Source organism: Arthrobacter sp. 05N429, assembly GCF_056397045.1.
On record NZ_JBFTMQ010000001.1, the window covers coordinates 675,954 to 732,155 of the forward strand.

Below are 56,202 nucleotides of genomic sequence, written 5' to 3' on the forward strand. Positions count from 1 at the left end.
ACGCTCAGTGTCGAGGCGGGCACGCACCGCCTGGTCCGGATCAGCCCGTTCGACAACCAGGGCCGCCGCCAGACCTCGTTCGCCGCCGTCGAGGTCATCCCGCTGATCGAGCAGACGGACTCCATCGACATCCCGGACAACGAGATCCGCGTCGACGTCTTCCGGTCCTCGGGCCCGGGCGGCCAGTCCGTCAACACCACGGACTCCGCCGTGCGCCTGACCCACATCCCCACCGGCACAGTGGTCTCGATGCAGAACGAGAAATCGCAGCTGCAGAACCGTGCGGCCGCCCTGCGCGTGCTGCAGTCCCGGCTGCTGCTGCTGAAGAAGGAACAGGAGGACGCCGAGAAGAAGGCGTTCGCCGGCGACGTCAAAGCCTCGTGGGGCGACCAGATGCGCTCCTACGTCCTGAACCCGTACCAGATGGTCAAGGACCTCCGCACCGAGCACGAGGTCGGCAACACCTCGGCCGTGTTCGACGGCGAGATCGACGACTTCATCGACGCCGGCATCCGCTGGCGGACCGACAACCGCAACGCGGACAAGTAGACGCAACCCGCAGGAACAGGCAGCCTGCCCCATCCGCCTCTGGCGTCACATCCGCCCCTCGGGTCTAATCCTGCGACACGCCCCCGCGCTCAGCCGGATCCGCCCGGGCCCGTGCGTATAGTCGAGAAGCCGGAGCTCTACTTCCCCCACTAGAAAGCCCGCGCACCGGCAGCAGAACTGGGCCCTACCGTCCCCGTCCTGCAGGGTTCTAGGGCCATGATCCGTTTCGAAAATGTCACCAAGGTCTATGACCAGAAGGCGCGACCCGCGCTGGACTCCATCAACCTTGAGATCGACCGCGGCGAATTCGCCTTCCTCGTCGGAGCCTCGGGCTCCGGCAAATCGACCTTCCTGCGCCTCGTCCTCAAAGAGGACCGCGCATCCTCCGGCGCCGTGTACGTGGCCGGCCAGAACGTGGCGAACATCTCCAGCTGGCGCGTGCCCAGGCTCCGCCGCGGGATCGGCGTCGTGTTCCAGGACTTCCGCCTGCTGCCGCAGAAAACCGTGTTCGCCAACGTCGCCTTCGCCATGCAGGTCATCGGCAAGAGCCGCAGCGTCATCCGCGACACCGTGCCCGAGGTCCTCAAGACCGTCGGCCTCGAAGGCAAGGAAAACCGCCTCCCGCACGAACTATCCGGCGGCGAGCAGCAGCGCGTGGCGATCGCCCGCGCCGTCGTCAACCGCCCCGGCATCCTGCTCGCGGATGAGCCCACCGGCAACCTGGACCCCACCACCTCCATGGGCATCATGGGCGTGCTGGACAAGATCAACCAGAACGGCACCACCGTGGTCATGGCAACCCACGACGACGACATCGTCAACGAGATGCGCAAACGTGTCGTCGAACTCCGCAACGGCGTCATCATCCGGGACGAAGCCAAGGCACTCTACACGTCCATGATTCCGGTCGTGGGCCAGTCCCGCCGGCTGCGCGACGCGAGCGGCCGGGATCCCCAGTCCGCTGCCCCGGCAGCCACCACCCGCGCCGAAGCCCGCGCCGCAGGGGAGGCCCAGCTGTGAGGCTCCAATTCGTCCTCGCCGAGATCGGCAGCGGCCTGCGCCGCAACCTGTCCATGGTGGTCTCGGTCATCCTGGTGACGTTCGTGTCGCTGACCTTCGTTGGCGCCGCCGGCATGCTCCAGCTCCAGATCAACCAGATGAAGGGCTACTGGTACGACAAAGTCCAGGTCGCGATTTTCCTCTGCAGCGACGGTTCGACGGCGGCCGGGTGCGCCACCGGCCCCGCCACTGCGGAGCAGCAGGAAAACCTGCGCAAGGTCCTGGAGTCGCCCGCGGTGGCCCAGTACGTCAACGACTTCCAGTTCGAGTCCAAGGACGACGCCTACAAGCACTTCAAAGAACAGTTCTCCAATTCCCCGATCGTCGACTCGGTGACGCCGGACCAGCTGCCCGCCTCCTTCCGGATCAACATGAAGGACCCGGAAAAGTACCAGATCATCAGCGAAACCTTCTCCTCGCAGGCCGGCGTGGAAACCGTGATCGACCAGCGCCAGCTCCTGGAGCGGCTCTTCTCCGTCATGAACGCGGCCTCCCTCGTGGCCGTGAGCGTCGCCGGCGTCATGATCATCTGTGCCATCCTGCTCATCGCCACCACGATCCGGCTTTCGGCCTTCAGCCGGCGCCGGGAGACGGGGATCATGCGCCTCGTCGGGGCGTCGAAGATGGTGATCCAGCTGCCCTTCATCCTCGAAGGCGTAATTGCCGCCGTGATTGGCGCGGCGCTGGCGTCAGGAACGCTGTGGGCCGTGGCGCACTTCTTCCTCGGCGGCTATCTGTCCAGGCAGTATCCCGATACCGCCTTCATCTCCGCAGGTCAGACGCTGATTCTGGCACCGGCACTGATCGGTCTCGGCATTTTGCTGGCAGGGGTATCATCACTGCTTACGCTACGTCGATACTTGAAGGTCTAGCGTGCTTAACGAAAAAGGAACGTCCATGACACCGCTGCAACGACCCGCCCCGAAGCCGGGGGCAGCCCGGCTCCGCGTGGCCGGCCGCCGCAGCCGCCTCATCAGCGCCACCCTGGCGCTCTTCCTGGCGGCGAGCATGGGCGCGCCTACCCCGGTGGCATTCGCCGACAACCTTGAGGACCAGCAGGCCGCCCTCCGCGACGAGGCGGCCCGGGTCCAGCATTCCCTCGAATTCGTGGACTCCCGGATCGCCCAGGCCGCCTCGGACCTGGTCCTCTACCAGGGCCAACTGCCCGGGGCCCAGCAGGCCCTGCTGGAAGCCCAGGGGCGCGTCGCGAGTGCGGTCAAGGAAGCCGAGGCCCTCGCCGCCCGCGTGGACCTTGCGCAGCAGAACAAGGCCAAGATCACCCAGCAGCTCGAGACGGACCAGCAGAAAATTGCCGACACCAAGAAGCTGATCGGCCAGATCGCCACCCAGGCCTACAAGTCCGGCGGTGTGCCCTCCAACCTCTCGCTGTTCTTCGGCTCCAACAACGGCGGCAGCCTCACGGATACGATCGACCTCGCCGACCAGGCGATGCGCAGCCAGAACTCCGCGATGGACAAACTCACCCAGCAGAACGCCACCAACGTCAACTCACAGGCCCGGCTGGAAGCAGTGGAAGCCGAGATCAAGGATCTTAAGGCCAAGGCCGACGCCGCGCTGGCACGCGAACAGGCCGCCCGCGATGAGGCGGAGGCCCAGAAGGCCCAGGTGGACAAGCTCATCGCCGACACCACCCGGCTCGACGCCGAACTCCAGGCAGCCAAGCCGGGAATCCAGAACCAGCTCGCCCAGGTCAAGGCGCAGCAGGACGCTGTCGCGGCTGAAATCGCCGAACGCGACCGCAAGCTGCGCGAAGCCTGGGAAGCCGAGCAGCGCCGCATCGCGGAGGCAGCCGCAGCGGCGGCCCGCGCCCAGGGCCAGGCCAAGCCCCCGTACGTGCCCGCCCCGCCAGGGAACCCGTCCGCGTTCGGGCTCCGGAGCCCCTTCAACGGCGTCCGGATCAGCTCGGGCTTCGGTTGGCGCGCGACGCCGCCGGGCACCATCGACTTTTACGGCCAAGGCGGCTACATGCACACCGGCATCGACTTTGCCGCGGCCTGCGGCACCCCCGTCTACGCCGCGGCGGCAGGCACCGTGTACTCGGCCGGATGGGCCAACGACGGCGGCGGCAACAACGTCAAAATCTCGCACGGCGTGGTGCAGGGCAACTCCCTGACAACGATCTACTACCACAACGTCAGTGTTACGGTGTCGCCCGGGCAGCAGGTCAGCCAGGGACAGCTGATCGCCTACTCGGGAACCACCGGCAACTCGACCGGCTGCCACTCGCACTTCGAGACCTGGCTCAACAGCCGGGCCGTTGACCCGATGGGCCTGCTCTGATCCGCCCGGAGCGGAAGCGCTCCGGGCGGACTGCCGTTCTGCCGTAAACTGGAGGAAGCCCTCCGTCCCGGTCCTGCACCGATCCGGTAAAGGGCCTCCCATCGATCCAAGGAGTTCTACCGTGCCGAAAGAAAGTGGCCGTAAGGTAGTGGCCACCAACCGCAAGGCCCGGCACGACTACCTCATCCTCGACACCTACGAGGCCGGAATTGCCCTCATGGGGACAGAAGTGAAGTCCCTCCGCGAGGGACACGCCTCCATGGTGGACGGCTTCTGCACGTTCTACAACGACGAGCTGTGGATGGAGGGCATCCACATCCCCGAATACCACCAGGGGAGCTGGACCAACCACGCCGCCCGCCGCCGTCGGAAGCTGCTGCTGCACCGCGATGAGCTCACCAAGATCTCGCACAAAATCCGCGAATCGGGCTTCACCATCGTCCCGCTTCAGCTGTACTTCGTCGACGGCCGGGCGAAGGTGGAAATCGGCGTCGCCCGCGGCAAGAAGGAATACGACAAGCGCCAGACGCTGCGCGAGCAGCAGGACAAGCGCGAGGCCCTGCGCGTCATGCGCGAGCGGAACCGCCGCTGACGAACCGCCGGAGCGGCCGGGAATGAATCCGGTGGGCCTTGCGTTATGATTGGTAGTCCGGGAAGGATACGAATGTATCCGGCCGGGTTTGATAAAAAAATACGGGGATGATCGGTTTCGACGATGTTAGTCGCGACAGGTGAAGCGGGCCGAGGATGCAGAATTATCTCGTAAACGCTGTCTGCAAACCAATAAGTGCCGAATCAAAACGCACTGACTTCGCTCTCGCTGCCTAAGCAGTAAGACAGTCCGTCAGCCCGAGGTTGCTATTGCCCCGGATCCTGGCGTCATTTAGATAGCCACTGCTGTTTACCTCCGTCATCGGGGTGAACGGGACTCTTAGATGACTGGGCCCGGATCGGCCAGCTGTTTGCAGCATGGCCGGGGCCGAGAAAATCCGACGCAAACTGCGCCCGGAGAAGCCCTGACAACACGACATCGGACGGGGGTTCAATTCCCCCCATCTCCACCATCGGAGCCCCGGAAACGGTGCTCCACCCCGTAGAGTCCCACACAAAAGGCCGGAAGCTTCAGCTTCCGGCCTTTTGCTTTGCCCGGTTGTTGGCAGAAGCGGCGGCCCGGCTGGCGGGCGGCGCTCATCCGAGTGCGTTCAGCGCTTCTTGATATGGGCAACGGGGTCCGAGTGCGTCTCTGCGACGTTCTTGGACTTCTTCTCGGCCCGTTTTTCCTTGATGGTTTTCACGGGTTTCTTGACCGCGCTCCGGTGCGGCGTTTTGTCAGGCATGTGGGCGCTCCCTAACAGCGGGGGCCCGGGATGGCCCCGTGGTACTAAGTTACGCCTCAGGTACCGCGACGTCCACGATGCCGACGAACCGGCTGCCCACACCCTCATACTCGCTGCGGACCAGTCCGGCGCCGACGCCGGGAACCTCATAGGGGGCGTGGTGCGCACAGCACACATAGGTGAAGTCCGGCCACCACTTCTTCGGCCGGGCAGCCTCGGAGAATCCGCAGACCGCACACGTCAGCTGGACCCAGACCGGCCGCTTGCCGGTCCGGTTGGCCTTGGACTGCACCAGCCACGCCGGCGGGTTGTCCAGGAGTTCGCCGAGCTCGGCGTCGCTGAGCCGGGGCGGGATACCGTGACGGTGGGCCATCTCCAGCGGAATGTCGAGGATCTGGGCTGCTTCACGTCGGGTAACCATCCTTCAACGATACGGGATGGGAGGGCCCTCGAATGGCCCGCGAAGGGCCGGCGTTACGCCCGTCACAGGCCGGTGACGGCCAGCCCGAGCGCTGCCGCGGCCAGGCCCGCGATCAGGTTGGCGGCAATGTTGGCGGCGGCCGCGCGGTACCGCGTCTCGCTCACCAGCCGCACCGTGGCGGTGGTCCAGGAACTGAAGGTGGTCAGGCCGCCCGCGAGCCCGGTCGCGAGACCGGCCTGCCACTCGGCCCCCAGCCCCAGCCGGACCGTCAGCCCCATGGCTGCGCCGATGATGAAGGAGCCGGCCACATTGACCGCGAGGGTCGCCCACGGCCAGTGCGGATGGCGCCCCGGGTGGTGCGCGAACCAGGAGTCGACGGCGAAGCGCAGCAGGGCGCCCGCGACGCCGAAGACACCCACCAGCGCGGCGGTGATCATGATGCCCTGCCGCTGAGGTCGGCCAGGGCCTTGCCGGCCTTCCAGCCGGCGGCTGCTGCGCCGAGTCCCAGGACGAGGGAGAGCCCGAGGTAGGCCAGCCAGCTGGCATGGAAGCCGCCACGGTACAGCTGGTCAAGGGAGAACACCACCGCCGAAAAGGTCGTGAACGAACCCAGCAGCCCGGGGCCGAGGCCGGCCCGCAGCCAAAAGGCGGTCTTTGGCCGTGCGATCCAGACGGTGGTGAGGGACGCGAGGACAAAACTTCCGACGACGTTGATTGCCAGGGTGGTCCACGGGACGCTCCCCGCCGCCTCCGGGAACAGCAGCCCGGCCCCGTAGCGCAGTTCCGTTCCGATCAGGCCGCCGACGGCGACGGCGGCCCAGGCGCGCCGTCCCGGCAGTCCAGCCCGCATTCAGCGCCGTTCGAGGCGGCAGCCGGGATGGGTCGTCTCGCTGTGGACCCAGAGCGCGGAGGCGACTTCCTCGGCGAGGTCGAATTCGCGCCGGGTCCCACCGCTCCCGATGAGCACCACCAGGGCACCGCCGAAGGGCTTCCTGCCCAGAACTTCGACGTCCGCGTCCAGCGCGATTTTCTCGGCGGAAAGGTAGCGCAGCAGCTCGGGGTTGTCGTCGCTGATGCGTGTGATCAGGCCGGTGTGGCCGTCGTCGAGCTCGCTCATCCGGTGGGCCGCCGGCATCCGCACGGAGCCGTCGGCGGCCGGGATCGGATCGCCGTGCGGATCCCGCACCGGGTCTCCGAGCTTCGCAGCCATCCGTTCGATGAAGGTGTCGGAGACGGCATGTTCCAGGAGTTCGGCTTCGTCGTGGACCTCGTCCCAGCGGTAGCCGAGCTCCCGCACGAGGAAAGTCTCGATGAGGCGGTGCCGCCGGACCATGGACAGTGCCAGCCGGACACCGTCGGCCGTCAGCGTGATGGCGCTGTAGGGCTGGTGGTCCACGAGGCCCTGGTCCTTGAGTTTGCGGACCATCTCGGAGACCGAAGAGTTGGCGACGCCGAGGCGCTGGGCAAGCTGGGTTGAGGTGATGGGCTTGTCCTGCCACTCCGTAAAGGAGTAGATGACCTTGACGTAGTCCTCGATCGAGGAGGATGGCAGGCTGGTCTTCACACCGTCCAGCCTACCGTCAGGCGGCGCCGGAGAAGGTCAGCCACAGCAGGACCAAGTTGAGTGCGACCACCAGGACCACGGCGGTGATGGCGGCAATGCGGAGTGCCATTCCGTCCGCGAAGCGGCCCATCAGAGCCTTGTTGCTGGTCAGGACGACCAGCGGGACAAGGACGAAGGGAATGCCGAAGCTCAGGACGACCTGGCTGAGGACCAGGCCCCAGGTGGGATCGAAGCCGATGCTCAGCAGCACTACGGCAGGAATGAGGGTGACGACGCGGCGCGTCATCATCGGGATCCGGATCTTGAGCAGGCCCTGCATGATGGATCCGCCGGCGTAGCAGCCCACGGAGGTTGACGCCAGGCCGGAGGCGAGCAGGCCGACGGCGAAGATGACGCCGACGAGCGGACCCAGGTTGGCCGTGATCGCGGCATGGGCGCCCTCGATGGTGTCCGTTCCCTCCTCGCCGCCCAGGGTCGATGCGGCCAGCAGCAGCATCCCGATGTTCACGATCCCGGCTATGGCGAGGGCAGCCACGACGTCCCAGCGGGTGGCTTTGACAAGACGCGCCAGGGCCGGCGCAGGCACGTGGAGGTGCGGGTTCGGGCGGTGCCGGTCCCGGGAAAGGGCCGAATGGACGTAGATGGCGTGCGGCATCACCGTGGCGCCGAGCATGCTGGCAGCCAGCAGCACGGTGTCCGGACCCTGGAAGCCCGGGATCAGGCCGGCCGCGACGCCCGCCGGGTCCGGCGGGCTGATGAAGAGGCCGGCCAGGAACCCGATCGTGATGATGCCCAGCAGGAAGATGATGATGAACTCGAAGGGCCGCTGCCGGTTCCGGGCCTGGACGGCCAGCAGGAGCATGGAGACGCCGCCGACGATCACGGCACCGAGGGGCAGGGGCAGCCCGAAGAGCAGGTAGAGCGCGATCGCCCCGCCGACCACTTCGGCCAGGTCGGTGGCAGCGGCCACGATCTCGGCCTGGACCCAGAACGCGCGGCGCCAGACCGGCTTGAGCCGCTCGCCGAGGATCTCGGGCAGGCTCTTCCCAGTGACGATCCCGAGCTTGGCGGACTGGTACTGGACCAGCACGGCCATGATGTTGGCGGCCACCAGAACCCAGACCAGGAGGTACCCGTACTGGGCACCGGCTGTGAGGTTCGCCGCCACGTTGCCGGGATCCACGTAGGCGATCGCGGCGACGAACGCAGGGCCCAAAAGGCCGATCATGGCGCGGCGGCTGCCCGGTTTCCGCCGGGCGGGCGCCTGCGGCGCCGGCGCTTCGTGTCCTGTTACTTCCAGCACAGCGGGCTCCCCTGGGTAGGTGCGTCGCATCGACGCGGCCGGTGACGGCGGGCTGGTGCCCGCCCCATAATTTGTAGCTGCCTATAAACAATTATTAGGCATACCGAAACCATAGGCCAGCGTGCAGATTCGGGGCAACGCCACCCCGTGGAACCGCAGGCCCAGCCGGGTCAGGCCCGGACAGCCCGCCAGCTCTGTGTCAGGTAGGGGAGGGGGAGTGTTTCGCCGGGGTCGTGGCCCAGATGCTCGTGCAGGTACCAGTCGAGATTGCCCAGCACCTTGGCGCGGACCGCCTCGCTGGCCGCCAGGTAGTAGCTGCGGGACTTCGTCAGTTCCATGATGTCGGCGGTGCGCACGGGATCTTCCCAGCGAGTGAGGTGGCTCTCCAGCCCCGCGAGTTCCGTCCCCAGCGGAGGCCTGAAATGCGGCTTGTGGACGTCGCCGGCATGCATGATCCGCGAGAGCCGGTGCACCCAGGGAACGGACGTGTCCAGCTGGTTCCAGACAAGCCCCAGGACACCATGGGGGCGGAGGATCCTGGCGATCTCCGTGCTGGCCAGGACGGGATCGCACCAGTGCCACGCCTGGGCGACGGTGACGACGTCGAAAGCCCCGGAGGGCAGTCCGGTGTGCTCGGCGGTACCCTCGACGGCGGTGACGCCCGGAAGCGTCCTGCGCAGCTGCTCCAGCATGTCGGCGGACGGGTCAACAGCCACCGTGCGCAGCCCGCGCCCGGCCAGCAGCGCCGTGAACTTCCCGGTGCCGGCGCCCACGTCAGCGGCGTCCTTCGCCCCGGCGGGAATCAGCCAGTCGGCCGAATCGTCGGGGTAGCCCGGGCGCACGCGTTCGTAGTGCTCCCCGCCGTCCTGGAAGCTCTGCCCGAGCTCCTGGCGCCGTTCCCCGTGCAGTTTGGGGCCACCGCGTGCCACGTGCGATCTCCTTCGGCAGGTCCGGATGGGTACTCTCCGAATTTACCGCACGCGGCAGGGGCCCCGATGCCAGATTGTTTCCCCGCCCAGTCAGTCCTGGGTGCAGGGGGCCGCGCCGGCAGTGCCGGGCGTGTTGGGTGCCCAGTGCGGGTAGCTGCGGGTGTCATTCGACGGAACCCACCTTCCCGCGTCCACCACGTAGTCCCAGCCGAGGCCGGTCTGGCGCAGCTCCTGGATACCGGCGAGCAGACGCTGGGCGTCCTCCAGCCGGGACCCGACACCGAAGCTGGCCCGCAGCGAGCCGGAGGGCAGCCCGAGCCGACGGAGCAGAGGGTGTGCGCAGAAGCGGCCGTCGCGCAGCCCGATGCCGTGTTCGGCCGAGAGATACGCCGCCACCAGGCCCGCGTCGTAGCCTTCCACGGAGAAATTGACGACGCCGATCGTGCCGGTGCCAGCCCCGTTCCCCGGTTCGTGGCCTGCCGGCACGTCGTAGGATGCACTGTCCGAGAAGATCTGGTGGACGGTCACGCCGTCGATCCGGGTGAGGCCCTCGACGAGGAACGACCGGATGGCGTTTTCGTGCGAGTGCCACTGGTCCACGTCCAGGCCGGCAATGACCTGGGTGGCCCGGGCCAGGGTGGCGGCGCCGAGGACATTGGGGGAGCCGCCTTCGTGCCGGGCGGGGCCGGTGGTCCAGCTGACCGTGTCGATCCGGGCGTCCTGCACGGCTCCGCCGCCGGCCAGGTGCGGCGTGCCGGCGTCGAGCCAGTCGGGACGGCCCACCAGCACTCCCGCGCCGAAGGGTGCGTAGAGCTTGTGCCCGGAGAACGCGAGGTAGTCGACGTCGTCCGCGGTGATGTCGATCCGCCGGTGCGGGGCCAGCTGGGCGGCGTCGACGACGATCCGGGCGCCGTATTCATGGGCCAGGGCGGCCAGTGCCCGGATCGGAAGGATCTCTCCGGTGACGTTGGAGGCGCCGGTGACGGCGAGCAGACTGACGCCGCCGTGGGCGAGTTCCCCGCGGAGCAGTTCCAGCGTGGCGGCGAGGGTGGGTGCGGCGATGACGCTGCGGTGCGGCACCCGCTGCCAGGGCAGGAGGTTGGCGTGGTGTTCGATGTCGAGGTAGAGCACCTCACCGGTGTGCACGCCGTCGACGACGGGCAGGCAGCCGGCCAGCAGGTTCAGGGAATCGGTGGTGTTCCGGGTGAAGATCACGGCGTCGTCCGGACGGCCGCCCACGAAATCTCGGACAATGGTGCGGGAGTTCTCGTAGACCGAGGTGCTGATCTGGGAGGCATAGCCGGCGCCGCGGTGGACACTGGCGTAGAACGGCAGGATTTCGTTGAGGTACGCCGAGACCACCGACAGCGCGGGCGCCGAGGCACCGTAGTCCAGGTTCGCGTAGCGGACGTGGCCGCCCCGGATCAGCGGCGCCTGGATCTCGGCGCCCGTCACCGCGGCCAGCGGACGGCGGGCGAGGGCAAACCGCGCATCTGGATGCGCTTGGCCGGCACCGGCATGGAGTTCGGGGGTGGCGGGAATGGTGGCAGTCGTCATGGGACCTCGCTTGAAAAGGACCCCACGTACCGGGGATCCGCGCTTGCCGGGTCCGTTCCGGACCGGCCAGGTCGTCACCCGGGGCACCCCGCCGCGAATGGAGGGTTGCCGGCCAGCAAACCGGGGTTTAGCGCTGGCACTCGTGACCTGTTTCGAGCCTAGGACATTCCCCGCCCGCGCGAAAAGGTGCGGGCTGAATGTGAAGCTGTTTGTTACGCGGGCGCTAGCACGCTGCGCAGGTTGCGGCGATGCCTGTCCGGGGCCTCGTCAGGAGCTGGAAGGTTGAACAGGTTCCCGGGCATCCGGCGCCCGGCAGGGCGGTGCCGCCGCAGACCGGATTGGCCGTCGCTGCGACCGCTTCGTCAGGTTCTTCGGCGGGTACCCGGACTAGCCCGGCCGCGTCCCGGCTCAGGGCGGCCCCCTGGCTGCCGGTGGGGATGCTGAGGCCGAACAGGGCATCGAGCGCCGCGGCGTAGTCGTCCTGGCGCCCGAGCGCGGCGAGCTCCCGGCCGCGGACCGTCGGGGTATGGAGCAGGCGCCGGATCAGATGCCGGAGGGCGAGGTTCACGTCGTCAGCCGAGGCAGACCGGCCATGCTGTTTGCTGACGCGTTCCATTTCGCTGTGGAGGACCTGGTGGAGGTGCTCGCGCAGCGCGACGACGGCGGTATCTACGGCGCGCCCGGCTTCCTCTTCCTCGAAGTGGCGTGCCGCCCGCCGGACCAGGGCGCGGGCGCGCCGCAGCGCCGCGGCGTCCGCCGGGGGAGCAGCACGGTGCACCGATTCCAGCGTGATGAGCTCGACTCCCGGCAGCCCGCCCACGCGGGGGTCGAAATCATGGCTGGGAGCGAGGTCGATGATGGTGAGCGGACGGGCCGCGCCCTCACGCCACCGGGTGAGGGCGGCAGCGTCGAGGCGGGCCCCCGAGCCGCTGCAGCCAATGACGAGGTCTGCCCCGGCAACGGCTGCCGGCAGCTGACCGGCGGAGAGGGCGGCGCCGCCCCTGGCCGCTACGAAGGTCTCCGCGCGGCCGGAGTGGGAGAAGACCGAAATGTCGGAACATTTCCGGTTCCGGAGCAGCTCCGCGACGCACCCGGCGTAGGCGCCGGTCCCGAAGAGGACAGCCGACGCCCCGGCGATCCCGGCCTGTTTGGTGCCGTCCCGCGGGCCTCCGGCGGCGGCAAGGTCCAGGGCAACGGAAGCGATGGATCTGCTCGCGCTGCTGAGTGCGGTCTGTGCCCCCACGTCCTTCGCAGTGCGGGACGCGGCCTGGAACAGCCTGCCCAGCCGTCCGCTGGTGGTTCCGGCGGCCTGCGCGTCGGAGAGTGCGCGCCGGACTTGGCCGGCGACTTCGCGCTCACCCACGACGACTGAATCCAGCCCCGCGGCAACGGCGAAAAGGTGTTCGACAGCCGCAGTTCCCCGGAGTTCCTCGAAGAGGCCCGTAAGGCGGCTCATGGGCAGGCCGGACCAGACATGGACCGACCCGAGGACGTCCGTGCGGGCGGCTGCCAGGCCCGATCCGGACGGGACTTCGCAGTAGATTTCGAATCGGTTGCAGGTGGACAGGACCACGGAAGCGGTGACGGGCGGCCCGTCGGGGACAATATTGGCGAGAAGCTGCGGGGCGAGCCCGGTGGCGGCGGCGTGCAGTGCGGCGGCGGATTCCGGCTCCAGGTCCCGGTACTTCGCCATGAGCACCAGCAGTACCGGGCCGATCCCGGCGGTGCCGCCAGTCCGGGCTTGAGCTGTGTCAGACAAGGCTGCTCTCCTCCCAAAAAGATGCCCTACCTTGAGGCTGGCTGAGGCCGGCCGTCTTGGACAGCGTCGTACAGGGAGGTTGCGGAATCCTTGGGGGCGGGTCCGCCGGTTGCTAGAGCAGGTCGTCCAGGCCGGGGTTGAGGCGCTTGAGGACCTCGGAGTGGAGGATGGAGTTGGTGGCGAGGGCGTTGCCGCCGAAGGGGCCGTCTTCGCCTTCCAGGGAGGTGAAGCGCCCGCCTGCCTCGGTGACGATTGGTACCAGGGCGGCCATGTCGTAGAGGTTCAGCTCGGGCTCGCAGGCGATGTCGACGGCGCCTTCGGCCACGAGGCAGTAGGACCAGAAGTCCCCGTAGGCGCGGGTACGCCAGACTTCCTCGGTGAGGCCAAGGAACTCATCGAGGTTGCCGCGCTGCTTCCAGCCGCCCAGGCTGGAGTAGGACAGGGAGGCGTCCGAAAGCTCGGAGATGTTGGACACCTTCAGTCGGGTGGCGGCGGCCAGCGACCGGCCCATGTAGGCTCCGGCGCCCTTGGCGGCCCACCAGCGCTTGCCCAGTGCGGGGGCGCTCACGACGCCGACCACCGGCTCGCCTTCGTCGACGAGGGCGATCAGTGTGGCCCAGACGGGGACGCCGCGGACGAAGTTCTTGGTCCCGTCAATCGGGTCGATGATCCAGCGGCGCGAGCCGTGGCCGGAGCTGCCGAATTCCTCGCCGAGCACGGCATCGCGCGGGCGGGAACGGGACAGCTGGCCGCGGATGGCTTCCTCGGCTGACTTGTCGGCGTCGGTGACCGGCGTCAGGTCCGGCTTCGTCTCGATCCGAAGGTCGAGCGCCTTGAAGCGGCTCATGGTCTGGGAATCTACGGAATCTGCCAGTACATGGGCAAGGCGCAGGTCATCGTTGTAGCTCGAAGCGGGTTGACTCATGGTTCCAAACTACCGCCAAAGCGGGCGGGGGAGCGGTAGGCGGCACCGCAGCCGGCTACGAGACGGTGCCCAGTTCCTTGACGTCCTGTGCTTCCATCCGCGGGTCTGTCCCCAGCAGGCGGCGGAGCGAGGCGAGCCGGGCAGGGCCGGATTCTCCCGCGTGGCCGGCGGCCACCCAGGCGTCCACTCCGCAGTTGACGGCGCTGGAATCGTGCTTGCAGCCCCGCTCGCAGTCGTCGGTGCCGGGCTCCAGGTCCGGGAAGGACCGCAGGATCCGGTCCGGGTCCACGTGGGCCAGGCCGAAGGAGCGGATGCCCGGGGTGTCGATAATCCAGCTGCCCGCCGGGGCATCGTTGACCTTGAGGGCCAGGGCGGAGGAGGACGTGTGGCGGCCGCGTCCGGTGACGGCGTTGACCCCGCCGGTGGCGCGCTCCGCGCCGGTCAGGGCGTTGACCATGGTGGATTTGCCGACTCCGGAGTGGCCCAGCATGACGGTGACCTTCCCGTCGAGGTGGCCGCGCAGCTGTGAGACGGCGTCCTTGTCCAGGCGGGCGGACAGCCCGTCGTCGGAGCGGGCGTCGATGCCGGAGGCTGCGGAATCCGCCGTCTTGGAGATGATCACCGGGAAGGCAAGGTGCTGGTAATTGGAGAGGAGTTCCGCGGGATCCTTGACGTCGGCCTTGGTGACCAGCAGCAGCGGCTCGATGCCGGCGTCGTACGCGGCGACGAGGGCGCGGTCGATGAAGCCGGTCCGCGGCTCCGGGTTGGCGGCCGCCACGACGATCACCAGCGTGTCGGCATTGGCGACGACGGCGCGCTCGATCGGGTCCGTGTCGTCGGCGCTGCGCCGCAGCAGGGTCTTGCGGTCCTGGATCTTGACCAGCCTGGCCAGTGTGTCCGGTTCGCCGCTGACGTCCCCGACAAGAGAGACGAAGTCGCCGGCAACGACCGGGTTGCGGCGCAGCTCCCGGGCTCGGGCGGCGATGATCTTGCGCTCTTCGGGTGTGCCTTCGGCGACGACGGCGGTGTAGCGGCCGCGGTCCACGGTGATGATCCGGCCGGTGACGGCGTCGTCATAGGCGGGCCGGTCCTTGGTGCGGGGCCGGGAACCCTTTTTGTTGGGGCGGATCCGGACGTCGGATTCGTCCCAGGAATCAGTGCTGCGTGCCACCGGCGGAATCCTTCTCTGCAGTGGTTCGCTGCGCCAGCATGGCTTCCCAGAGCTGCGGGAAGTCCGGCATGGTCTTGGCCGTGGTCGCGATGTCCTCGACCTCGACGCCGGGCACGGCCAGGCCCAGGATGGCGCCCGCCGTGGCCATGCGGTGGTCGGCATAGCTGTGGACGACGCCGCCGTGCAGCGGCGCCGGGCGGATGACGAGGCCGTCGCCGGTCTCCTCGGCCTCCCCGCCCAGGCGGTTGATCTCGGCCACGAGGGCGGCGAGCCGGTCCGTTTCGTGCCCGCGGAGATGGGCGATGCCGGTCAGCCGCGAGGGGCCGGTGGCGAGGGCGCACAGTGCTGCCACGGTGGGCGCGAGTTCGCTGGTCTCGTCGAAGTCGGCACCCTTGATCTCGGGGCCGCCGGTGACCGTCAGGGTGTCGTCCGTGAGTGTGACGATGGCACCCATGGCCGTGAGGATGCCGCGCCAAAGGTCGCCGACCTGCGTGGTCTCTGCGGGCCAGTTGGGGATCCGCACGGTCCCGCGGGTGGCCAGGGCCGCCGCCAGGAAGGGGCCGGCGTTGGAGAGGTCCTGTTCGATCCGCTGGTCAAAGGCGCGGATCGGACCGGGGGAGACAACCCAGTGGTTCGGAACGGAATCATCAACCCCCACGCCGACGCCGCGCAGCACGGCCACCGTCATGTTGATGTGGTCCAGGCTCGGCACGGGCTTGCCCGGGTGTTCGGCACTGCGGTGCTCCAGATGTAGACCTTCGGTGAAGCGGGCGCCGGCCAGCAGCAGGGCGGAGACAAATTGCGACGAGGCGCTGGCATCGATGACGAGGTGGCCGCCGCGGACTTCCCCCGTGCCCTGGACCGTGAACGGCAATGACGACGCCGATCCGCCGTCGGGCGCGCTGACCGCTACGCCGAGTCCGGTCAGGGCCTCGATAATGGTGCCCATCGGGCGCTTGCGCGCGTGCGGGTCGCCGTCGAACAGTGACGCCCCCCGGCGCAGGGCCGCGACAGGCGGCACGAAGCGCATGACCGTCCCGGCCAGGCCGCAGTCGATCGCAGCCGGAGCCCCGGAGGGTTCCGTGCTGATGGGCGTGACGGCCAGATCGGGGCCGAAGTCGCCGTCGCCCGAAACCTCCGTGATGATGGCGCCGAGTTGCCGCAGGGCCTCGATCATCAGGGCCGAATCCCGGGAGTGCAGCGGAGCGCGCAACCGCGAGGGCCCGTCGGCGAGGGCCGCCAGCACGAGGTACCGGTTGGTCAGGGACTTCGATCCCGGCACGGTGACCGTCGCGTCAACGGGCCGTTCGGCAAAGGGCGCCCGCCAGAGCGGAGCGGTCCCGGCCGGAAGGGGATGGGCGGCTGCGGTGGGGGTGGTGCCTGTCATTGCTGTTTTAGGCTCCGTGGGTGTGGTCTACGGCTTTGCGCACGGCCTTGTCGGCCTTCTTAAGCTGTTTGCCGGTGGTCTTCCTGACATCGGCGGCGAGGTGGCCGGCGTTCTTCTTGGCGTCCGCGGCGAGGTGTTCGGCGCGCCAGGCCAGGCTGGGCCTGCCATTGGTGTCGACGGAGGCCAGCAGCACGCCGCCGGTCAGCGAGACGTTCTTCAGCAGCTGCTTGCGGCGGGCGCCGCGGCCTTCCTTGGACGTGATGTCCGCACTGCGCCATTCAACGTAGCCGTTGAGCGCGGAGATGACGGCCAGGACGGTGGCTGCCAGGCGTGCTGACTTGCCGAGCGCGAGGAGGACCCCGGCTCCAACCTGTGTGCCGCCGATGACGCGAGCCAGGACCTTCTCGTTGGTCTGGAACGGAAGGGACTCGGCGGCGCGGCGCAACAGCGGTGAGAGCTGCGTCGCGGTGTCGTCCGCATTCTTTAGCTTGTCCATGCCTGCAAGGACGAAACTGGAGGCGAGCATGGGCCGGGCGAGAAAGCGGACAAAGGACATGAATTTCCTCCTGGATGGACGAACCGCGGAAGCACTGCGGGAGAACCGGTTCTAGTCTTGCACTTTTGCGGAATATTTGCCTGCCCGGCGGGGTTGTGAATGACAGGTCCCGGCCGCTGGTTTGCGGCTGGTCAAGGGGCAAGACAACAAGAGCACGATAACGAGTCAGGTCAGCCCGCATGCCGGGCTGGAACACGGTGCCGCGGCTGGAGGACTCCGGCGTGGCGCCAGGGAGGCGGAGATTTGGTTCTGGTGAAGGACAAGCTCGCACGGGGCACCGCGCTTTTCAGGGACACTGCGCAGCCTGCGGCGGATCCTGCGGCGTTGTGGACGATGGCCCTGCAGGATGGAGCGGTGCCGGCGATTCCGGACACCCGCCGGAAGGTAACAGTAGACTTGAAGGCAATGAGCACCATGGATCCGGCCGTTGCGGCCATGCACGAGGCAGCCGGAAACGGCGCGACGCCCGCCGAGTCACCTGTTGCCGGCCCTGCCGGCGCACTTCCCAGCCCTGCCTTGGAGCCCAACGCCGCGCAGGATGCGGCCGCCCAGGAGATGATCGTGGACGGCCAGGCCTTGGACGTTGCGACGGAAACGGCTGAAGACCGCCGCGTGCGGTTCGAACGCGACGCCATGCAGTATGTGGACCAGCTGTATTCCGCGGCCATGCGGATGGCCCGGAATCCCGCGGATGCCGAGGACCTTGTCCAGGAGGCCTACACGAAGGCTTTTTCGGCCTTCCACCAGTACAAGCCGGGCACCAACCTGAAGGCCTGGCTATACCGCATCCTGACAAACACCTACATCAATCTTTACCGCAAGCGGCAGCGCGAGCCGCTGCAGTCCAACTCGGACACCATTGAGGACTGGCAGCTGGCCCGGGCGGAGTCGCACACGTCCTCGGGACTGCGCTCGGCCGAGGCCGAGGCGCTGGACCACCTGCCGGATTCCGACGTAAAACGGGCCCTGCAGGCCATCCCGGAGGAATTCCGGCTGGCCGTGTACTTCGCCGACGTCGAGGGATTCGCGTACAAGGAAATTTCAGACATTATGAACACGCCGATCGGGACCGTGATGTCCCGGCTGCACCGGGGCCGGAAGATGCTGCGGGATATGCTCGCCGACTACGCCGCCGAGCGGGGATTCAGGGCCGCAGATGCCACCGCGGCGGCCGGAAGCAACAAACAGGAGAACAGGAAATGAGCGACTGCCAGGGACTGGGCGATTGCGATGACGCCCGGATGCAACGTATCTACGAGTATCTGGATGGTGCCCTCACCCACGATGACATCGCGGAGATCAAGGACCACCTGGACGGCTGCCCCGAATGCTTTGAGCAGTACGACCTCGAATGTGTCATCCGCGTGATGGTGAAGCGTTCCTGCACCGAAGCCGCCCCGGAGAACCTGAAGAACTCCATCCTGGACCGGATCCACTCCAGCAACCCCGTCGAGGCCTGACCCAGGCAGACCCGGCGCCGCCCGAATACCAATAAACAGATGACCCCGGAAACCGTGAGGTTTCCGGGGTCATCTGTCCAAAGCTGTGGTTCCTAAGCGTTGCTTAGGCGTTGGGGCGCTTGCCGTGGTTCGCGCCGCCACGCTTACGGTCACGACGTTTACGTGCACGCTTGCTCATAGCTGGCCTCCTTAATTTTTGGTACTCAAAAGAGCTGCCCTCAAGTCTCCCACATCAGGGGACCCGCCGCGAACCGGCGGGCGCACAGGGGTGAAACGATCAGTCCAGGGAATTCCGGATGGAGATCCGGGCCTGGTCCAGCACCGTCCTGACCGTCTCCAGCGTCACCGGCGTGATCGGGTGCCGGCCGCCGTGGCGGCGCAATTCCACCCGGATGTCGTCGCGGAATGCCTGCACCAGCATCTCCGCTTCGCGCAGCCGGCCATCGCTCTCCTGTGAGTAGCGCTGGCCCGCCAGCGAGGCGACCGTTGAACCGGCCGCACGGGCTGAGGAGCGTGCGGCCTCGGCGGTTGCCGCCAGGTCCGCCCGCAGCCCGCGCATGTTGACCTTGATGTCCTGGCGCAGGTTGTCCGCGAGCCTCCGGACCGACGCGGAGATGTCGTTTTCCACGCCGGCAAGTTCGTCCCGCCGGCTGTTCAGCTCCAGGAGTCCGGCCGGGGTGATGCTGTAACAGGTCCGGCGGCCTTCGGTGTGGGTGGCCACGAGCCCTTCCTCTTCCAGCTTGCCGAGCCGCGGATAGATGGTCCCGGCACTGGGGGAGTAGGTGCCGCCGAAGCGTTCGCTGAGCGCCTTGATGAGTTCGTAGCCGTGCTTGGGGCCGGTCTCCAGCAGGGCGAGCAGGTAGAGCCGGAGGGCGCCATGGGCAAAGACCGGAGGCATCAGAGCCCCGTTTCGGTGTCCGGAGCCGGCGGGCGGTGGAAGATCGACGTCTTGCCCGAGACAGAGTTGGTGCGGACCAGCATGAGCTGGGAATCGGGCCCGGCGATGGTCTGAACGCCGCCGCCGGGCTGGGCGTATTTTGTGTCGCCAATGACGACGGCGCCGCTGGCGGACTTGGCAATGATGTCCACCCCGACGTCGTGCGGAACGCGGATGGTAACGTCACCCGACACCGAGTTGGCGCCAAAGTCCTGGGTGAAGCCGTGCAGGTCGAAGCTCAGGTCACCGCTGACCGTGTTGGCGCGGATGTGGCTGAAATCGCCGGAGGCTGTGACCTCGCCGGAGACGCTCTTTGCCGTCAGGACGCCGTGGTGGTTGCGGGCGATCACTTCGCCGCTGACGGTGTTGACGGCCAGGTTTCCGGAGGTGCCGTCGGCCAGGACGGAACCGGAAACCGTGTTGAGCCGGGTGTGCCCGCTGATTCCGGAGACCATGCCGTCGCCGCTGACGGTGCCGGCCTCGACCTCGACGCCGGCGGGCAGGGCGATGCTGATGACCACTGAGTTGTTGCTGTTGTTGCTGACGGTGTCCATCAAATTCTTGAACCAGCCCTGCGGGCCGTGCAGCTGGTGCCGGACCTCGAGGCGCCCGTCCACGATGCTGATCGCCAGCGGATCGCCGGAGACCTCGGAGACCTCGATCCTGGCGACGGCCTCCTCATGGGTGACGATGTCGAACCGGCCCCGGACAATGCCGAGCTTGAGCGAGCGGACGCCGTCGACGTCGATGGTCTGCGGACCGGTGACGGTCCAGTTGTTCTCCGTCATGCTGTTCTCTGACATGGTTCCTCCGGGCGGGCGATACTTCATGCGGTGGTTTACGATATATCGCGACTATGAAGTCACGATATATCGCCGCAACTGCACGGTCAAGATATATCGCGAATTTCCCGGTGCCGGGCGGGGGCCTATTCGGGGGCGTCCATCCCCAGCCATTGGAACCAGCCCCGGTGCAGCACAAGCCACGCCATCAGCCCGTAGCCGGCCTGGCCGGGCGTGCCCCCATTGGCGGCGAGGTCCTGCCGCCACTGTTCATGGTTGAGCAGGGGGGAGAAGGTGTCGACATAGAGGTGTTTGCGCCGCGTGGTGACATCGGCGAAGGCGGTATTGAGCTCGCCGAGCCGGCGGTTCTGGGCCGGGTCCAGTGACGGCGGCGGGCCCACGACAAAAACTTCGATCTTGCTCTGCGAGGCGGAGTCGAGGATATTGGCGAGGTTGAGCCGGCTGCGTGCAGTGGAGAGGCCAAACTCGACATCGCGGCCGGAAAGGCCGATCACCAGGCGGTTCTCGTGGTGGCTGTTGAAGCGGCGGCCGGCTTCCTCAAGCCAGCGGGCGGCCAGACCCTCAGTTCCCTCCTGCGGACAGGGGAGGGAATAGCATTCCAGCGACAGTCCGTCCTGCGGCGTGCGCGCCAGGACCCGCCCCAGCCAGCCCAGCGCCCGGGGGTCACCCAGGCCGGCCAGCAGTTCATCGCCCACGGCTGCGATCCGCAGCTTTCGATCTTCCACGACTACCTCTTTACTCCAGAGCGTCCATTGAACCGCCCCCGGACGACAACGGTGCCCGGGGACGGCGACGGTTTAAACAACTCTGCCCGGCCGGAGTTGCGTGATTCAATCTCCGGCCGGGCAGCGTTGACCTTACTTACGTGCGAATGCCTGCTTGAGCAGTGTGTCCTGCTCGGCCGAGTGGCGCTTCATCGATCCAGCCGCGGTGGAAGCCGAGGCAGGGCGGGAAACGAGGCGGACCCGGCGGTCCAGCGCGTCCGGAAGGTTCAGGCCGATGAACGGCCACGGACCCTGGTTGGCGGGCTCGTCCTGGGCCCAGACAACCTCGGCGTTCGGGTACTTGGCAAGCTCCGTGGCGATCTCGGCGGCCGGCAGCGGGTAAAGCTGCTCGACCCGGATGATCGCCGTGGTCTTGTCGCCGGTCTTCTGCCGGGTGGACAGCAGATCGTAGTACAGGCGACCGGAGACCAGCAGGACACGTTCGACGGCGTCGCCCTGCAGCTGCTCGTGCTCGGGGATGACCGGCCGGAAGGTGCCGGTGGTGAAGTCCTCCACGGAAGACGCTGCGGCCTTGAGGCGGAGCAGCTGCTTCGGCGTGAAGATGATGAGCGGCTTCCGCGGCCGGCTGTAGGCCTGGCGGCGCAACAGGTGGAAGTGCGACGCCGAGGTCGTGGGGTTGGCCACGATCATGTTCTCTTCGGCGCACATCTGCAGGAAGCGCTCGATCCGTGCGGAGGAGTGATCCGGCCCCTGGCCCTCGTAACCGTGCGGCAGCATCAGCACGAGCGACGAGCGCTGGCCCCACTTCTGCTCGGCCGAGGAGATGAACTCGTCGATGATGGTCTGCGCGCCGTTGACGAAGTCACCGAACTGCGCCTCCCAGAGCACCAGGGCATCCGGGCGTTCCACCGAGTAGCCGTATTCGAAGCCCATGGCCGCGTATTCCGAGAGCAGGGAGTCGTAGATCCACAGCTTGGCCTGGTCATCGGAGAGGTGAGCCAAGGGCAGCCACTCGTCGCCGTTGGCGCGGTCGTGGAAGACGGCGTGGCGTTGCACGAACGTGCCGCGGCGCGAGTCCTGGCCGGCGAGCCGGACGGGAACGCCTTCCATGATGAGCGAACCGAACGCAGCCAGTTCGCCGAAGCCCCAGTCGATGCCGCCTTCGCGGGACATGACTTCGCGCTTCTCGAGGAGCTGCTTGAGCTTCGCGTGGACCGTGAAACCCTCGGGGATGTCGACGTGTGCCTTGCCGATGCGCGCCAGCGTCTCGGCGGAGATCGCCGTCGACGCCGGGGCGCTGATGCCGGAGTCGGACTGCTGTGCCATCGGGCGCTCCAGATCGGATACCGCGGCGGAATCCGCCGTGATGATCGGAATCGGCGACGTCTGCGCGGCATGCGTTTCCGCGAAGACACGCTCCAGCCGTTCCTGGTAGTCGCGCAGCAGCTGCTCGGCTTCTTCCTCGGTGATGTCACCGCGGCCGATCAGGGATTCCGTGTACAGCTTGCGGACCGAGCGCTTGGCCTCGATCAGGTTGTACATCAGGGGCTGGGTCATCGAGGGGTCGTCGCCCTCGTTGTGGCCGCGGCGGCGGTAGCAGACCATGTCGATGACAACATCCTTGTGGAACCGCTGGCGGAACTCGTAGGCGAGCTGGCCGATGCGGACCACGGCTTCGGGGTCGTCGCCGTTCACGTGGAACACCGGCGCCTGGATCATCTTGGCGACGTCCGTGGAGTAGGTGGACGACCGCGACGAGGACGGGGCGGTGGTGAAGCCGACCTGGTTGTTGACCACGATGTGGATGGTGCCGCCGGTGCGGTAGCCGCGCAGCTGGGAGAGGTTGAGCGTTTCAGCGACAACGCCCTGGCCGGCGAATGCGGCGTCGCCGTGCACCATGATCGGCAGCACGGGGAAGGCTTCGCCCTGGTCGAGGCGGTCCTGCTTGGCGCGGACGATACCTTCGAGGACGGAGTCCACGGCTTCGAGGTGCGACGGGTTGGCGGCCAAGTAGACCTTGGTCTCCTTGCCGTTGTCCGAGGTGAACGTGCCCTCGGTGCCGAGGTGGTACTTCACGTCGCCGGAGCCCTGCACGGAGCGCGGGTCCTGGGTGCCTTCAAATTCGCGGAAGACCTGGGCGTAGGTCTTTCCGGCAATGTTGGTGAGCACGTTGAGCCGGCCGCGGTGGGCCATGCCGATCGCCACTTCGTCGAGTTCGTCGTCGGCCTCGGCTTGGAGTACGGGTGCTCCAGCTGGTCCTGGAACCACTTGCGCTCTTCCGGGTCCTGGATGTGCATGTATTCGATGCCGGTGGTGCGGCAGTAGGCATCGCGGAGCACGCCCAGGATGTCGCGGAATGCCAGCATGGGCTTGCCGCCGAAACCGCCGGTGGGCCATTCGCGGTCCAGGTCCCACAGCGTCAGGCCGTAGGTCAGGACGTCGAGGTCCGGGTGCTTGCGCTGGACGTACTCGAGCGGATCGGTGTCCGCCATGAGATGGCCGCGGACGCGGTAGGCGTGGATGAGCTGCTGGATCCGGGCGACCTTGTTGATCTCGTCGGCCGGGTCCACCTGCAGGTCGGGGCTCCAGCGCACGGGCTCGTAGGGGATCCGCAGGGATTCGAAGATCTCGTCGTAGAAGTTCTGGGCGCCCAGCAGGAGCTGGTGGACCAGCTTCAGGAACTCGCCGCTGCCGGCGCCCTGGATGACGCGGTGGTCATAGGTGGAGGTCAGGGTAAGGACCTTGCTGATGGCGTTGTGCGCGATGATCTTCGCGCTGGCGCCCTGGAATTCCGCGGGGTAATCCAGTGCGCCGACGCCGATGATGGCGGCCTGTCCCTTGGACAGACGCGGCACGGAGTGCACGGTTCCGATGCCGCCCGGGTTGGTCAGCGAGACCGTGGTGCCGGAGTGGTCGTCGGCCGTCAGCTTGCCTGCGCGGGCACGCTTGATCAGGTCCTCGTAGGTGTGCCAGAACTCGGAGAAGTTGAGGGTCTCCGCCTTCTTGATGTTCGGGACCATCAGCAGGCGGGTGCCGTCGGGCTTGGGCATGTCGATGGCGATGCCGAAGTTGACGTGGGCCGGCTGGACGGCGACCGGCTTGCCGTCCACCTCGTCGTAGTAGACGTTCATCGAGGGGAACTGGGCCAGGGCGCGGATGACGGCGTAACCGATCAGGTGCGTGAAGGAGACCTTGCCGCCACGGGCACGGGCAAGATTGGAGTTGATCACCACGCGGTTGTCGATCAGCAGCTTCGCCGGGATCGCCCGCACGCTGGTGGCGGTCGGAACCTCCAGGCTGGTGACCATGTTCGACGCGATCGCCTTGGCCGGTCCGCGGAGGACGGAGACGACGTCTTCCTCGGGAGCCGTCGGGGCCTTGATGTTCTTGGGCAGCTGGGCCGGGATGGGCGCAGTGCCGGGGCCGGCCTCCGAGGTCTTGGAACCGTCGCGGGCAATGGTGGCCGGGGCCTTCTTCGCGGCGGGAGCGGCGGGAGGAGCGGCAGGGGCGGGTGCTGCAGGTGCGGCCGGCTGCGCTGCCGGAGCCGCAGGAGCTACCACGGGAAGTTCGCGAGTGGCGGGGTGCGCAACTGCCGCTGCGCCTGAGGTCCCGTTGGTGGAGGCACTGTCTCCGGCGCCAAAGGATTCGAACAAGGGCCACCACTTGGCATCCACCGTGTTCTTGTCCTGCTGATAACGCTCGTACAGTTCGTCAACGAGCCACTCGTTTCCGCCAAATTCCTCTGGTAGACGGTGGCTAGGCTGCTCTGGCACTTGAATTACGCCTCTTCCATGAGTTTGATTCCCACTGGTTTCACGGTGCCGCAGCACAACGATTGAACCAGTCTCCGCGTCCAGTGAACCCAGACCCCTGCCAGTCTAGTGACGATTCTTGCCAAACCGCCAATAAGGGTGACTCAAATCATCAAGTCTGCTCAAAGCGCCGCCGCGGCGCGTCTTCCGGCCGTCCATCGGGGCTGCCGGCGCGGCCGGCCGGGCAGCGGAGCGGACGCGCCCGCAGGGTTCGGGAAGCCTCGCTAGAATCGCTCAGAGAACCCGTTGAGCACCGGAATGCCAATTTTTGCTTACTTTAAGGAGCAGCCGTGCGTTTCCTGACAGAGCCCACCACCGACCTGACCTACTCGGACCTCTTCCTGGTACCGTCCCGTTCCGACGTCACCTCCCGCCTGGACGTGGACCTGGCCGCGGATGACGGGACAGGGTCCGCTATTCCGCTGGTGGCGGCCAACATGACGGCGGTGACCGGCAAGCGTATGGCCGAGACCATGGCCCGGCGCGGTGGACTGGCCGTGCTGCCGCAGGACGTGCCGCTGGACGTGATCCGCGATGTTGCCTCCTGGCTCAAGACCCGCCACGCCGTCCTGGAAACCCCGGTCACGCTGTCGCCCGCCGACACTGTCATCGATGCCCTCCACCTGATGGGCAAGCGTCCGCACGGGGCGGTCGTGGTGGTGGATGACTCGGGTGCGGTGAGCGGCATCGTCCGGGCTGCCGACTGCGAGGGCCAGGACCGTTTCGCCTCGCTCGCCTCGGTGATGCGCCAGCCGCTGGTACTTGACGCCGCCATGCTGGACGACACGCCCGACGGCGACGCCGGCTCCGGCCTGCGCCGCGCCTTCGACGCGATGGACGCTGCCGGGACCGACTTTGCGCCCGTGCAGCGGGATGGTGTCCTGGCCGGGGTCCTCACGCGGAAGGGCGCACTGCGCTCCACGCTGTACCGGCCCTCGCTGGACACCGCCGGCAGGCTGAAGGTGGCTGCCGCCGTCGGGATCAACGGCGATGTCGCCGGGCGGGCCGCGGAACTCCTCGCCGCCGGTGTCAACGTACTGGTCCTGGACACCGCTCACGGCCACCAGCAGAAAATGTTCGACGCCCTGGCCGCGGTCAAGGGCCTCAACCCGGGCGTCCCCGTGGTGGCAGGCAACGTGGTCACGGCCGAGGCGACGCGCGAACTCATCCAGGCCGGGGCGGACATCGTTAAGGTCGGAGTTGGCCCCGGCGCCATGTGCACCACCCGCATGATGACGGCCGTGGGCCGGCCGCAGTTCTCCGCGGTGCTGGAATGCTCGGCCGCCGCCCGGGCGGCCGGCGGACGGGTCTGGGCCGACGGCGGTGTCCGCTACCCGCGCGACGTCGCGCTTGCCCTGGCGGCCGGGGCAAGCCAGGTCATGATCGGATCCTGGTTCGCCGGCACGCACGAGAGCCCGGGGGACCTGCAGCAGGACGCCGGCGGGCGGCAGTACAAGGAAAGCTTCGGCATGGCGTCCGCCCGGGCCGTGCAGAACCGCAACCAGCGCGAGGGCGCCTTCGAAAAGGACCGCAAGGCCTTGTTCGAGGAAGGCATCTCCACTTCCAGGATGTTCATCGATCCGGTGAGGCCCGGCGTCGAGGATCTGCTGGACATGATCACCGCCGGGCTCCGCAGCTCCATGAGCTACGCCGGTGCAGCGGACCTTGCAGCATTCCGGGAACGCGCCGTGGCGGGAATCCAGTCCGCGGCCGGCTACGAGGAAGGCCGTCCGGTCCCGCAGAGCTGGTGAGGCGCCGCTGACGGAACCGGCCGACGTCGGGCGCCTCCTAACGGTGTCATGACGGCGGCCGTGCCGGGGTGCTCCTGTAGACTGAAATTCTTATGGACAGTAAATCTAGGTGCCGGCCTGGGGGCTGTCAGCGGGGAACGGAATCCGTTCCCGCGCAGTCTTCCCGAAGAGCCGGCAAACCCCGTTCACGCGCCCATCACTCTCCGGCGGCACGCCACACCGGAGCCTTCCACGAATCAGGGTCGGCCGCGGCTGACCATCCTCCGCCGGGCAGACTACACGGGCGCCCCCGCGGTGTTGCGGCTCCGGAAGCGGGCCGCTAAATGGAGTGGCTCCTTCTCGTTGCCGGCCTGCTGCTCATCCTCGGAACCGGCTTCTTCGTAGCCGTTGAATTCTCACTCGTCGCCCTTGACCAGGCGACGGTCCAGCGCGCAGTGGATGACGGCGACACTGCCGCCGCACCCCTGCTCAAATGCCTCAAATCCCTGTCCACGCAGCTCTCCAGCTGCCAGCTGGGCATCACCATCACCACCCTGCTGACCGGGTACGTTATGGAGCCGTCGGTCGGCGCACTGCTTGAAGGGCCGCTGCGCGCCTTCGGGCTGCCGGAAGCCGCGATTTCCTCGGTGTCCCTGATCCTGGCGATGGCCTTCGCGACGCTCCTCTCCATGGTGATCGGCGAGCTGGTGCCGAAGAACATGGCGATCGCGCTGTCCTTCCAGGTCGGCAAGGCCCTGGCCCGCCCGCAGCTGATCTTCACCGCCATCTTCAAACCCGCCATCGTGCTGCTTAATGGCTTCTCCAACAAGGTGCTCAATATCTTCGGTCTCGAGGCCAAGGAAGAGATTTCCGGTGCCCGGACTCCGGCGGAGCTGGCCTCCCTCGTGCGCCGCTCGGCGGCGATGGGGACCCTCGACGCCGGGACCGCCAACTTCGTTGCCCGGACGCTCAAGTTTTCGGGACGGACGGCAGCGGACGTTATGACGCCCCGCATCCGGGTCGAGACCATCGACGGCGACCAGCCGGTGTCCGACATTGTGGACGCCGCACGCCGCACCGGCTATTCACGGTTCCCGGTCATCGGGGAATCCTCCGACGACATCCGCGGCGTGGTGCATATCAAGAAGGCCATCGCCGTGCCCTCCGACCGGCGCGCCAAGCTGGAAGCCGGCGCGATCATGACCGATGTGCTCCGCGTTCCGGAAACCATCCACCTGGATGCCCTGCTCGCGGAACTGCGCGAAGGCAACCTGCAGCTGGCCGTGGTCCTGGACGAGTACGGCGGCACCGCCGGCATCGCCACCCTCGAGGACCTGGTGGAGGAAATCGTCGGAGAAGTCGCCGATGAGCACGACAAGGTCCGGCCGGGGCTCCTCCAGAGCGCCTCGGGGGACTGGTACTTCCCGGGCCTGCTCCGCCCGGATGAACTCTCCGAACAGATTCCGGGCCTGACCGTGCCCGACGAGTCTGCCTACGAAACAGTGGGAGGCTACGTCATGAGCCAGCTGGGCCGGATTGCCGCGGTCGGTGACACCGTCGACGTCGGCGGCGGGACCCTGAGCGTGACGCGCATGGACGGGCGGCGGATCGACCGGATCTGCTTCAAGCCCGTGCGGATCCAGAGCGGGAACCACCCGGCCGGGCAGGTAGGTGCCGCATGAGCGACTGGGCAGGAATCCTCTGGCTTGTTGTGCTGCTGCTCGGCAACGCCTTCTTCGTTGGTGCCGAGTTCGCGGTCATGTCCGCGCGCCGGAGCCAGATCGAACCCCTGGCCGAGGCGGGATCCAAACGCGCGCAAACCACCCTGCGGGCGATGGAAAACGTCTCGCTGATGCTGGCCTGCGCGCAGCTGGGCATCACCGTCTGTTCGCTGCTGATCCTGCAGGTCGCGGAACCGGCAATCCACCACCTGATGGTGGTGCCGCTGGAAGCGGTCGGCGTTCCGGTGGAGATCGCGGACATCGCCGCGTTCGCCGTCGCCCTGCTGCTGGTCACATTCCTGCACGTCACGATTGGCGAGATGGTGCCGAAGAACATTTCGGTGTCCGTGGCGGACAAGGCGGCCCTGCTCCTGGCGCCGCCGCTGATGTTCGTCGCCCGCGTGGTGAAGCCGGTCATCGTGGCGCTCAACTGGTCCGCGAACCACATCCTGAAACTGATGCGGATCGAGCCCAAGGATGAGGTCACGTCCTCCTTCACGCTTGAGGAAGTCCAGTCGATCGTGCAGGAATCGACCCGCCACGGGCTCGTGGATGACGACGCCGGGCTGATCACGGGTGCGCTGGAGTTCTCGGAACATACCGCGTCGCGCGTGATGGTCCCGCTGGACAAGCTGGTGATGCTGAAGTCGGCCACCACGCCGGTGGAGTTTGAAAAGGCCGTGAGCCGGACCGGGTTCTCGCGCTTTCCGATGCTGGACGATGACGGGATGCTCTCCGGCTACCTCCACATCAAGGATGTGCTGTCCATCCCGGACGCGGCCTATCACCAGCCGATCGCCGAAAGCCACATCCGGTCCCTGGCGAACCTGTCCATGGACGACGAGATCGAGAAGGCCATGTCAGTGATGCAGCGGACCGGATCGCACCTGGCCCGTGTGATCGGCGCGGACGGAAAAACCCAGGGCGTGCTGTTCCTCGAGGACGTCATCGAGGAGCTCGTCGGCGAGATCAGGGATGCCACGCAGGCCACCGGCTACCGGAGGCTCGGCCAGGACCAGTAGCTGAGACAGGCTCGGAGGTAGCCCTAAATAGGAATCATTCCTATTTAGGGCTACACTCAAATCTGTTGCTATTGCTCCTGATTCTCAATAACAGATCCGAGGTTTCCCGTGCGTCGTCCTGCTGCCCGTGCCATCGTTGCGGCCTTTGCCGGCCTGAGCGTGCTCCTGACGGCCTGCGGCCAGACCCCGGGGAACCCGCAGGGAAACGCCGACGACGGAATTGTCGACGTCGTTGCCTCCACCAGTGTTTACGGCGACATCGTCAGCACCATCGGCGGTGACAAAGTGCGCGTCGAGTCCATCATCACGCGCACCAGCCAGGACCCGCACTCCTACGAGGCGACCACCCAGGACAAGCTGGCGGTGTCCAAAGCCGAGCTGCTCGTGGAAAACGGCGGCGGCTATGACGGCTTCATCCACAAGCTCGCCGACGACACGGGGCTGGACCACGGCCGCGTCCTGAACGCGGTGGAGCTCTCCGGGCTGGTCCCGGAAGAGGAAGCCGGCGCCTCGCACGACGCCGACGGGCACGGCCATGACCATGCGGGCTTCAACGAGCACGTCTGGTACAGCCTGCCGGCCATGGCCCGGCTGGCGGATGCCGTCGCTGCCAAGCTCGGTGAACTGGAGCCGTCCTCCGCGGAGACGTTCCGCAGCAACGCCGCGGCATTCAAGGGCTCGCTCGGCGCGCTGGAATCCAAGCTCGCCGCGGTCAAGGCCTCCGCCGGCCCGGGGGTGGCCGCCGTCACCGAACCGGTGCCGCTGTACCTGCTGGAGGCTGCCGGGCTGGAAAACAAGACTCCCGCCGACTACTTGTCCGCCATTGAATCCGACGCCGATGTCCCGCCCGCCGTGCTGAAGACCGCCGTCGACCTGGTGGGCTCCGGCGGCATCAAGCTGCTGGCCTACAACCTCCAGACCGAGGGGCCGCAGACCCTCGCCCTGAAGGACGCCGCCGTGTCGGCCGGGATCCCGGTGCTCGACTTCAGCGAGACCCTCCCGGACGGCAAGGGGTACCTTCCGTGGATGACGGACAACGTGGACGGCATCGTCCGCACGCTGTCCTGAGGACCCCACCCGGGCAACAACCCCGGCGGCAGTAACAGCCCCGGCCCGAATGACCCCGGCCCGGGGCCGGGCGGGCCTAAGATTATCGGAACGGCGTGAGTAGACCGCGCGTGCATACAGTGCAACCATCCAAGCTTGCGCAGAAATCGAGGAAAGCGAAGTTGACCCCTGTAGTGAGTCTCCGCGGTGCCTCCCTCGCGTTCGGTGAACGGACTCTCTGGGAGAACCTGGATCTGGACATCAACCCGGGTGAATTCTTCGCCGTCCTCGGCCCCAACGGCAGCGGTAAAACGACATTCCTCAAAGTGCTGCTCGGGCTGCAGGAACTCACTTCCGGGACCGCGGTGCTGGACGGCCACCCCGTGGAGCGCGGGAGCCGGCGGATCGGCTACGTCCCGCAGCAGAAGTCCTTCGACCCCGACACGCCGCTGCGGGCCCGCGACCTTGTGGGCCTTGGCGTCGATGGCCACCGGTGGGGGATCCGCCTCGGTGCCGCCCAGGCCAACCGGAAGATCGACCGGTTGCTCGAGCTCGTGGGCGCGCAGGACTACGCGAAAGTGCCGGTGGGCCAGCTCTCCGGCGGCGAGCAGCAACGGCTGCGGGTGGCGCAGGCCCTGGCCGCCGATCCGAAGGTCCTGCTGTGCGACGAGCCCCTGCTGTCCCTCGACCTTCAGCATCAGCAGGCTGTCAGCGCCCTGATCAATGAGCAGTGCCACGAGCAGGACAGCGCGGTGGTGTTTGTGACGCACGAGATCAACCCGATCGTGGACTACGTCGACCGCGTGCTGTACCTGGCCGGCGGACGGTTCCGGGTGGGGACGCCGGAAGAGGTCATGACCACCGAGGTTCTGTCCGATCTCTATGGCAGCCATGTCGAAGTGATCAGCGCGAACGGCCGGATGGTGGTGGTCGGTGTCCCCGACGCCACGACCCACCATCACGAAGACGCGCACGCCGTGGCGGGGGAGGTGGGCTAGATGGACCTGCACAGCCTGCTCAACTCAGTCTTCAACTTCGAAAACTACGGCGAACTGCTCATTCTCGTCCAGAACTCGATCTGGGCCGGGGCGGTCCTGGGCCTGCTGGGCGGCCTCGTGGGAACCTTCGTGATGAAGCGGGACCTGGCCTTCGCCGTGCACGGAATCTCCGAGCTCTCCTTTGCCGGCGCGGCGTTCGCCCTCTTGATCGGCGTCGACGTCGTGCTGGGTTCCCTGGCGGGATCCGTGGCCGCCGCCCTGCTGCTGGGCCTGATGGGGGTCCGCGCCAGGGACAAGAATTCGACCATCGGCGTGCTCATGCCGTTCGGCCTCGGCCTGGGCATCCTCTTCCTTTCGCTCTATGAAGGCCGTGCGGCCAACAAGTTTGGCCTGCTCACCGGGCAGATCGTCTCGGTCGGAACGGTCCAGCTGCAGGTGCTGGCGGGGGCCGCCGTCGTCGTGATGCTGGCCCTGGTCGCCATCTGGCGGCCGCTGACGTTTGCCAGTGTCGACCCCGACGTCGCCGCTGCCCGCGGTGTGCCAGTGCGGGCGCTGGCCCTCGGTTTCATGCTGCTGCTTGGCGTCAGCGTGGCGCTCTCCATCCAGATCGTCGGCGCCCTCCTGGTGCTGGCGCTGCTTATCACTCCCGCGGCTGCCGCCATGCGGGTGACCTCGTCGCCGCGGCTGGTGGTGGTCCTGAGTGTCGTGTTCGCCGTGACGGCGACGGTGGGCGGCATCCTGCTGGCCCTCGGCGGCCGGATCCCCATCAGCCCCTACGTGACTACGCTGTCGTTTCTCATCTATGTCGTCTGCCGTATTATCGGCGGCGCCCGGGCCAAGCGCGGAATCAACGGCCGGGTTGTCCGCAGGGCGGCGGCGCCGGCCGCCTGAGCCGGGGCGACCTCAAGTTGCAAGTGTGCATCACTGCAAGTATGCATTTGTGCATTCATTGCAGTCGTGCAATTATTTAACCCATGACTGATGCTGTTTCGATGCCCCTGCGTGAGCGCAAGAAGGCTGAAACCTGGCTGGCCCTCCATGAGGCGGCCGCGTCGCTTGCGCTGCAGAACGGCGTCGATCAGACCACGGTCGAGGCCGTCGCCGCCAGTGCCGGCGTCTCCCCGCGGACGTTCTTCAACTATTTCCAGGCCAAGGAAGACGCCATCCTGGGCCTGCGCGAGCCTGTCCTGGAAGCGTCGCTGCTCACCAGGATCTCCGTCACCGCGGACGATCTGGTGGGGCAGGTTGCGGGCCTCCTGATGACCGTTGCCTCGACCGCGCTCGGTGGCGCCGACCGCGCACGCCGCCGCCAGCTGATCGCCCGGGATCCGCACCTGGGCCGCCGCCACATGGACTACATGGTTAAAGCCGAGACGCTTGTCTGCCAGGGGCTCGCCGGCCTGCTGGCCGAGGATCCCGGCTGGGCGGCCGGCGCCGAAGGCTTCGGCCCCGAGGAGTCCGCGCGCATGCTGGTCATGATTGCCGGCGTCCCCATCCGCTTCAAACTCACCTCCGCCGATTTCGACCCCGTCGAGGGTCTCTCCGCGGAAACCCTCCAGCCGTCGTTGGCACTGCTCCACGAACTCCTAAGGAAACTCTCATGACCACGCACGCTGTCCCCGCCACGGGACCTGCCGGGGAAAAACAGCACATGGTGCTGCTGTTCGTCGGCCTGATGCTCTCGATGCTGCTCGCGGCGCTGAACCAGACGGTGCTCAGCACCGCGCTGCCCACCATCGTGGGTGAACTCCACGGCGTCAGCGACATGCTCTGGGTCATCACCGCCTTCATCCTCGCCTCCACCATCACCATGCCGATCTACGGCAAACTCGGCGACCTCATGGGACGCAAAGCCCTGCTGATCGCCGCCATCGTCCTGTTCATGATCGGGTCCGTCATCGGCGGCCTCGCCAATGACATGGGGGTCCTCATCACCGCCCGCGTCGTCCAGGGCCTCGGCGGCGGCGGCCTGATGATCCTGTCGCAGGCCGTCATCGCCGACGTCGTCCCGCCGCGCGAACGCGGAAAGTACATGGGAATGATGGGCGGCGTCTTTGCCATCGCTTCCGTCGCCGGGCCGCTGCTGGGCGGCTGGTTCACCGAAGGACCCGGCTGGCGCTGGGTGTTCTGGATCAACATCCCCCTGGGCCTGCTGGCGCTGGCAGGGGCCGTCTTCTTCCTCAAGCTGCCCAAGCACAGCGGCAAGCCGCGCCTGGACCTCGGCGGCATGGTGCTGCTCGCGATCGCCACGACCTGCCTTGTGCTGTTCGCGACCTGGGGTGGCGGCAAGTACGAGTGGAACGATCCGATCATTCTGGCCCTGATCGCCGGCACCATCCTCAGCGCGATTGCCTTCGTTCTGGTGGAGCGGCGCACGGCCGAGCCGATTATTCCGCTGCACCTGTTCAAGGACCTCAACTTCAACCTCTCGACCATTGCCGGGCTGCTGATCGGTGTGGCCATGTTCGGCGCAATCGGTTACCTGCCCACCTATCTGCAGATGGCCTTCAGCGTCAACGCCACCGAATCCGGGCTGCTGATGATCCCGATGATGGGCGCCCTGCTGGTTGCCTCGGTCGTCTCAGGCCAGCTGGTCAGCCGCACCGGCCGCTACAAGTGGATGCCCATTGCAGGCGGCGTTCTGGTCGCCATCGCCCTCGTGCTGCTCTCCACCCTGAAGCCCGGAGCGCCGCTCTGGGAAATCTGCGCCTACCTGGCCGTGATGGGCCTGGGGCTGGGCCTGAGCATGCAGATCATGGTGCTGATTGTGCAGAACTCCTTCCCGCTGCGCGAGGTCGGCACTGCAACGGCGTCGAACAACTTCTTCCGGCAGATCGGCGCCACCCTCGGCTCCGCAGTGGTGGGAAGCCTCTTCGCGAGCCGGCTGGCCGAGTTGCTCGCCGAGCGGCTGCCGGCCGCGGCCACCGGGGGAGGCACACCGGGAGGATCGAACTCTCTGACTCCCGCGGTGGTCAGTCACCTGCCGGCGCCGATCAAGGAGGCCATCATCTCTTCATACAACGACGCGCTGACTCCCATCTTCATCTGGATGGTGCCGCTGGCGCTGGCCGCCGCCGTGCTGATGTGCTTCGTCAAGCAGAAGCCGCTGGCCACCGCCATCGAGCACGACGTGCTGTCCGAATCCATTTCGGAGGGCAACATCCTGATCACTGCCGACGACGCCGACGACGCTCTCGACGCCGACGACGCTCTCGCTCCTGCCCGCGGGGTCAGGGCCTAGGCGGTAGTCCGGGCCGTGCACTCCGGGCACAGCCCAAAAATTTCGACGGTGTGTTCCACCGCAGTGAAGCCGTGCTCGGTGGCGGTCCGCGCGGCCCAGGCCTCGACGGCCGGCGCCTCGACTTCGACGGCCTTGCCGCAGCTGCGGCACAGCAGGTGGTGGTGATGGCCGGTGACGGCGCAGCGCCGGTACACGGCCTCGCCGTCGGCGTTCCGGAGAACGTCGACCTGGCCCTCGTCAGCGAGGGACTGCAGGATCCGGTAGGACGTGGCGAGGGACACCGACGTGCCGCGCTCCTGCAGGATCCGGTGCAGTTCCTGGGTGCTGACGAAGTCCGTCAGCTCGTCCAGGACCGCGCTGACCGCGAGCCGCTGCTTCGTGACCCGCTGCTCTTTGGCCGCGGCAGGAGCCGGCGCCGCTGCCCGGCTGCCGTTGGCGGTGGCGCCCTGGGACATCGTGGAACTCGCTTCGCTGGTGGTCTCGATACGGGGTGGTGGCAAGGTCCCAGATTACCAGCCGGGCCCGTGGACACCGCTTTGCCGGAACCCTAGGCTGGCCGGATGATGCTGACCAAATTCACGCATGCCTGTGTCCGGCTGGAGAAGGACGGCAAGGTGCTGGTGTTCGATCCGGGGAACTTCTCGGAGACGGACCTGGCCCTCGCCGGCGCCGATGCCGTGCTGATCACGCACGAACACCCGGACCATATCGACGTCGACGCCGTCACTGCCGCCCTGTTGGCCGACGGTGCGCTGCAACTCTTCGCTCCGGCCGGCGTCGCGGCGCAACTGCGGGAGAAGGCGCCCGACGCCGGGCAGCGGATCCATACGGTCGCCACCGGCGAGAACTTCGAGACGGCGGGGTTCTCCATCCGGACCTTTGGAGGGCAGCACGCGGTGATCCATCCCCAGATTCCGGTGGTGGCCAATATCGGCTATTTGGTGGACTCGAACGTCTACCACCCGGGCGACTCCTTCATCGTGCCCGACGGCGTGGATGTGCGGACACTGCTGGTGCCGATCCACGCACCCTGGAACAAAGTGGGGGAGGTGGTCGACTTCGTGATCGGTGTCCGGGCCCCGAGGGCCTTTCCGATCCACGACGCCCTGCTCAATGACAGCGGGCGCGGACTGGTGGAAGGGCATGTGACGCGGTTCGGCGCCAAGTACGGCACCGAATACCGGCACCTCTCCAGCGGGGATACCGTCGAGGTTTAGGGCTACACAGGCCTAGGCGGGCCAGGTCCCGCTGGCGAAGAAGTCGCGGATGGTCGCTTCATGCGGCTCGGGATCCAGGCCCTGGAACCGCAGCCACTCCGGGTTGTAGTAGTTGCCGGCGTAGCGGTCTCCGCCGTCGCACATTAGTGACACGACACTGCCGCGGCGGCCCTCGGCGATCATCTCGGCGATGAGCTGCCAGACGCCCCACAGGTTCGTGCCGGTGGAGGGCCCGGCGTGCAGGCCGGCGTGGTGGTTCAGATGACGCATGGCCGCCACCGAAGCCGCGTCCGGGACCTGGATCATGTGGTCGATGACGGCCGGGACGAAGCTGGGCTCCAGCCGCGCCCGGCCGATCCCCTCGATCCGTGAGGGCTGGCCTGCCGGCGCCGCGTGCGTTGCGCCGGCCCGGCGGCTCTCCAGCCAGCCGGGGTAGAACGCGGAGTTTTCCGGATCCACGACTGCCAGTTCCGTGCTGTGGCGCTGGTACCGGAGATAGCGGCCGATGGTGGCGCTGGTGCCGCCGGTGCCTGCACCCACGACGATCCAGCGGGGGATCGGGTGCTCCTCGAGGGCAAGCTGGCCGAAGATGGACTCGGCGATGTTGTTGTTGCCGCGCCAGTCGGTGGCCCGTTCGGCATAGGTGAACTGGTCCATGTAGTGGCCGTTGGTGCGCCGGGCGAGGTCCCCGGCTGCCTCATAGACCTCCGAAGCGTGGTCCACGAGCAGGCAGGAGCCGCCAAACTGCTCGATCAGGGCGATCTTCTCCCGGCTGGTGGTCCGGGCCATCACGGCGATGAACGGCAGCCCCAGCAGCTGGGCAAAGTAGGCTTCCGACACGGCCGTGCTGCCGCTGGAGGCTTCCACGATGGTGGTGCCTTCCGAGATCCAGCCGTTGACCAGCCCAAAGAGGAACAGTGAGCGGGCCAGGCGGTGCTTCAGGCTGCCGGTGCGGTGAGTTGACTCGTCCTTGAGGTACAGCTGGACGCCCCAGTGCTCGGGAAGCGGGACGGAATACAAGTGCGTGTCCGCGGACCGGTTGTTCTCGGCGTTGATTCTGCGGATGGCTTCGTCGGCCCATGCTCTGTCCTGCTGCTGCACTCTCATCACCGCACCAGCCTACCCGCGGGGGCAGGTCCCGGATGGATAGAGTTGGCGGATGCAGACCCTTATGGACGTGGCCACCTTGAAGGACCGGCTGGACGGCGCCAGCACAGCCGGGCAGCGAACTGTGTTGCTCGATGTGCGCTGGGCACTCGGCGACCCGCACGGCCGGGAACACTATCTGGCGGAACACCTCCCCGGTGCACTTTTCGTGGACCTCGCCACCGAACTTGCCGGACCCGCGGACCCCAGCCGCGGCCGCCACCCGCTCCCATCCCTGGAGCAATTCCAGGCGTCTGCGCGCTCCTGGGGCATCCGCAGCGGCGACGTCGTGGTGCCCTATGACGACAGCGGGAACCTGGCCGCCGCGAGGCTCTGGTGGATGCTGCGGAACGCCGGTCTTGCCGACGTTTACCTGCTCGACGGCGGCCTGGCCGCCTGGCGGGGCGCGGGCTACGCCGTCGAAAGCGGCGAACGGCAGGCGGAGGCCGGCGACGTTGAGTTGACGGACGCCGCCCTGCCCGTGATCGACGCCGGGCAGACGGCCTCGTGGGGCAGGAAGGGACTGCTGCTGGATGCCCGGGCGGGGGAGCGGTACCGCGGCGAGTTCGAGCCCGTGGACCCGCGGGCGGGCCACATCCCGGGAGCCGTAAGCGCCCCCACCACCGCGAACCTGGCTCCTGACGGCAGGTTCCTGTCCCCGGCAACGTTGAGGGAGCGCTTCACCGATCTCGGCGTGCGCTCCGACGTCCCCACCGCCGTGTACTGCGGCTCCGGTGTCACGGCGGCCCACGAAATTGCGGCCCTCGAAATCGCGGGATTCCCCGCGGCACTCTATCCCGGGTCATTCTCCGAGTGGTCCAACAATTCCTCGAATGATGTTGTGACCGGGGATGCCCCGTATTCTGGCGGGACCGGGGGGAATTAGGGCGACCGCCGTTATCCGGACGGGACCGCTTCACTTTCGTGGCGCCGCCCCGTATCCGGACGCGGCTGCTGTACTTTCCGGACGCGGTCCCAATCTCCCCTCCGGTAGTTCCTGTGTACCGCCCGCCGATCACCCGGTTCGGCGGGCGCTTTCGCTCGTGCTGCGACTCCCGGTGGCCCCAGCCAACGCGACGGCTGGCTCATGCCGCCGGAAGAACTGCCAGACGGGCGACGGCGCGTTTTAGGGTCTTGGCGTTCTGCCGGATTTTGCGGCGGTGGTGGCTGGTGTCGGAGGCCGTCCCGGAATTTCCCGACACCAGTGGACGGAGCACTTGCTTAGCCGGCGGCGAGGTGCCCGGCAGCGGGGGTGCGGTGGAGTGGTAGTTGAAGCCGGTGGGGGTCGTGACCTCGATGCTGTGTCGTGGTCCTGGCCGGGGTCGGACGTTCCAGCCGGGGGATTCTTTGGTGTGGTTGCAGGCTTCGCAGAGTCCGGCGCCGTTGGTGCAGGTGGTGTGGCCACCTTCGCGCCAGGGGATGATGTGGTCCAGGTGGCGGATCGGCGCGTTGCAGTACGGGGTCCGGCAAGTGTCGTCCCGGACCTGGATATAACGACGGAGCCCGGGCGGGAAGAGCCGGGCGCGGGATTCCATCGCGACAAGGTCCCCGGTGTCCGGGGCGGTGTAGAGCCGGCGAAGCCAGACGCGCAGATCCGGGTCCATGGCAGTGTCCGATCCTTCAGCTCCCGCGCGATCCACACCCGATCCCGCCGCGCCCTTTGGTTCCTGGCGTGTGCCGGCCGCTTTTCCTCCACGTTTGAGCAGTTCCCGGGCCCAGCCGGCGGGGACGATGCCGTACCCGGGGAGGCGGGCGGGTTCGCTGTCGCCCTGGAAAAGGGTGCGGTCGGTCATGACGAGCTGGATCTCGATCCCGGTGATGCCGCCGGGGGTGCCGGTGGTGCGTTCAACGAGGGTGTCGGCCATGAGCTGGCCGCCGGTCCGGGGGTCCCCGGCGGAACGCAGGGAGTCGGCGTGCCGGGTGAGCGCGGCATGGACGGCGACGCCGGCGGCGACGGGGAGCAGGGCGGTGAGGTAGCACATGGTGTCCGGGGCCGGGCGGAGGCTGACGTGCCGTTCGGTGGCGGCGTGGGCGGCGCGCTGGGTCACGGTGCGCGGGTCGCGCCGGTAGGCTGCCGCTCTGGCCGCGGCGATGATGGCCCGGTCCCCGGCGCCGTCGAACGTCCCGGTGTCGGGGGCGAGTTCTTCGTCGACGGCGGCCCGGTCTTCCGCCGAGAGGCAGGCCGTTTCCCGGACCAGCAGCGTGGCGCGCCACTCGTTGAGCTGACCGGCCTCCAAAGCAGCCAGGGTACGGGGCATTTCATTGGCAAGGGCCTTGGCCAGACCGAGCAGCCGGCCGCCTTTGGCCGGGGATTCCCGCCGGGCCAGTGCGACCTGGGCAGCAACGCCGGCGCCGAGCTGCTCGGCGGGCATGCCGGCGTCGGCCTGTTCACGGCGCTGGAGCAGATCGAAGGCGGCGGCATGCCGGGCCTGACGGGCGGCCAAGGCGCACTTTAGGTCCTCGAACTCGCGAATTTCATCGATGAGGCCGGCCGCGCTGGCCGGGGACGGGATCCCTGCCAGGATCCGCGCCAGGTCCGCGACCGTCAATGTCGCCGAAACCACGTCGGGCTCTTGCTTGCCGTCCATGGTTCCAGTTTGCCAGCGACCTCTGACAGAAAAAGGCTGTGACGGACGTACCGTGCGGGGCAATCGACAGTTTGTTGAGCCCTGTCGTTACACTTTCGATGATGCCGGACATTAACGGGGTATGAGCTTGCAAGCAGTCCGGACGGTTCCCGGGAAATTGGAACGCGAGAAGCGTTTCCTGGCCGCGCACGCGGCCGGCCATGACCGCATTTACCGCTATTTTCGACGAAGAACAGCAGACGCCGCCACCGCGGAAGATCTCTGTTCCGAGGTTTTCAGAATCGCGTGGGAAAAGCTGGCCACTGGCGGCGACCTGTCCGTCATGGTCCTCTTTGGCGTGGCCAAGAATGTCCTCAGGAACCACGAGCGTTCCGCCGTCCGGTCCGCGAATCTCATCGGCGCTCTCCGGTCCGAGCGGGGCGACGAAGCCCCCAGCCAAGATTCGCCTGTCCGGGAAGCTTTGGAGCGGCTCAGCCCGGACGAACGCGAAGTACTGCTCCTGACCTACTGGGACGGCTTCACCTCCAAAGAGATTTCCGACCTGCTCAATACGAGTGCCACGGCGGTCAGGATGCGGCTTCACCGGGCACGCAAGGCATTGAGCCACCTTATTCACGCACAGCCACAGGCAGAAGGTGCAGAACTATGAACACGAAGACAACCACTGACCAGATTCGTCGTCGGTTGGCAGCCGTTGATCCGGCGGCAGAAATCACCGACGACGAATTGGCCCGGAGCCGCGATCGATCCTTGGAAGTCATGCAGTCACTCGCAGAGGCGGCTCAGGACAACGACCGTGCGACCGTTTCAAGCAAAGCGGCCCCGCAGCTTGCGCCCACAGAACTTTCCTCCCGGCGTCCGCGCCGCACCCGAATCTGGCTGACGTCGGCCGCCGCCGCTGCTGTGGTCGCAGCACTGATAGCGGGAGATGTCATCGGCCTTGCCGGCTGGCGCGGTGGAGCCACCGCCCAGGCTGCGGAAGTCCTCAACAACGCTGCGGAGACCACGATCAAAACGACTGACCCGGTAGTGAACCCTGGCCAGTATCTGAGGATCAAAAGCACCAACGTCTGGGGTACGTACACCACGGAGCAAGACGGATCCCAGTACCGGTGGCTGGACACGGAAAAATCGGACATGTACATTCCCGCTGACCGCTCCGCTGAATGGGTGTGGCATCGATCGGGACGCGTACCCACGACCTTCTTCGACGCCAAGTCTAAGGACTACGTTCTCAAGCAGAACATACGGCCCTACCCGGAGTTGTTGCGTGCGCGCAACGGAGCCTTCTACGGAAGCTCGGGCTGGTGGGACGCCACGGATCTGTCCAAGCTGCCTCGCGACCCCTACCGGCTGCTGAACAGCATCTACAAACAAACCGTGGGGAAGGGCCAGTCCGTCGACGGTGAAGCGCTCGTGTTCATCGCGGACCTCCTGAGGACCGGCGTCGTCCCTGCCGACCTGCGGGCCGCGCTCTACAAGGCCGCGGCCATGATTCCCGGGGTGACAGTCACCGAAGGCCAGGCCAACCTGGACGGCCGCACCGGTGTGGCCATCGGTCGCCTCGAGGAGGGCCCGGCCAAAACGCGTCAGGAGCTCATCATCGACCCCGGGACCGGGCTGCTGATCGGAGAGCGATCTGTGCTTACCCAGGCCCAGGAGGGCATTCCGGCGGGAACAGCAACGACCTGGACTGCCATCGAAACGTCCGTCAGCAACACGGCACGGTAGAAGTTGTCCGAGCCGACCGTCAAGCCGCGCGCAGCCACGGTGCACAAGGCGGCCGCAATTGGCCCGGAAACAACTCGCGGGGGTAGCGTCGGACCATGACTCCCGGACGCCCCGTACCGCCGCCCCTCGCCAAACCGCTGCCTGATCTGACCACGGACACGACGGACACCACGGATACGACGACGCCGGGCCCCCGCCTTGCCGCCGCCTATGGTGCGACAGCAAGTGACAGTGGCCTGGTTCCCTTGACAGTTGCGCGCCGCGCGCCGAAGGAGGACGACGTCGAGATCGACATCGAATTCTGCGGGCTCTGCCACTCGGACGTCCACGCCACGCGGGGCGAATGGGGCAACCGGAACTACCCGCTGGTCCCGGGCCACGAGATCGTCGGCCGGGTCCGCCGGGTCGGTTCCGCCGTCGATGATTTCACCCCCGGCGAGCGTGTGGGCGTTGGCTGCCTGGTGGATTCCTGCCGGGAATGTGACAGCTGCCTCGACGGCCTGGAGCAGTACTGCGAAAACGGCATGACCGGGACCTATGGCTCGAAGGACCGCCGTAACGGCGACTCCACCACCCAGGGCGGCTACGCCACCTCGATCGTCGTGGACCGCCGCTATGTCCTGCACGTCCCGGACGGCCTCGACCCCGCCGCTGCCGCGCCGCTGCTGTGCGCCGGCATCACCACGTACTCTCCCTTGCGCCACTTCGACGTCGAGGAGGGGGACGTCGTCGGCGTCGTTGGCTTGGGCGGCCTGGGGCACATGGCCGTGAAGCTGGCCAAGGCCATGGGCGCCGAAGTGAAGGTCTTCACCACGTCGGAGTCCAAGATTGCCGCGGCCCGGGAGCTCGGCGCGGACGATGTCATCCTGTCCAGCGACGAGGCCCAGATGGACGCCGCCAACCGGAGCATCGACGTCATCATCGACACCGTCGCGGCACCGCACGACCTCAACCCGTACATCCGGACCCTGCGCGTCGACGGTGCCCTGTTCCAGCTCGGGCTCCCCTCGGAGGACATGCCGCCGGTAAACCCGGGTGCGTTGATCCGGCGCCGGATCGCCTACGCCGGGTCCCTGATCGGAGGCATTGCCGAGACCCAGGAGATGCTGGACTTCTGCGCCGAGCATGGCGTCACCTCCGACGTCGAGGTGGTGAATGCCGGGCAGCTCAACGAGGCCTACGACCGTATGGTGGCCGGCGATGTGAAGTACCGTTTTGTCCTGGACACCAGTACCCTCGGAACACCCTCGGAAAGGGCAGACGCATGAGCACTCTCTTCACCCGGATCATCAACGGCGAGATCCCCGGCCGCTTCGTCTGGCGCGAGGACGACGTCGTGGCATTCCTTACTGTGGGCCCGCTCGCCGACGGCCACACGCTGGTGGTGCCCACCGAGGAAGTGGACCGCTGGACGGATGCTTCCCCTGAGGTTCTGGCCCGCGTCATGCAGGTGGCCCAGAAGATCGGCGCCGTGCAGGTCGAGGTGTTCGATGCGGCACGCGCCGGTCTCATTGTGGCCGGCTACGAGATCAACCACCTGCACGTGCACGTGTGGCCGTCCAACACGATGGCGGACTTTGACTTCGGCTCGGCGGACCAGAACCCTGACCCGGCGCAGCTGGACGCCAACGCGGAGAAGCTGCGCGAAGGGCTCCGGAAAGCCGGGCACGCTGCCCACGTTCCGGAGGCCTAGAAGCCGCTACGCCGGCGCCAGCGCCTTGTTCAGCACTGCGCGGATCCGCTTCTCGGAGACGGAATAGGCGGTGCCGAGCTCGACGGCGAAGAGGCTCACCCGGAGCTCCTCGATCATCCAGCGGACCTGGGTTAACTCGGTTCCGGCCCGCCGGCCCGGGAGCAGGGCCGACACGGCGTCGTCGTAGTCGTCCTCGATGGCCTGGACCGCGGCCATGTGCTGGGCATCCCGCTGGACGTTGGTCGGGAGTTTCTCGAGGCGCTTCTCGATCGCTGCGAGGTAGCGCGGCAGCTGGCTGAGCTGGCTGTAGCCGGTGCGTGCCACAAAACCGGGGAACACCAGTTGCTCCAGCTGGCTCTTGATGTCATTGAGGGCGCTGATCAGGGCCAGGCTGGTGGTTCCCTTGAGCGCCTTCTCGATCCGACGGGTGCTGGCCAGGATGCGCTCAACGACGGCGGTGACGGTGAAGACCGTGTCGATTAGTTCCGCCCGGACCTTCTCGTACAGCGCGTTGAAGGACGCCTCGTCCCACGGCAGCTCTGCGGGGGTGAGCTTGTCGATTGCGGCGAGGGCGCAGTCCGCAATCAGTACCGTGACAGAGCCGTGCGGGTTCTGGCTGAACGTCAGCTTCTCGGTATTGTTCAGGTGCTCCAAGACATAGCGGTCCGGCGGCGGCACCCTCAGGGCGAGCAGGCGGATGACTCCGCCGCGCATGGCCTGTTCCTGTTCTGAGCTGGTCTGGAAGAGCCGCAGGGCCACGGAGGGTCCCTCATCCACGAGCGCAGGGTAGCCGATGACTGTATGTCCCTTCACCGTGCCCTGGACCTGGCGCTGCAGTGTCCCGAAAGTCCAGGAGGTCAGCCCCGCCTGTTCGGCGAAACCGGTCGAGGCGGCCGACGCCGCGGAGGTCGCGGTTCCTGCCGCCGTGCCGGGCGCCTGAACCGCGGCCTTGCCGTTGGTCTGGGCTTTCGACCTGCCATTTGAGGCGGGCGCCGTCGTCGCCGGCGTGGCGCCCAGCGATTCGGCGATCGCCCGGCGTGTGGCCGGCGCCAGCCGGTCCTGCAGCGCAGTAAGGTCCTTGCCCTCGTCGAGGACCTTCCCTTGGGAGTCCACGATGCGGAAGCTGACCCGCAGGTGCGGCGGAACGGCGTCCCAGTTCCAGGAATTCGGCGGGATGACCTGGCCGCGGATCCGGCGCAGGACGAGCTCGAGGGAGGCCTCCAGCTCGTCGGCGGCCGGATCGAAGTCGGCTTCGAGGGCCGCGACGGCCTGCCGGGCGACGTCCGGGGCCGGCACGAAGTTCTTGCGCACCTGCTTGGGCAGCGACTTGATCAGGGCGGTGACCAGTTCCACCCGCTGGCCCGGAATCAGCCAGCGGAAGGCCGCGTCGTCGAGCTGGTTCAGGAACAGCACGGGCACCTCGGCGGTGACGCCGTCGGACGGGTTGGGCGGCGAGCCGGGGGCAACGGGGTGGAACTCGTAGCTCAGCGGCAGCTCGAAGCCCTTGTGCAGCAGGGACTTCGGGTAGGCCGAGTCATCCAGGGCATCGGCGTCTTCGCTGATCAGCAGTGCCTGGTCGAAATCGAGCAGTGCGGGGTCCTGCTGCCGGGCGTCTTTCCACCACTTGTCGAAGTGCCGCTCGGACACGACGTCCCTGCCGACCCGGGCGTCATAGAACTCGAAAAGCGTCTCGTCGTCCACCAGGATGTCCCGGCGCCGCATCCGTGCCTCGAGCTCCTCGACCTCGTGGAGCAGGGCCCGGTTGCGGTGGAAGAACTTGTGGTGGGTCTGCCAGTCGCCCTCCACCAGGGCGTGCCGGATGAACAGTTCCCGGCAGAGTTCCGGGTCCACCTTGCCGTAGTTGATCCGGCGGCTCGGAATGATGGGCACGCCGTACAGCGTGACCTTCTCATGGGCCATCACCGAGCCCATCTTCTTGGACCAGTGCGGTTCGCTGTAGCTGCGCTTGACCAGGTCCGGTGCCACCTGCTCCACCCAGAGCGGATCGAACTTCGCGGCCACCCGGGCCCACAGCCTGCTCGTCTCCACGAGTTCGGCGGCCATCACGAAGGTGGGGGACTTCTTGAACAGGGCCGATCCCGGGAAGATCGCGAAGCGGCTGCCGCGGGCGCCGGCGTATTCGCGTTTGCGCTCGTCGCGGATGCCCACATGGCTCAGCAGGCCCGAGAGCAGGCTGATGTGGATGCCTTCGTGGTTGCCGACCGGATCGGCCAGGCGCTTGTTGTCCAGGCTGATGCCCAGCGGGCGGGCCAGCTGGCGCAGCTGGGCGAACAGGTCCTGCCACTCGCGGACGCGCAGGTAGTTGATGAACTCCGCGCGGCAGAGCCGGCGGAAGGCCGTGGAGGACAGCTCCTGCTGTTTCTCCTGGAGGTAGTTCCAGAGGTTCAGGAACCCGGTGAAGTCCGAGTTCTCGTCCCGGAAGCGGGCGTGTTTCTCGGCGGCGAGCTGCTGCTTGTCCGTTGGGCGCTCGCGCGGGTCCTGGATGGTCAAGGCGGCCGCCAGGATCATGACTTCACGGACGCAGCCGCGCTTGCCGGACTCGACGATCATGCGGCCGAGCCGCGGGTCAACGGGCAGCTGGGCAAGCTGCTGCCCGACGGCGGTCAGCCCCCCGCCGTTTCTGCCGCCGCCGTTCCGGCCGGTTGCCGGGCGGCGGCCGGGGCGGCCGTCGCCGTCGCCCGTCTCGTCCTGCGGGCGCGCCGCGGTGAGGGCGCCGAGTTCGCGGAGGAGGGTGACGCCGTCGTTGATGGCGCGCGAGTCCGGGGGCTCCACGAACGGGAAGTTCTCCACGTCCTTCGGCCCGCGTGCCACGCCCATGGCGGTCATCTGCAGGATGACCGCGGCAAGGTTGGTGCGCAGGATCTCCGGATCGGTGAACAGCGGCCGGGACTCGAAGTCCTCTTCCGCGTAGAGCCGGATCGCGATGCCGTCGGAGACACGGCCGCAGCGGCCGGAGCGCTGGTTGGCCGACGCCTGCGAGACCCGCTCGATCGGCAGGCGCTGGACCTTGGTGCGGTGCGAGTAGCGAGAGATGCGCGCGGTGCCGGTGTCGATGACGTATTTGATGCCGGGAACCGTCAGGGACGTCTCGGCGACATTGGTGGCGAGCACGATCCGGCGTTTGCTGCCCGGGTGGAAGACCTTGTGCTGTTCCTGCAGGCTCAGCCGGGCGAAAAGGGGGAGCACCTCGGTGCCGGCAAGTTTCCGGTTGGACTGGATCCTGCCGTTGAGGGCCTCGGCGGCGTCGCGGATTTCGCGCTCGCCGGAGAAGAAGATCAGGATGTCGCCGGGAGCCTCCTGCGCGAGTTCGTCGACGGCGTCGCACACTGCGTCCAGCGGGTCGCGGTCCTCTTCGAGTTCGTCGTCGGAGGCGGCAACTGCATCATCGTCGCCGGCACCGCCGGCCGGCTGGGACAGCGGCCGGTAGCGGATCTCGACCGGGTAGGTGCGGCCGGAGACCTCGATGATCGGCGATGGCTCTTCTTCGCTGCCGAAGTGCTTGGCGAAGCGCTGCGGATCGATGGTGGCCGAGGTGATGATGATCTTCAAGTCGGGCCGCTGCGGCAGGATCCGCTTGAGGTACCCGAGGATGAAGTCGATGTTGAGGCTGCGCTCATGCGCCTCGTCAATGATGATGGCGTTGTACTTGCGCAGCAGCTTGTCGCGCTGGATTTCAGCCAGCAGGATGCCGTCGGTCATGAGCTTGACCTTGGTGTTGCGGCCGACCTCCCCGGTGAACCGGACCTGGAAGCCCACTTCCTGGCCGATCTCGACGCCCAGTTCCTCCGCGATGCGCTCGGCGACCGTGCGGGCAGCCAGCCGGCGCGGCTGCGTGTGGCCGATCAGCCCGTTCTCGCCGAGGCCAAGCTCCAGGCACATCTTGGGAATCTGGGTCGTCTTACCGGAACCGGTCTCGCCGGCGATGATGGTCACCTGGTTGGCCGCGATCGCGGCCATCAGGTCCTCGCGGCGCTCGGAGACCGGCAGCTCGGCGGGGTAGGAGATATGCAGTGTCATGGCTGCACACAGTCTACTGGGAAGTGTCCCCGCGGGGTTGCGGGCTGCGGGACAGCTCCGGGACAACGTCCGGGACGGAGAAGTGCCCGGTCCCTCGCGGGGCCGGGCCGGTTGTGGCTTTACTTCGATTGGGGGCAGTGCGATCCGGGTTCAGGGCCGGCTCAGAAGATCCGGAAGGTGTAGTTGGTGCTGGGCAGGTCCAGCGCCGTCCAATAGTCTTCCGAGCGGACCGGCGGGTTGTGGCCGAGCCCGTCCTTCCGGAGTGCGGCGATGGTGGCGGCGAGGCCGATGACGATGAGGACGATGACTGCGATTCCGATGAGTTCCATACCTCCATGGTTCTCCGATGGCACAGACAAAAGAAGTGGCAGAAATGCCCAAAAAGCTATAATTTCTGCCACCGTTTCTGGCAGAATGGAGGCATGATCAAATCAGTGGCAATGATCGTGGTCCCCAACTTCTCGATCTTCGAGTTCGCGACTGCGTTCGAAGTGTTCGGCATCGACCGCTCGGCGCGCGGGAACAGCGTCCCCGCGTTTGATTTCCGCGTCTGCACGCCCGTACCGGGCGATGTTCCGATGAAATCCGGGCTGTCCATGCATGTGGGGCTCGGGCTGGAAGCAGCCGCGGACGCGGACCTGGTCATCATGACCCCCTTCGGCCACGACCGCGACGTCCCCGAATCCGTCCTGGAGGCGCTGCGTGGCGCCCACGCCCGCGGGGCCTGGGTCATGTCCATCTGCTCCGGGGCGTTCGCCCTCGCCCGGGCCGGCCTGCTGGACGGCCGCCGCTGCACCACGCACTGGCACTACTCCCAGGAGCTCGCCAGCCGGTACCCCGCCGCCCTGGTGGACGAAAACGTCCTCTACGTCGAGGACAGCAGGATCATCACCAGCGCCGGCACAGCCGCCGGCATCGACGCCTGCCTGCATCTGGTCCGGGTGGAATTCGGTGCGAATGTGGCGGCGGCCATTGCCCGTGACATGGTGGTTCCGCCGCACCGCGACGGCGGCCAGGCCCAGTTCATCGACCGGCCGATCCCGCGGTGCGGCTCGGAGCCCATGGAGGAACTCCTGCAGTGGATGGTGCGGCACCTGGAGGAGGACCATTCGGTCAACGAACTCGCCGCGCGCGTCCACATGTCGCCGCGGACGTTCGCCAGGCGCTTCCGTTCTGAAACGGGAGCGACTCCGGCCGCCTGGCTCAATTCACAGCGCGTGCTGCGGGCCCAAGAACTGCTCGAGACCACGGACCTCAATATCGACGAAATCGCGCGCGAATCCGGTTTTGGCCACTCGGTGCTGCTGCGGCACCACTTCGCCAAGGTGCTGGACACGAGCCCGCAGTCCTACCGCCGCACCTTCCGCGGACACCTGGCCGCCGCGGTCTAGGGAGCCAAACCGTCCGACGGCGGCGGCTCGGCCGCCGCCTTGGTCGTCTCGACGAGGTCCCGCCACGGTCCGGTGACGGCCTGCTCTGGCAGGGTGGCACGGCGCTGTCCGGCCCGGATGTTGTACAGAAAGCGGTCCGGCTGGCCGTCGGGCGCACCCCGGCCCGACGCGGCGACGGCGTCCCACGGGCAGGCCTCAATCAGCGGCTGCCAGAGGTCTGTATCCTCCGGTGGCGTGGGCTGCACGGTCCACGTCCGCTTCATGCCGGCAATGCCGCCGCTGCGCTGGACAGTGATTTTCATGAGTCGCGGATCTTCATGGGGCTCGGATCGTCATGAGCCTGGTTACCGCCGGGCTCCCGGGAACTTTACCTTTACAGTTTCCCACGCGGAGCGCACGGCGTCATGCTCTGGGGAATCCGCCCCGAAAAGCTCCTTGGCGGACGCTGCGGTGGCCTTGGCGAACGCGCCAAACGTCGCGTTCGGGGCCAGCGAGCCGCCGGTCAGCGTGTCGTACCAGATCCGGCCCGGTGCGTCCCATGCGTTGCCGCCGAGGCTTGTGGCCACCAGGCAGAAAGCCCGGTTGGGGATGCCGGAATTGATGTGAACGCCGCCGTTGTCAGCGCTCGTGTGCACATAGCCGTCCATCGAGTCCGGCTGCGGATCCTTGCCGAGGACGTCATCGTCGTACGCGGACCCCGGGGCTTTCATGGAACGCAGTGCCTTCCCCTGGACCTGGTCCGTGAACAGGCCCTCGCCGATCAGCCAGCTGGCCTCCGCCGTCGACTGCCGCCGGACGTGCTGCTCAACGAGCGCCCCAAAGACGTCGGACATTGATTCGTTCAGTGCGCCGGCCTGGTTGCGGTAGACCAGCCCTGCCGAGTACTGGGTGACTCCGTGCGCGAGCTCGTGGCCGATCACGCTCAAGGACTTCGTGAACCGCTGGAAGACCTGGCCGTCGCCGTCGCCGAAGACCATTTGCCGGCCGTCCCAGAACGCGTTGTCATACAGGCGCCCGTAGTGAACCGTGGCCTCCAGGTGCAGGCCGTTGCCGTCGATCGAATTCCGGCCGAAGGCCTCGGCGTAAAGGCGGTGGGTGTACCCCAGCCCGTCGTAGGCCTCGTCGGCGGCAAGATCACCGGTGGGCGGTTCCCCCTCCTTGCGGACCACGCTGCCGGGAAGCTGCTCGGCGGACTTGGCGTCGTAGACCGTCCGTTCCGGCGGGGACGGCTGGGGTTCCCGCATGCCGGGGTGGCTGCCGGGCCCTGGCACAGCCCGCGATGCCTGGACGCTGGGGAGGTGCTGCAGGGCTTCCTTCGCCGCACGCGCGGTTGCCGAGAATTCCGGATCGCGCTGGGCTGCCAGGCGGCGGAGCAGGTACGGAGGGATGATGGAGCAGTTCATGTGAGACCCCTTTGTGCTTCGGCGGGATCCCGAGGCGATGCGGCGGCCGGCACCCAGTCCAGCCACCCGGCCGCCGGAACCCCGCTGCCGATGCAGACAGCCTACGAGCGGGCGCCGACAATTGGCAGGGGCCGCGCCCGCTTTCCGGCCAGCTGTACTTCGTCCTGTGCTGCGTCCTGTACTGCGTACTATTCGCCGGTTCCCGCCCGGGCGTAAAATCATCCATGGAAAAGTTACGGTATTCGGTGACCGTCAACGCCCCCGTGCAGGCCGTGTGGACCACCATGCTGGACGATGCCACGTACCGGGAGTGGACCAGCGTGTTCAACAGTGAGTCCTCCTACGAGGGGAACTGGGACCAGGGCAGCGAAATCCGGTTCCTCGGGCCCGACGGCGACGGCTCAGTGGCGGGGATGATCGCCACCGTCGAGGAGAACAGGCCGAACGAGCTGATCTCCCTGCGCTACATCGGGCAAGTCGTCAACGGCGAGGACGACACCACCAGCGAGGCAGCGAAGACCTTTATGGGCGCCCATGAAAAATACGCCTTCAGCGAGTCAGGGGGCGTCACAACGGTGGACGTGGAGCTCGACAGCGAAGAGGAATTCGTTGCCATGTTCGACGACGCGTGGCCGCTGGCGCTGGCGGAGCTCAAGGCCATCGTGGAATCCCGGAGCTAAGGCGGCCGGCGTCTCCTGCCCGGCCTCCTACGGGGACCGGGGGTCGAGGACGAATTGCTGCACCATGGTCCATAGATTCGTCGTGGTCCAGTAGATCAGAACGCCGATCGGGAAGATGATGCCGCCGGCGCCGAAGACCAGCGGCAAGGCGTAGAGCAACGCCTTTTGCTGCCGCATGACAGGGCCCGCCACGGTCTCCGCGGACATGTTTCGGGCCATGACGTGCTTCTGGGTGATGAACTGCGCCGCCGTCATGGTGAGGATCATTACGATCGAGAGGATCCACACGGCCACCGCGCTGCCGCCCGGCGGGGTGCCGTGGAGCATGGACGCCGACAGCGGGGCGCCGAAGATGCTCGACTCCCCGAACTGCACCACCTGCTCCGCGCTCATCGCCCCGATGCCCTGGCCTTTGGCAGCCGCCGTCGGGATGCCTGACAGCACGGTGAAGAGCGCGAAGAAGAATGGCACTTGGACCAGCAGGGGAAGGCACGCCGAGAACGGGTTCGTGCCGTGCTTCTTGTACAGCGCCATCTGTTCCTGCGCCATGGCCTGCCGGGAGAGCGGGTCGGTCTTGCCGTTGTACTTGTCCTGAAGTTTTTTCAGGTCCGGCTGCAGGAGCCGCATGCGGCGCTGTGCCCTGATCTGCTTCAGGGAGACGGGAATCAGGGCGGCGCGGATGACCAGCACCAGGCCGATGATGGACAGGGTCCAGGTCCAGCCGCTGGCCGCCGGCATGCCGATAATGCTCAGGCCGTCGTGGAGTCCCACCAAGATCGCCGAGACCAGCCACTGGAACGGAAACAGCAGCGTTGCACCGAAGTCCATCCGATGTCCCCGTTCGTAGGGCCGCAGCGCGGCCTTTGCACTTACACAGTGCCAGCCAACACGAAAGAACCCCCAGAATCCAGTGGATCCTAGGGGTTCTTGTCTGTGCCCTCGATTGGAATCGAACCAACGACCTTCTGCTCCGGAGGCAGACGCTCTATCCCCTGAGCTACGAGGGCAGTCAGGGTTCCTGCCGTTACCGGCGGGACGTCCTAGAGCTTAGCAGGAAGGGGGGCTCGAAGGGAAAATCGACGCGCTCAGTACCCGGAGAAGGAGTCGACATGGATCCGGCGGGCCCCGGCCCGGCGGGCGGCGGCGCGGAGGGAACGGACGCTCGCCGGAGAACCGGACACATAGACCTCCCGGGCCGCGACGTCGGGAACCAGTTCTTTCAGCGAGGCGCCGTCGATCCGGGCAGCACCCGCATCCTGCATAAACGCCGGCGGTACCGAGCCGTCGGAAAGCCGGGCGATGACCCGCGCACCGGTGCGTTCGAGTTCCTCGGCGTAGGCGAGTTCACCGGCATTCCTGGCCAGGTACAGCAGGACCACGTCCCGGTCCCCGGCATTCCCGGACAGCTGTGCCAGATACGGCGTAATGCCGATGCCGGCCGCGATCAGCAGCACCGGCGCTCCGGGAGTCCGCGGCAGGACGAAGTCGCCGCCCACCGTGGTGGCCGTCAGTTCGTCGCCGGCTTTCAGGGCCAGGAGGGACCGCTTGGCCGTGGACAGCGGCGCTGCAGTCCCCACTCCGATCGTGAGCTCCGCCGCACCCGGGGGACTGGTCAGGCTGAACACCCGGCGGCGGCCTTTATGGTCGGCCTTCCCGTGCGGCAGGTTCAGTTCGATGTACTGTCCCGGCACGAAGCGGAGCGGGCGCTCGGGCTGGAAGCTGAATTCCGTCGTCGTCGGCGTCAACGGACGGGAGCCGCGGAAGCGGAGCAGGACGCGGCCGCGCTGGCCGGCGATGAAGGCGAGCGCGTTCCCCACGAGCAGCGCCAGTTCGGGGGAGTTTGCCACGAAGCCCAGGTTGTAGGGGACGGCGAACAGCAGTCCGACGACGGCGGCCAGCGCCAGCTGCTGCCACCGGCGCGGCGGCAGGGTGAGCGGCTCGGTCAGCATGAAGCCGACAAAGAACAGCACCGGGCGCTGGGCTATGGGCTGCCAGAGCGCCTCGCCCAGCGCCATGCCGGTGGGCAGCAGTTCCACGGCAACAATGGACACCGCCACCACTGTGAAGACGGCCGCCATCAGCAGCTTCCGGACCCGAAACAGGACCAGCAGGACCCCGGGCAGCACGAGCCAGAGCATTGCGGGGGTGGCGGCCCACCACGTGGCGATATTGAGTCCCGTCAGCCCGGTGATGAACGCTCCGGCCGCCGCCGGATTGAAAATATGGCGGCCGCGCCAGGCCAGGGCGTATTTGGACGCCGACGCGATCACACAGGCGAGGGCGACGCCGGCAAGGTCCAGGTACTGCAGCCCCGCCGAGAACTGCGTCGGCCAGAAAAGGAAATAGAGCAGCAGGCCAGTGATCAATGACGATTCCGAGTGCGGACGCACATGGAACAGGGCCGCAATGGCACGGTTGGAGACGTACGTCAGGCCGAGGCAGAGCATCAGGTGGGCAATCATCTCCGGGAGGCCGAACGTCAGCCAGCCGAGCACATTGAGCAGCAGGCTGTAGCCGGCCAGTACAGCAAGGACCCAGAGGACCAGCCGGTACATGGTGAATCGGCCCAGCGCCGTGTCCAGCCGCGAACTGATGGGAGTGGAGATGGTGGTGGTCATGAGAACAGCACTCCTTCAAAATCGGCCGAATACTCCGCATGGCCGTCCGAGTAGACGGTCAGCCACGAACAGTCGAACTCCTCCCGCAACCGGGATCCGTCGACGAAGAACAGTGCCGTTGCCAGCGCGTCGGCCACCATGGCGCTCGCCGCCATCGCCCAGCCGGCGACGACGGTGCGCACGGGCGCCCCGGTGGTGCCGTCCAGCACGTGGTGCAGCCCGTCGCCCCAGACGCGCCGGTTGGCGGCGGAGGCGCAGAGCGCGCCGGCGCCGAGGCTGACGATGCCAATGGCCCGGGTCCGGTCGTAAGGATGCTCAAGGCCAACGTCGACCGGCAACGGCCCGGCGTTGAGCAAGTCGCCGCTCGCGTCGATGAGGTGCTCTTCGACGCCGCCCTCGCGCAGGACACCCGACAACAGGTCCGCCAGTTGTCCCTTTCCGGCGGCCCCGACGTCGATCACCACCGGGGCGCGGGTGGTCAGCACGCTGCCCTGCCAGTCAAGCACCTCGTCCCAGGGCGGGGCGGGCAGGGGCGGGCCGCCCGGGCGCAGGGAGTATTTGGCGTCATAGCCGAGTTGTTCCAGGCTGCCGCCGATGAGCGGGGTCATGGCCCCGCCGGTAAGCCGGTACAGGGTTTCGTAGAGGGCCCCCAGGTCGCCCGCCCCTGCGGGCAGCTCATGGCGCCCCGGGTGCCGGGCCGCTGCGGAGATCAGCGAGTCCGGCCGGAAGCGGGACCAGGCGGCGTCGTAGTCAGCCACGGTGTCCAGCAGCCGGCGGCAGAGCGCGCCGGAGAGCAGGGACGGTGTCGAGAGCTCCCATCGGGTACCGATCCCGTCGAAGCTGAAGCCCGACCAGCCCGGATGCGGCACGTTTCCCTCCTGCTTGCTCATCGCCGGCTATGAGTGGCTGCTAGGCCCCAGCCTCGGACTTGATCTTTTCCACGGCCTGGTTGAAGCCGCCGCTCGTCAGTGATGAACCTGCCACCTTCGAGACCTTGATCTCGTCGAGCTTCTTGCCGACGATCTGGGACTGGATGCCGCCGGCGAACTCGCCCTGGAACTTCCGGGTATTGGAGTTGGTCGGGTGCGGCGTGATCTTGACTCCGGTCACGGCGCCGCCAGCGAGCGTGAGTTCCACCCCCACGGTCTCGTTGCCGTTCGGCGAGACGTAGTTGCCGTCCGCGCTGTAGGTCCCGTCCTTGTAGGTGCCGGCACCCGCGGCGGCTGACGGTGCGGCGCTGGTGGCCGGGGGGCTGGAAGCCTGCCCGGGCGCGCAGCCGGCCGCCGAGCCGGCCAGGGAAAGCCCGGCGATGCCGACGAAAACGCTTCTTCGGAGAGAGGTGTTCATAAAGCGGCTCATTTCTCTAGCAACGATCGGGTGGGGAGTGAAGGAACGCTGTGGCCCACCAGGGTGGCCCGCAGCGGATACTCCGATGACGACGTGTAAATCAGCGTAGTGGTTCACCCAGTGATCCTGCCGCCGTGAGCTGTGGTTTTTCCGGCGGTGCCAGGCAGAGGGCCGGGAGGCAGGGTCCGATTGTCATGACGGGCGCCAAATTCCGCCACACTGCGGGCCACCGGTAGGCTGGAAGTGTGACCCCAGAAGAACTCTCCCTCGCCATATCCGCCTGCCTGAAGGACGCCGTCGCCGCCGGTGAAATCGGGCTTTCCGCATCCGACGTCCAGGATGAGGTGCGCGTTGAGCGGCCGAAGAACCGGGACCACGGCGACTGGGCCACCAACATCGCCCTGCAGCTGGCCAAAACCGCGGGGACCAACCCCCGGGAGTTCGCCTCCGTCCTGAGTGCCCGGCTGAAGACCATCGACGGTGTGTCCGCCGTCGACATCGCAGGACCGGGGTTCCTGAACATCACCGTTGACGCCGCCGCCGCCGGTGCCCTCGCCAAGGCCATCGTCGAGGCGGGGCGTGCCTACGGCACCAACACGGCGCTCGCGGGCCACACGGTCAACATGGAGTTCGTCTCCGCGAACCCCACCGGACCGCTGCACATCGGCCACACGCGCTGGGCCGCCCTGGGCGACGCGATCGCCCGCGTCCTCCGGGCTTCCGGCGCGGACGTCACTGCGGAGTACTACATCAACGACGCCGGATCGCAGATGAACGTCTTCGCCCACTCCGTGCTCTCGCGGCTGCACGGCCGCGGCGTCCCGGAAGGCGGCTACCCCGGCGAGTACATCGCGGATCTTGGCCACGAGGTGCTGACCCAGCACCCGGACATCCGCGAACTGACCGACGTCGCCGCCTTGCCGGTGATCCGCGGCGCTGCGTACAAGGCGCAGCTGCACGACATCAAGAGCACCCTCGCCGGGTTCGGCGTCGAATTCGATGTCTACTTCTCCGAGCAGGAACTCCACGACGCCGGAGCGATCGAGGACGCCGTCGCGCGGCTCCGGGAACAGGGCCACGTCTACGACGACGGCGGTGCAGTCTGGCTGCGTACGACCGACTTCGGTGACGACAAGGACCGCGTGATGATCCGCGCAAACGGCGAGCCGACGTACTTCGCCGCGGATGCCGCGTACTACCTGTCCAAGAAGGACCGGGGCTACACCGAGAAGATCTACCTGCTCGGCGCCGACCACCACGGTTACATCAACCGGCTCAAGGCGATCGCGGCCGCGGCCGGCGACGACCCCGAGGTTAACATCGAGGTCCTGATCGGCCAGCTGGTTTCCGTCAACGGTGCCAAGCTCTCCAAGCGGGCAGGCAACATCATCGAGCTCAAGGACCTCATCTCCTGGCTGGGCAAGGACGCGGTCCGCTACTCGCTGGCGCGCTTCCCCGCCGATTCGCCCCTGACCCTGGACCCGGAGCTGCTGAAGAAGCACAGCAACGAGAACCCCGTCTTCTATGTCCAGTACGCGCACGCCCGTTCCCGCGGCACCGCCCGCAATGCCGTTGCCGCCGGGGTGGAGCGCAGTGTGGACGGCAAGGACAGCTTCGACGCGTCGCTGCTGGACCACGCGACCGAGAACGAGCTGCTCTCCTACCTGGGCAGCTACCCCTCGATTGTGGCCAAGGCTGCTGAACTGCGTGAGCCGCACCGGGTGGCCCGCCACCTCGAGGTCATCGCCGGCGCCTACCACCGCTGGTACGACGCGTGCCGCGTGGCCCCGCAGGGCGACGAGCCGATCACCGACCTCAACCGCACCCGGCTGTGGCTCAACGACGCCACGAGCCAGGTGCTGGCCAACGGACTGGAACTGCTGGGCGTCTCGGCGCCGGAACGGATGTAACCGCCATGACCACGAGCCCGTCCAACCCTGCCCCGTTGAACCCGGCCGGCGCAGCCTCCCCGCTCGCACCGGAGTGGCTGCAGGTTCCCGCCGACCTCAATGCCCTGCACGAGCCGCTGTGGGCCG

General features: G+C 67.3%; 53 protein-coding genes, 1 tRNA gene, 1 other RNA gene, 1 pseudogene and 1 riboswitch (2 of these 57 running past the window's edge). Of the genes and pseudogenes, 26 read left to right on the top strand and 30 right to left on the bottom strand.

The genetic code is table 11. The features are described from left to right. The 6 genes from prfB to ssrA all read left to right on the top strand — a co-directional run. Positions 1-549, top strand: partial view of a peptide chain release factor 2 gene (prfB, locus tag AC1DF4_RS03175; RefSeq protein ID WP_476911496.1) — the 3' end only. Its footprint begins 567 nt before the window's first position; 549 of the gene's 1,116 nt are visible here — the last part of the coding sequence; its start codon lies off the left edge, out of view; its stop codon occupies positions 547-549. A gap of 216 nt (positions 550-765) precedes the next feature. Next, on the top strand, positions 766-1,569 hold the full coding sequence (gene ftsE / locus AC1DF4_RS03180; RefSeq protein ID WP_441404595.1) for a cell division ATP-binding protein FtsE: 804 nt from the start codon (positions 766-768) through the stop codon (positions 1,567-1,569). Next, positions 1,566-2,480, top strand: coding sequence for a permease-like cell division protein FtsX (ftsX, locus tag AC1DF4_RS03185; protein ID WP_441404596.1), 915 nt, complete (start codon positions 1,566-1,568; stop codon positions 2,478-2,480). Before ftsE ends, ftsX begins: the two co-directional genes overlap by 4 nt. A gap of 25 nt (positions 2,481-2,505) precedes the next feature. Beyond that, positions 2,506-3,909 carry a peptidoglycan DD-metalloendopeptidase family protein gene (locus AC1DF4_RS03190; RefSeq protein ID WP_476911497.1) on the top strand — a complete coding sequence of 468 codons (1,404 nt, stop codon included), beginning with the start codon at positions 2,506-2,508 and terminating at the stop codon, positions 3,907-3,909. Between the two features lie 121 nt (positions 3,910-4,030). Continuing rightward, the gene (gene smpB, locus AC1DF4_RS03195; protein WP_224047014.1) at positions 4,031-4,501 is read left to right on the top strand and encodes an SsrA-binding protein SmpB; all 471 of its coding nucleotides are present in this window, start codon (positions 4,031-4,033) and stop codon (positions 4,499-4,501) included. Positions 4,502-4,604: 103 nt separating this feature from the next. Next, positions 4,605-4,973: a transfer-messenger RNA gene (ssrA, locus tag AC1DF4_RS03200) on the top strand. Positions 4,974-5,111: 138 nt separating this feature from the next. On the opposite strand, the gene AC1DF4_RS03205 is transcribed toward ssrA, so the two are convergent. The 13 genes from AC1DF4_RS03205 to AC1DF4_RS03265 form a co-directional block, all read right to left on the bottom strand. After that, positions 5,112-5,246, bottom strand: coding sequence for a hypothetical protein (locus tag AC1DF4_RS03205; protein WP_263422131.1), 135 nt, complete (start codon positions 5,244-5,246; stop codon positions 5,112-5,114). A 49-nt stretch (positions 5,247-5,295) separates the two neighbouring features. Further along, positions 5,296-5,667: a hypothetical protein gene (locus AC1DF4_RS03210; protein ID WP_441404598.1), complete on the bottom strand. Its 372-nt coding sequence runs from the start codon at positions 5,665-5,667 to the stop codon at positions 5,296-5,298. Positions 5,668-5,729: 62 nt separating this feature from the next. After that, the gene (locus AC1DF4_RS03215) at positions 5,730-6,104 is read right to left on the bottom strand and encodes a fluoride efflux transporter FluC (protein ID WP_476911498.1); all 375 of its coding nucleotides are present in this window, start codon (positions 6,102-6,104) and stop codon (positions 5,730-5,732) included. Next, positions 6,101-6,517, bottom strand: coding sequence for a fluoride efflux transporter FluC (locus AC1DF4_RS03220; RefSeq protein WP_476911499.1), 417 nt, complete (start codon positions 6,515-6,517; stop codon positions 6,101-6,103). The genes AC1DF4_RS03215 and AC1DF4_RS03220 overlap by 4 nt, the downstream gene beginning before the upstream one ends. Continuing rightward, the gene (locus AC1DF4_RS03225) at positions 6,518-7,231 is read right to left on the bottom strand and encodes a metal-dependent transcriptional regulator (protein ID WP_476911500.1); all 714 of its coding nucleotides are present in this window, start codon (positions 7,229-7,231) and stop codon (positions 6,518-6,520) included. Between the two features lie 16 nt (positions 7,232-7,247). Then, a complete protein-coding gene (locus AC1DF4_RS03230; RefSeq protein WP_476911501.1) occupies positions 7,248-8,534 on the bottom strand; it encodes an Nramp family divalent metal transporter in 1,287 nt (428 codons plus the stop codon). A 170-nt stretch (positions 8,535-8,704) separates the two neighbouring features. Further along, complete coding sequence (locus AC1DF4_RS03235; RefSeq protein WP_476911502.1) at positions 8,705-9,463, bottom strand: class I SAM-dependent methyltransferase; 759 nt, start codon at positions 9,461-9,463, stop codon at positions 8,705-8,707. Positions 9,464-9,553: 90 nt separating this feature from the next. Next, positions 9,554-11,020, bottom strand: coding sequence for an aminotransferase class V-fold PLP-dependent enzyme (locus tag AC1DF4_RS03240; protein WP_476911503.1), 1,467 nt, complete (start codon positions 11,018-11,020; stop codon positions 9,554-9,556). A gap of 34 nt (positions 11,021-11,054) precedes the next feature. Then, positions 11,055-11,168: riboswitch (SAM riboswitch) on the bottom strand. A gap of 75 nt (positions 11,169-11,243) precedes the next feature. After that, entirely contained in the window at positions 11,244-12,779 is a 1,536-nt protein-coding gene (locus AC1DF4_RS03245) for a glutamyl-tRNA reductase (RefSeq protein ID WP_476911504.1), read from the bottom strand. 112 nt (positions 12,780-12,891) lie between these two features. Beyond that, entirely contained in the window at positions 12,892-13,704 is an 813-nt protein-coding gene (hisN, locus tag AC1DF4_RS03250) for a histidinol-phosphatase (protein WP_476911505.1), read from the bottom strand. Between the two features lie 55 nt (positions 13,705-13,759). Continuing rightward, positions 13,760-14,875, bottom strand: coding sequence for a ribosome small subunit-dependent GTPase A (rsgA, locus tag AC1DF4_RS03255; RefSeq protein ID WP_441404606.1), 1,116 nt, complete (start codon positions 14,873-14,875; stop codon positions 13,760-13,762). Then, a complete protein-coding gene (gene aroA, locus AC1DF4_RS03260) occupies positions 14,859-16,262 on the bottom strand; it encodes a 3-phosphoshikimate 1-carboxyvinyltransferase (RefSeq protein ID WP_476911506.1) in 1,404 nt (467 codons plus the stop codon). The genes rsgA and aroA overlap by 17 nt, the downstream gene beginning before the upstream one ends. A 7-nt stretch (positions 16,263-16,269) precedes the next feature. Further along, positions 16,270-16,818, bottom strand: a complete 549-nt coding sequence (locus AC1DF4_RS03265) for a DoxX family protein (RefSeq protein WP_476911507.1) — start codon at positions 16,816-16,818, stop codon at positions 16,270-16,272. A 405-nt stretch (positions 16,819-17,223) separates the two neighbouring features. Between AC1DF4_RS03265 and AC1DF4_RS03270 the strand changes: the two genes are divergently transcribed. Both AC1DF4_RS03270 and rsrA read left to right on the top strand, forming a co-directional pair. Next, the gene (locus AC1DF4_RS03270) at positions 17,224-18,021 is read left to right on the top strand and encodes a sigma-70 family RNA polymerase sigma factor (protein WP_476911508.1); all 798 of its coding nucleotides are present in this window, start codon (positions 17,224-17,226) and stop codon (positions 18,019-18,021) included. Then, a complete protein-coding gene (gene rsrA / locus AC1DF4_RS03275; RefSeq protein ID WP_346927964.1) occupies positions 18,018-18,278 on the top strand; it encodes a mycothiol system anti-sigma-R factor in 261 nt (86 codons plus the stop codon). Before AC1DF4_RS03270 ends, rsrA begins: the two co-directional genes overlap by 4 nt. A gap of 103 nt (positions 18,279-18,381) precedes the next feature. Here rsrA and AC1DF4_RS03280 read toward each other — a convergent pair whose 3' ends face one another. From AC1DF4_RS03280 to AC1DF4_RS03300, 5 genes and pseudogenes are all read right to left on the bottom strand, one after another. After that, a complete protein-coding gene (locus tag AC1DF4_RS03280; protein ID WP_104061284.1) occupies positions 18,382-18,456 on the bottom strand; it encodes a 50S ribosomal protein bL37 in 75 nt (24 codons plus the stop codon). A gap of 99 nt (positions 18,457-18,555) precedes the next feature. Beyond that, the gene (locus tag AC1DF4_RS03285; RefSeq protein WP_476911509.1) at positions 18,556-19,176 is read right to left on the bottom strand and encodes a PadR family transcriptional regulator; all 621 of its coding nucleotides are present in this window, start codon (positions 19,174-19,176) and stop codon (positions 18,556-18,558) included. After that, positions 19,176-20,003 (bottom strand): DUF4097 family beta strand repeat-containing protein, encoded by an 828-nt coding sequence (locus AC1DF4_RS03290; protein ID WP_476911630.1) that lies wholly within the window; start codon positions 20,001-20,003, stop codon positions 19,176-19,178. Before AC1DF4_RS03290 ends, AC1DF4_RS03285 begins: the two co-directional genes overlap by 1 nt. Positions 20,004-20,143: 140 nt before the next feature. Next, positions 20,144-20,743 (bottom strand): GDSL-type esterase/lipase family protein, encoded by a 600-nt coding sequence (locus AC1DF4_RS03295; protein WP_476911510.1) that lies wholly within the window; start codon positions 20,741-20,743, stop codon positions 20,144-20,146. A 132-nt stretch (positions 20,744-20,875) separates the two neighbouring features. After that, positions 20,876-24,516: pseudogene (locus tag AC1DF4_RS03300) on the bottom strand (multifunctional oxoglutarate decarboxylase/oxoglutarate dehydrogenase thiamine pyrophosphate-binding subunit/dihydrolipoyllysine-residue succinyltransferase subunit). A gap of 329 nt (positions 24,517-24,845) precedes the next feature. Here AC1DF4_RS03300 and AC1DF4_RS03305 point away from each other — a divergent pair. From AC1DF4_RS03305 to AC1DF4_RS03340, 8 genes are all read left to right on the top strand, one after another. Further along, positions 24,846-26,306 (top strand): GuaB1 family IMP dehydrogenase-related protein, encoded by a 1,461-nt coding sequence (locus AC1DF4_RS03305; protein ID WP_476911511.1) that lies wholly within the window; start codon positions 24,846-24,848, stop codon positions 26,304-26,306. A 323-nt stretch (positions 26,307-26,629) separates the two neighbouring features. Beyond that, positions 26,630-27,967 (top strand): hemolysin family protein, encoded by a 1,338-nt coding sequence (locus AC1DF4_RS03310; RefSeq protein ID WP_476911512.1) that lies wholly within the window; start codon positions 26,630-26,632, stop codon positions 27,965-27,967. Then, positions 27,964-29,028 carry a hemolysin family protein gene (locus AC1DF4_RS03315; RefSeq protein WP_476911513.1) on the top strand — a complete coding sequence of 355 codons (1,065 nt, stop codon included), beginning with the start codon at positions 27,964-27,966 and terminating at the stop codon, positions 29,026-29,028. The genes AC1DF4_RS03310 and AC1DF4_RS03315 overlap by 4 nt, the downstream gene beginning before the upstream one ends. Before the next feature lie 108 nt (positions 29,029-29,136). Then, positions 29,137-30,096, top strand: a complete 960-nt coding sequence (locus tag AC1DF4_RS03320; protein ID WP_476911514.1) for a metal ABC transporter solute-binding protein, Zn/Mn family — start codon at positions 29,137-29,139, stop codon at positions 30,094-30,096. A gap of 161 nt (positions 30,097-30,257) precedes the next feature. Further along, entirely contained in the window at positions 30,258-31,073 is an 816-nt protein-coding gene (locus AC1DF4_RS03325) for a metal ABC transporter ATP-binding protein (RefSeq protein WP_476911515.1), read from the top strand. Continuing rightward, entirely contained in the window at positions 31,074-31,964 is an 891-nt protein-coding gene (locus tag AC1DF4_RS03330) for a metal ABC transporter permease (RefSeq protein WP_476911516.1), read from the top strand. It begins immediately after the preceding gene. An 83-nt stretch (positions 31,965-32,047) separates the two neighbouring features. After that, positions 32,048-32,677, top strand: coding sequence for a TetR/AcrR family transcriptional regulator (locus AC1DF4_RS03335; RefSeq protein ID WP_476911517.1), 630 nt, complete (start codon positions 32,048-32,050; stop codon positions 32,675-32,677). After that, positions 32,674-34,314 carry an MDR family MFS transporter gene (locus AC1DF4_RS03340; protein ID WP_476911518.1) on the top strand — a complete coding sequence of 547 codons (1,641 nt, stop codon included), beginning with the start codon at positions 32,674-32,676 and terminating at the stop codon, positions 34,312-34,314. The genes AC1DF4_RS03335 and AC1DF4_RS03340 overlap by 4 nt, the downstream gene beginning before the upstream one ends. Here AC1DF4_RS03340 and AC1DF4_RS03345 read toward each other — a convergent pair. Continuing rightward, on the bottom strand, positions 34,311-34,769 hold the full coding sequence (locus AC1DF4_RS03345) for a Fur family transcriptional regulator (RefSeq protein ID WP_441404709.1): 459 nt from the start codon (positions 34,767-34,769) through the stop codon (positions 34,311-34,313). The two genes, AC1DF4_RS03340 and AC1DF4_RS03345, sit on opposite strands and share 4 nt — an antisense overlap. A 105-nt stretch (positions 34,770-34,874) precedes the next feature. Between AC1DF4_RS03345 and AC1DF4_RS03350 the strand changes: the two genes are divergently transcribed. Continuing rightward, entirely contained in the window at positions 34,875-35,531 is a 657-nt protein-coding gene (locus AC1DF4_RS03350) for an MBL fold metallo-hydrolase (protein ID WP_476911519.1), read from the top strand. Between the two features lie 12 nt (positions 35,532-35,543). Here the strand turns inward: AC1DF4_RS03350 and AC1DF4_RS03355 are convergent, their stop codons facing one another. Beyond that, positions 35,544-36,638: a PLP-dependent cysteine synthase family protein gene (locus AC1DF4_RS03355; protein WP_476911631.1), complete on the bottom strand. Its 1,095-nt coding sequence runs from the start codon at positions 36,636-36,638 to the stop codon at positions 35,544-35,546. Positions 36,639-36,690: 52 nt separating this feature from the next. On the opposite strand from AC1DF4_RS03355, the gene AC1DF4_RS03360 reads away from it, so the two are divergent. Next, positions 36,691-37,563, top strand: coding sequence for a sulfurtransferase (locus tag AC1DF4_RS03360; protein WP_476911520.1), 873 nt, complete (start codon positions 36,691-36,693; stop codon positions 37,561-37,563). Positions 37,564-37,762: 199 nt separating this feature from the next. Here the strand turns inward: AC1DF4_RS03360 and AC1DF4_RS03365 are convergent, their stop codons facing one another. After that, on the bottom strand, positions 37,763-39,265 hold the full coding sequence (locus AC1DF4_RS03365; RefSeq protein ID WP_476911521.1) for an HNH endonuclease: 1,503 nt from the start codon (positions 39,263-39,265) through the stop codon (positions 37,763-37,765). A 121-nt stretch (positions 39,266-39,386) separates the two neighbouring features. Between AC1DF4_RS03365 and AC1DF4_RS03370 the strand changes: the two genes are divergently transcribed. From AC1DF4_RS03370 to AC1DF4_RS03385, 4 genes are all read left to right on the top strand, one after another. Further along, positions 39,387-39,914: an RNA polymerase sigma factor gene (locus tag AC1DF4_RS03370; protein ID WP_476911522.1), complete on the top strand. Its 528-nt coding sequence runs from the start codon at positions 39,387-39,389 to the stop codon at positions 39,912-39,914. Further along, positions 39,911-40,996 carry a CU044_5270 family protein gene (locus tag AC1DF4_RS03375; protein WP_476911523.1) on the top strand — a complete coding sequence of 362 codons (1,086 nt, stop codon included), beginning with the start codon at positions 39,911-39,913 and terminating at the stop codon, positions 40,994-40,996. Before AC1DF4_RS03370 ends, AC1DF4_RS03375 begins: the two co-directional genes overlap by 4 nt. Positions 40,997-41,091: 95 nt before the next feature. Next, positions 41,092-42,264: an NAD(P)-dependent alcohol dehydrogenase gene (locus tag AC1DF4_RS03380; RefSeq protein WP_476911524.1), complete on the top strand. Its 1,173-nt coding sequence runs from the start codon at positions 41,092-41,094 to the stop codon at positions 42,262-42,264. Next, complete coding sequence (locus AC1DF4_RS03385) at positions 42,261-42,689, top strand: HIT family protein (protein WP_476911525.1); 429 nt, start codon at positions 42,261-42,263, stop codon at positions 42,687-42,689. The genes AC1DF4_RS03380 and AC1DF4_RS03385 overlap by 4 nt, the downstream gene beginning before the upstream one ends. Before the next feature lie 6 nt (positions 42,690-42,695). On the opposite strand, the gene hrpA is transcribed toward AC1DF4_RS03385, so the two are convergent. Next, positions 42,696-46,727 carry an ATP-dependent RNA helicase HrpA gene (gene hrpA, locus AC1DF4_RS03390; RefSeq protein ID WP_476911526.1) on the bottom strand — a complete coding sequence of 1,344 codons (4,032 nt, stop codon included), beginning with the start codon at positions 46,725-46,727 and terminating at the stop codon, positions 42,696-42,698. Positions 46,728-46,888: 161 nt separating this feature from the next. Beyond that, positions 46,889-47,056, bottom strand: a complete 168-nt coding sequence (locus AC1DF4_RS03395) for a hypothetical protein (RefSeq protein ID WP_224046980.1) — start codon at positions 47,054-47,056, stop codon at positions 46,889-46,891. A gap of 93 nt (positions 47,057-47,149) precedes the next feature. On the opposite strand from AC1DF4_RS03395, the gene AC1DF4_RS03400 reads away from it, so the two are divergent. Further along, positions 47,150-48,118 (top strand): GlxA family transcriptional regulator, encoded by a 969-nt coding sequence (locus AC1DF4_RS03400; RefSeq protein WP_476911527.1) that lies wholly within the window; start codon positions 47,150-47,152, stop codon positions 48,116-48,118. Here the strand turns inward: AC1DF4_RS03400 and AC1DF4_RS03405 are convergent. Together AC1DF4_RS03405 and AC1DF4_RS03410 are read right to left on the bottom strand one after the other, a co-directional pair. Then, complete coding sequence (locus AC1DF4_RS03405) at positions 48,115-48,420, bottom strand: protealysin inhibitor emfourin (protein WP_476911528.1); 306 nt, start codon at positions 48,418-48,420, stop codon at positions 48,115-48,117. The genes AC1DF4_RS03400 and AC1DF4_RS03405 overlap by 4 nt on opposite strands. A gap of 42 nt (positions 48,421-48,462) precedes the next feature. Next, positions 48,463-49,521 (bottom strand): M4 family metallopeptidase, encoded by a 1,059-nt coding sequence (locus AC1DF4_RS03410; RefSeq protein ID WP_476911529.1) that lies wholly within the window; start codon positions 49,519-49,521, stop codon positions 48,463-48,465. Between the two features lie 224 nt (positions 49,522-49,745). Between AC1DF4_RS03410 and AC1DF4_RS03415 the strand changes: the two genes are divergently transcribed. Continuing rightward, positions 49,746-50,201, top strand: coding sequence for an SRPBCC family protein (locus AC1DF4_RS03415; RefSeq protein ID WP_476911530.1), 456 nt, complete (start codon positions 49,746-49,748; stop codon positions 50,199-50,201). A gap of 27 nt (positions 50,202-50,228) precedes the next feature. Here the strand turns inward: AC1DF4_RS03415 and yidC are convergent, their stop codons facing one another. From yidC to AC1DF4_RS03440, 5 genes are all read right to left on the bottom strand, one after another. Beyond that, on the bottom strand, positions 50,229-51,029 hold the full coding sequence (gene yidC, locus AC1DF4_RS03420) for a membrane protein insertase YidC (RefSeq protein ID WP_476911531.1): 801 nt from the start codon (positions 51,027-51,029) through the stop codon (positions 50,229-50,231). A 106-nt stretch (positions 51,030-51,135) separates the two neighbouring features. After that, a tRNA-Arg gene (locus AC1DF4_RS03425) sits at positions 51,136-51,208 on the bottom strand. A 78-nt stretch (positions 51,209-51,286) separates the two neighbouring features. Continuing rightward, positions 51,287-52,819 (bottom strand): FAD-dependent oxidoreductase, encoded by a 1,533-nt coding sequence (locus AC1DF4_RS03430; protein ID WP_476911532.1) that lies wholly within the window; start codon positions 52,817-52,819, stop codon positions 51,287-51,289. Beyond that, positions 52,816-53,688: an FAD:protein FMN transferase gene (locus AC1DF4_RS03435; RefSeq protein ID WP_476911632.1), complete on the bottom strand. Its 873-nt coding sequence runs from the start codon at positions 53,686-53,688 to the stop codon at positions 52,816-52,818. The genes AC1DF4_RS03430 and AC1DF4_RS03435 overlap by 4 nt, the downstream gene beginning before the upstream one ends. A gap of 40 nt (positions 53,689-53,728) precedes the next feature. Then, positions 53,729-54,166 carry an FMN-binding protein gene (locus tag AC1DF4_RS03440; RefSeq protein WP_476911533.1) on the bottom strand — a complete coding sequence of 146 codons (438 nt, stop codon included), beginning with the start codon at positions 54,164-54,166 and terminating at the stop codon, positions 53,729-53,731. Between the two features lie 245 nt (positions 54,167-54,411). Here AC1DF4_RS03440 and argS point away from each other — a divergent pair, with 245 nt between their 5' ends. Further along, the gene (gene argS, locus AC1DF4_RS03445) at positions 54,412-56,076 is read left to right on the top strand and encodes an arginine--tRNA ligase (RefSeq protein ID WP_476911534.1); all 1,665 of its coding nucleotides are present in this window, start codon (positions 54,412-54,414) and stop codon (positions 56,074-56,076) included. Positions 56,077-56,081: 5 nt separating this feature from the next. Continuing rightward, a protein-coding gene (gene lysA / locus AC1DF4_RS03450; protein ID WP_476911535.1) for a diaminopimelate decarboxylase crosses the window boundary here: on the top strand, positions 56,082-56,202 show its start. Its footprint extends 1,367 nt past the window's final position; the window shows 121 of its 1,488 coding nt (coding positions 1-121); its start codon is at positions 56,082-56,084; its stop codon lies beyond the right edge, outside the window.

Coding starts and splice junctions, on each gene's coding strand:
- ftsE (WP_441404595.1), top strand. CDS start 766: ATGATCCGTTTCGAAAATGTCACCAAGGTCTATGACCAGAAGGCGCGA.
- AC1DF4_RS03190 (WP_476911497.1), top strand. CDS start 2,506: ATGACACCGCTGCAACGACCCGCCCCGAAGCCGGGGGCAGCCCGGCTC.
- AC1DF4_RS03205 (WP_263422131.1), bottom strand. CDS start 5,246: ATGCCTGACAAAACGCCGCACCGGAGCGCGGTCAAGAAACCCGTGAAA.
- AC1DF4_RS03210 (WP_441404598.1), bottom strand. CDS start 5,667: ATGGTTACCCGACGTGAAGCAGCCCAGATCCTCGACATTCCGCTGGAG.
- AC1DF4_RS03215 (WP_476911498.1), bottom strand. CDS start 6,104: ATGATCACCGCCGCGCTGGTGGGTGTCTTCGGCGTCGCGGGCGCCCTG.
- AC1DF4_RS03220 (WP_476911499.1), bottom strand. CDS start 6,517: ATGCGGGCTGGACTGCCGGGACGGCGCGCCTGGGCCGCCGTCGCCGTC.
- AC1DF4_RS03240 (WP_476911503.1), bottom strand. CDS start 11,020: ATGACGACTGCCACCATTCCCGCCACCCCCGAACTCCATGCCGGTGCC.
- hisN (WP_476911505.1), bottom strand. CDS start 13,704: ATGAGTCAACCCGCTTCGAGCTACAACGATGACCTGCGCCTTGCCCAT.
- aroA (WP_476911506.1), bottom strand. CDS start 16,262: ATGACAGGCACCACCCCCACCGCAGCCGCCCATCCCCTTCCGGCCGGG.
- AC1DF4_RS03265 (WP_476911507.1), bottom strand. CDS start 16,818: ATGTCCTTTGTCCGCTTTCTCGCCCGGCCCATGCTCGCCTCCAGTTTC.
- AC1DF4_RS03270 (WP_476911508.1), top strand. CDS start 17,224: ATGAGCACCATGGATCCGGCCGTTGCGGCCATGCACGAGGCAGCCGGA.
- rsrA (WP_346927964.1), top strand. CDS start 18,018: ATGAGCGACTGCCAGGGACTGGGCGATTGCGATGACGCCCGGATGCAA.
- AC1DF4_RS03285 (WP_476911509.1), bottom strand. CDS start 19,176: ATGCCTCCGGTCTTTGCCCATGGCGCCCTCCGGCTCTACCTGCTCGCC.
- AC1DF4_RS03290 (WP_476911630.1), bottom strand. CDS start 20,003: ATGACGGAGAACAACTGGACCGTCACCGGTCCGCAGACCATCGACGTC.
- AC1DF4_RS03310 (WP_476911512.1), top strand. CDS start 26,630: ATGGAGTGGCTCCTTCTCGTTGCCGGCCTGCTGCTCATCCTCGGAACC.
- AC1DF4_RS03315 (WP_476911513.1), top strand. CDS start 27,964: ATGAGCGACTGGGCAGGAATCCTCTGGCTTGTTGTGCTGCTGCTCGGC.
- AC1DF4_RS03330 (WP_476911516.1), top strand. CDS start 31,074: ATGGACCTGCACAGCCTGCTCAACTCAGTCTTCAACTTCGAAAACTAC.
- AC1DF4_RS03335 (WP_476911517.1), top strand. CDS start 32,048: ATGACTGATGCTGTTTCGATGCCCCTGCGTGAGCGCAAGAAGGCTGAA.
- AC1DF4_RS03340 (WP_476911518.1), top strand. CDS start 32,674: ATGACCACGCACGCTGTCCCCGCCACGGGACCTGCCGGGGAAAAACAG.
- AC1DF4_RS03345 (WP_441404709.1), bottom strand. CDS start 34,769: ATGTCCCAGGGCGCCACCGCCAACGGCAGCCGGGCAGCGGCGCCGGCT.
- AC1DF4_RS03350 (WP_476911519.1), top strand. CDS start 34,875: ATGATGCTGACCAAATTCACGCATGCCTGTGTCCGGCTGGAGAAGGAC.
- AC1DF4_RS03355 (WP_476911631.1), bottom strand. CDS start 36,638: ATGAGAGTGCAGCAGCAGGACAGAGCATGGGCCGACGAAGCCATCCGC.
- AC1DF4_RS03360 (WP_476911520.1), top strand. CDS start 36,691: ATGCAGACCCTTATGGACGTGGCCACCTTGAAGGACCGGCTGGACGGC.
- AC1DF4_RS03365 (WP_476911521.1), bottom strand. CDS start 39,265: ATGGACGGCAAGCAAGAGCCCGACGTGGTTTCGGCGACATTGACGGTC.
- AC1DF4_RS03370 (WP_476911522.1), top strand. CDS start 39,387: ATGAGCTTGCAAGCAGTCCGGACGGTTCCCGGGAAATTGGAACGCGAG.
- AC1DF4_RS03375 (WP_476911523.1), top strand. CDS start 39,911: ATGAACACGAAGACAACCACTGACCAGATTCGTCGTCGGTTGGCAGCC.
- AC1DF4_RS03380 (WP_476911524.1), top strand. CDS start 41,092: ATGACTCCCGGACGCCCCGTACCGCCGCCCCTCGCCAAACCGCTGCCT.
- AC1DF4_RS03385 (WP_476911525.1), top strand. CDS start 42,261: ATGAGCACTCTCTTCACCCGGATCATCAACGGCGAGATCCCCGGCCGC.
- hrpA (WP_476911526.1), bottom strand. CDS start 46,727: ATGACACTGCATATCTCCTACCCCGCCGAGCTGCCGGTCTCCGAGCGC.
- AC1DF4_RS03395 (WP_224046980.1), bottom strand. CDS start 47,056: ATGGAACTCATCGGAATCGCAGTCATCGTCCTCATCGTCATCGGCCTC.
- AC1DF4_RS03400 (WP_476911527.1), top strand. CDS start 47,150: ATGATCAAATCAGTGGCAATGATCGTGGTCCCCAACTTCTCGATCTTC.
- AC1DF4_RS03405 (WP_476911528.1), bottom strand. CDS start 48,420: ATGAAAATCACTGTCCAGCGCAGCGGCGGCATTGCCGGCATGAAGCGG.
- AC1DF4_RS03410 (WP_476911529.1), bottom strand. CDS start 49,521: ATGAACTGCTCCATCATCCCTCCGTACCTGCTCCGCCGCCTGGCAGCC.
- AC1DF4_RS03415 (WP_476911530.1), top strand. CDS start 49,746: ATGGAAAAGTTACGGTATTCGGTGACCGTCAACGCCCCCGTGCAGGCC.
- yidC (WP_476911531.1), bottom strand. CDS start 51,029: ATGGACTTCGGTGCAACGCTGCTGTTTCCGTTCCAGTGGCTGGTCTCG.
- AC1DF4_RS03430 (WP_476911532.1), bottom strand. CDS start 52,819: ATGACCACCACCATCTCCACTCCCATCAGTTCGCGGCTGGACACGGCG.
- AC1DF4_RS03440 (WP_476911533.1), bottom strand. CDS start 54,166: ATGAACACCTCTCTCCGAAGAAGCGTTTTCGTCGGCATCGCCGGGCTT.